49 protein-coding genes (2 of these 49 cut by a window edge) are annotated in these 57,671 nt (G+C 75.1%); 19 read left to right on the forward strand and 30 right to left on the reverse strand.

Features of this window, described 5'->3' with window-relative positions:
• The 7 genes from INN71_RS00295 to INN71_RS00325 all read right to left on the reverse strand — a co-directional run.
• Positions 1 to 933, reverse strand: the 5' portion of a protein-coding gene (locus INN71_RS00295) for a carboxyl transferase domain-containing protein (RefSeq protein ID WP_301799191.1). 570 nt of this gene lie to the left of the window's left edge; 933 of the gene's 1,503 nt are visible here — the first part of the coding sequence; it begins with the start codon at positions 931 to 933; its stop codon lies beyond the left edge, outside the window.
• A gap of 144 nt (positions 934 to 1,077) precedes the next feature.
• The gene (locus INN71_RS00300) at positions 1,078 to 2,211 is read right to left on the reverse strand and encodes a ring-opening amidohydrolase (protein ID WP_301799192.1); all 1,134 of its coding nucleotides are present in this window, start codon (positions 2,209 to 2,211) and stop codon (positions 1,078 to 1,080) included.
• 62 nt (positions 2,212 to 2,273) lie between these two features.
• Positions 2,274 to 3,275 (reverse strand): carbamate kinase, encoded by a 1,002-nt coding sequence (locus INN71_RS00305; RefSeq protein ID WP_301799193.1) that lies wholly within the window; start codon positions 3,273 to 3,275, stop codon positions 2,274 to 2,276.
• Positions 3,276 to 3,429: 154 nt separating this feature from the next.
• The gene (locus INN71_RS00310; RefSeq protein WP_277497444.1) at positions 3,430 to 4,593 is read right to left on the reverse strand and encodes a CaiB/BaiF CoA-transferase family protein; all 1,164 of its coding nucleotides are present in this window, start codon (positions 4,591 to 4,593) and stop codon (positions 3,430 to 3,432) included.
• Positions 4,594 to 4,650: 57 nt separating this feature from the next.
• On the reverse strand, positions 4,651 to 5,568 hold the full coding sequence (locus INN71_RS00315) for an SDR family oxidoreductase (RefSeq protein ID WP_277497443.1): 918 nt from the start codon (positions 5,566 to 5,568) through the stop codon (positions 4,651 to 4,653).
• A 5-nt stretch (positions 5,569 to 5,573) separates the two neighbouring features.
• Positions 5,574 to 7,598, reverse strand: a complete 2,025-nt coding sequence (locus INN71_RS00320; protein ID WP_277497442.1) for a hydantoinase B/oxoprolinase family protein — start codon at positions 7,596 to 7,598, stop codon at positions 5,574 to 5,576.
• A complete protein-coding gene (locus INN71_RS00325; RefSeq protein ID WP_277497441.1) occupies positions 7,595 to 9,706 on the reverse strand; it encodes a hydantoinase/oxoprolinase family protein in 2,112 nt (703 codons plus the stop codon). Before INN71_RS00325 ends, INN71_RS00320 begins: the two co-directional genes overlap by 4 nt.
• 374 nt (positions 9,707 to 10,080) lie before the next feature.
• Here INN71_RS00325 and INN71_RS00330 point away from each other — a divergent pair, with 374 nt between their 5' ends.
• The 3 genes from INN71_RS00330 to INN71_RS00340 are packed head-to-tail and all read left to right on the forward strand — an operon-like array spanning position 10,081 to position 13,257.
• Positions 10,081 to 10,929 carry a MoxR family ATPase gene (locus tag INN71_RS00330; protein ID WP_301799679.1) on the forward strand — a complete coding sequence of 283 codons (849 nt, stop codon included), beginning with the start codon at positions 10,081 to 10,083 and terminating at the stop codon, positions 10,927 to 10,929.
• Entirely contained in the window at positions 10,926 to 12,119 is a 1,194-nt protein-coding gene (locus INN71_RS00335; RefSeq protein ID WP_277497439.1) for a VWA domain-containing protein, read from the forward strand. The genes INN71_RS00330 and INN71_RS00335 overlap by 4 nt, the downstream gene beginning before the upstream one ends.
• The gene (locus INN71_RS00340; RefSeq protein ID WP_277497438.1) at positions 12,112 to 13,257 is read left to right on the forward strand and encodes an XdhC/CoxI family protein; all 1,146 of its coding nucleotides are present in this window, start codon (positions 12,112 to 12,114) and stop codon (positions 13,255 to 13,257) included. Before INN71_RS00335 ends, INN71_RS00340 begins: the two co-directional genes overlap by 8 nt.
• Before the next feature lie 286 nt (positions 13,258 to 13,543).
• Here INN71_RS00340 and INN71_RS00345 read toward each other — a convergent pair whose 3' ends face one another.
• From INN71_RS00345 to INN71_RS00360, 4 genes are read right to left on the reverse strand one after another with little or no spacing between them, the layout of a single operon-like run.
• Positions 13,544 to 14,749: an MFS transporter gene (locus tag INN71_RS00345; protein WP_277497437.1), complete on the reverse strand. Its 1,206-nt coding sequence runs from the start codon at positions 14,747 to 14,749 to the stop codon at positions 13,544 to 13,546.
• Positions 14,746 to 16,164 (reverse strand): DUF1116 domain-containing protein, encoded by a 1,419-nt coding sequence (locus INN71_RS00350; protein WP_277497436.1) that lies wholly within the window; start codon positions 16,162 to 16,164, stop codon positions 14,746 to 14,748. Before INN71_RS00350 ends, INN71_RS00345 begins: the two co-directional genes overlap by 4 nt.
• On the reverse strand, positions 16,161 to 17,669 hold the full coding sequence (locus INN71_RS00355) for an FdrA family protein (protein ID WP_277497435.1): 1,509 nt from the start codon (positions 17,667 to 17,669) through the stop codon (positions 16,161 to 16,163). Before INN71_RS00355 ends, INN71_RS00350 begins: the two co-directional genes overlap by 4 nt.
• Positions 17,666 to 18,529 (reverse strand): DUF2877 domain-containing protein, encoded by an 864-nt coding sequence (locus INN71_RS00360; protein ID WP_277497434.1) that lies wholly within the window; start codon positions 18,527 to 18,529, stop codon positions 17,666 to 17,668. Before INN71_RS00360 ends, INN71_RS00355 begins: the two co-directional genes overlap by 4 nt.
• A 75-nt stretch (positions 18,530 to 18,604) precedes the next feature.
• Between INN71_RS00360 and INN71_RS00365 the strand changes: the two genes are divergently transcribed.
• The 10 genes from INN71_RS00365 to INN71_RS00410 all read left to right on the forward strand — a co-directional run bounded on the left by INN71_RS00365 (position 18,605) and on the right by INN71_RS00410 (position 32,741).
• Positions 18,605 to 20,380 (forward strand): PucR family transcriptional regulator, encoded by a 1,776-nt coding sequence (locus tag INN71_RS00365; RefSeq protein ID WP_277497433.1) that lies wholly within the window; start codon positions 18,605 to 18,607, stop codon positions 20,378 to 20,380.
• A 202-nt stretch (positions 20,381 to 20,582) separates the two neighbouring features.
• Positions 20,583 to 22,037, forward strand: a complete 1,455-nt coding sequence (locus tag INN71_RS00370) for a uracil-xanthine permease family protein (protein WP_277497432.1) — start codon at positions 20,583 to 20,585, stop codon at positions 22,035 to 22,037.
• An 87-nt stretch (positions 22,038 to 22,124) separates the two neighbouring features.
• Entirely contained in the window at positions 22,125 to 23,054 is a 930-nt protein-coding gene (locus tag INN71_RS00375) for a xanthine dehydrogenase family protein subunit M (RefSeq protein ID WP_277497431.1), read from the forward strand.
• Positions 23,051 to 23,668 carry a (2Fe-2S)-binding protein gene (locus tag INN71_RS00380; protein WP_277497430.1) on the forward strand — a complete coding sequence of 206 codons (618 nt, stop codon included), beginning with the start codon at positions 23,051 to 23,053 and terminating at the stop codon, positions 23,666 to 23,668. The genes INN71_RS00375 and INN71_RS00380 overlap by 4 nt, the downstream gene beginning before the upstream one ends.
• Positions 23,665 to 26,151, forward strand: a complete 2,487-nt coding sequence (gene cutA, locus INN71_RS00385) for an aerobic carbon-monoxide dehydrogenase large subunit (RefSeq protein ID WP_277497429.1) — start codon at positions 23,665 to 23,667, stop codon at positions 26,149 to 26,151. The genes INN71_RS00380 and cutA overlap by 4 nt, the downstream gene beginning before the upstream one ends.
• A complete protein-coding gene (locus INN71_RS00390) occupies positions 26,148 to 26,861 on the forward strand; it encodes a CoxG family protein (RefSeq protein WP_277497428.1) in 714 nt (237 codons plus the stop codon). Before cutA ends, INN71_RS00390 begins: the two co-directional genes overlap by 4 nt.
• Positions 26,861 to 27,796, forward strand: coding sequence for a carbon-nitrogen hydrolase family protein (locus tag INN71_RS00395; protein WP_277497427.1), 936 nt, complete (start codon positions 26,861 to 26,863; stop codon positions 27,794 to 27,796). Before INN71_RS00390 ends, INN71_RS00395 begins: the two co-directional genes overlap by 1 nt.
• Positions 27,797 to 27,894: 98 nt before the next feature.
• Positions 27,895 to 28,104 (forward strand): hypothetical protein, encoded by a 210-nt coding sequence (locus tag INN71_RS00400; protein WP_277497426.1) that lies wholly within the window; start codon positions 27,895 to 27,897, stop codon positions 28,102 to 28,104.
• Between the two features lie 58 nt (positions 28,105 to 28,162).
• Positions 28,163 to 30,328 (forward strand): ATP-binding protein, encoded by a 2,166-nt coding sequence (locus tag INN71_RS00405; protein ID WP_277497425.1) that lies wholly within the window; start codon positions 28,163 to 28,165, stop codon positions 30,326 to 30,328.
• A 34-nt stretch (positions 30,329 to 30,362) separates the two neighbouring features.
• Positions 30,363 to 32,741, forward strand: coding sequence for an excinuclease ABC subunit UvrA (locus tag INN71_RS00410; protein ID WP_277497424.1), 2,379 nt, complete (start codon positions 30,363 to 30,365; stop codon positions 32,739 to 32,741).
• Positions 32,742 to 32,799: 58 nt separating this feature from the next.
• On the opposite strand, the gene INN71_RS00415 is transcribed toward INN71_RS00410, so the two are convergent.
• Together INN71_RS00415 and INN71_RS00420 are read right to left on the reverse strand one after the other, a co-directional pair.
• Positions 32,800 to 33,240, reverse strand: coding sequence for an ATP-binding protein (locus tag INN71_RS00415; protein WP_277497423.1), 441 nt, complete (start codon positions 33,238 to 33,240; stop codon positions 32,800 to 32,802).
• Between the two features lie 123 nt (positions 33,241 to 33,363).
• Entirely contained in the window at positions 33,364 to 34,140 is a 777-nt protein-coding gene (locus tag INN71_RS00420) for a GAF and ANTAR domain-containing protein (protein ID WP_277497422.1), read from the reverse strand.
• A gap of 204 nt (positions 34,141 to 34,344) precedes the next feature.
• Between INN71_RS00420 and INN71_RS00425 the strand changes: the two genes are divergently transcribed.
• Together INN71_RS00425 and INN71_RS00430 are read left to right on the forward strand one after the other, a co-directional pair.
• A complete protein-coding gene (locus INN71_RS00425) occupies positions 34,345 to 34,650 on the forward strand; it encodes an STAS domain-containing protein (protein ID WP_277497421.1) in 306 nt (101 codons plus the stop codon).
• A gap of 26 nt (positions 34,651 to 34,676) precedes the next feature.
• A complete protein-coding gene (locus tag INN71_RS00430) occupies positions 34,677 to 35,108 on the forward strand; it encodes an ATP-binding protein (protein WP_277497420.1) in 432 nt (143 codons plus the stop codon).
• Positions 35,109 to 35,162: 54 nt separating this feature from the next.
• Here the strand turns inward: INN71_RS00430 and INN71_RS00435 are convergent, their stop codons facing one another.
• Together INN71_RS00435 and INN71_RS00440 are read right to left on the reverse strand one after the other, a co-directional pair.
• Positions 35,163 to 35,693, reverse strand: a complete 531-nt coding sequence (locus INN71_RS00435; RefSeq protein WP_277497419.1) for a hypothetical protein — start codon at positions 35,691 to 35,693, stop codon at positions 35,163 to 35,165.
• Between the two features lie 105 nt (positions 35,694 to 35,798).
• Positions 35,799 to 37,052 (reverse strand): PP2C family protein-serine/threonine phosphatase, encoded by a 1,254-nt coding sequence (locus INN71_RS00440; RefSeq protein WP_277497418.1) that lies wholly within the window; start codon positions 37,050 to 37,052, stop codon positions 35,799 to 35,801.
• Between the two features lie 67 nt (positions 37,053 to 37,119).
• Here INN71_RS00440 and INN71_RS00445 point away from each other — a divergent pair, with 67 nt between their 5' ends.
• The gene (locus tag INN71_RS00445; RefSeq protein ID WP_277497417.1) at positions 37,120 to 38,778 is read left to right on the forward strand and encodes a PP2C family protein-serine/threonine phosphatase; all 1,659 of its coding nucleotides are present in this window, start codon (positions 37,120 to 37,122) and stop codon (positions 38,776 to 38,778) included.
• Positions 38,779 to 38,821: 43 nt separating this feature from the next.
• Here INN71_RS00445 and INN71_RS00450 read toward each other — a convergent pair whose 3' ends face one another.
• From INN71_RS00450 to INN71_RS00465, 4 genes are all read right to left on the reverse strand, one after another.
• Positions 38,822 to 39,664: an alpha/beta fold hydrolase gene (locus INN71_RS00450; protein ID WP_277497416.1), complete on the reverse strand. Its 843-nt coding sequence runs from the start codon at positions 39,662 to 39,664 to the stop codon at positions 38,822 to 38,824.
• 50 nt (positions 39,665 to 39,714) lie between these two features.
• Positions 39,715 to 40,389, reverse strand: coding sequence for a cysteine dioxygenase family protein (locus INN71_RS00455; RefSeq protein ID WP_277497415.1), 675 nt, complete (start codon positions 40,387 to 40,389; stop codon positions 39,715 to 39,717).
• Positions 40,313 to 41,344 (reverse strand): amidohydrolase, encoded by a 1,032-nt coding sequence (locus INN71_RS00460; RefSeq protein ID WP_277497414.1) that lies wholly within the window; start codon positions 41,342 to 41,344, stop codon positions 40,313 to 40,315. Before INN71_RS00460 ends, INN71_RS00455 begins: the two co-directional genes overlap by 77 nt.
• An 82-nt stretch (positions 41,345 to 41,426) precedes the next feature.
• Complete coding sequence (locus INN71_RS00465) at positions 41,427 to 42,500, reverse strand: spore photoproduct lyase family protein (RefSeq protein ID WP_277497413.1); 1,074 nt, start codon at positions 42,498 to 42,500, stop codon at positions 41,427 to 41,429.
• Between the two features lie 120 nt (positions 42,501 to 42,620).
• Here INN71_RS00465 and INN71_RS00470 point away from each other — a divergent pair, with 120 nt between their 5' ends.
• The 3 genes from INN71_RS00470 (at position 42,621) to INN71_RS00480 (ending at position 45,842) form a co-directional block, all read left to right on the forward strand.
• Entirely contained in the window at positions 42,621 to 44,039 is a 1,419-nt protein-coding gene (locus INN71_RS00470) for a mycothione reductase (protein ID WP_277497412.1), read from the forward strand.
• A gap of 49 nt (positions 44,040 to 44,088) precedes the next feature.
• Positions 44,089 to 44,868: a GNAT family N-acetyltransferase gene (locus INN71_RS00475; protein WP_277497411.1), complete on the forward strand. Its 780-nt coding sequence runs from the start codon at positions 44,089 to 44,091 to the stop codon at positions 44,866 to 44,868.
• Between the two features lie 116 nt (positions 44,869 to 44,984).
• Positions 44,985 to 45,842 (forward strand): M15 family metallopeptidase, encoded by an 858-nt coding sequence (locus INN71_RS00480; protein ID WP_277497410.1) that lies wholly within the window; start codon positions 44,985 to 44,987, stop codon positions 45,840 to 45,842.
• A 21-nt stretch (positions 45,843 to 45,863) separates the two neighbouring features.
• On the opposite strand, the gene INN71_RS00485 is transcribed toward INN71_RS00480, so the two are convergent.
• The 11 genes from INN71_RS00485 to INN71_RS00535 all read right to left on the reverse strand — a co-directional run.
• A complete protein-coding gene (locus INN71_RS00485; RefSeq protein WP_277497409.1) occupies positions 45,864 to 46,769 on the reverse strand; it encodes a hypothetical protein in 906 nt (301 codons plus the stop codon).
• 161 nt (positions 46,770 to 46,930) lie between these two features.
• Entirely contained in the window at positions 46,931 to 47,542 is a 612-nt protein-coding gene (locus tag INN71_RS00490) for a flavodoxin family protein (RefSeq protein ID WP_277497408.1), read from the reverse strand.
• A gap of 385 nt (positions 47,543 to 47,927) precedes the next feature.
• The gene (locus INN71_RS00495) at positions 47,928 to 49,202 is read right to left on the reverse strand and encodes an HNH endonuclease signature motif containing protein (RefSeq protein ID WP_277497407.1); all 1,275 of its coding nucleotides are present in this window, start codon (positions 49,200 to 49,202) and stop codon (positions 47,928 to 47,930) included.
• 324 nt (positions 49,203 to 49,526) lie between these two features.
• On the reverse strand, positions 49,527 to 50,288 hold the full coding sequence (locus INN71_RS00500; RefSeq protein ID WP_277497406.1) for an ABC transporter permease: 762 nt from the start codon (positions 50,286 to 50,288) through the stop codon (positions 49,527 to 49,529).
• A 54-nt stretch (positions 50,289 to 50,342) separates the two neighbouring features.
• Positions 50,343 to 51,017 carry a GTP cyclohydrolase II gene (ribA, locus tag INN71_RS00505; RefSeq protein ID WP_277497405.1) on the reverse strand — a complete coding sequence of 225 codons (675 nt, stop codon included), beginning with the start codon at positions 51,015 to 51,017 and terminating at the stop codon, positions 50,343 to 50,345.
• 75 nt (positions 51,018 to 51,092) lie between these two features.
• Complete coding sequence (locus INN71_RS00510) at positions 51,093 to 52,070, reverse strand: TauD/TfdA family dioxygenase (protein WP_277497404.1); 978 nt, start codon at positions 52,068 to 52,070, stop codon at positions 51,093 to 51,095.
• A gap of 148 nt (positions 52,071 to 52,218) precedes the next feature.
• Positions 52,219 to 52,542, reverse strand: coding sequence for a multidrug efflux SMR transporter (locus INN71_RS00515; RefSeq protein ID WP_277497403.1), 324 nt, complete (start codon positions 52,540 to 52,542; stop codon positions 52,219 to 52,221).
• Positions 52,543 to 52,646: 104 nt separating this feature from the next.
• Positions 52,647 to 53,135 carry a DUF4383 domain-containing protein gene (locus INN71_RS00520; protein ID WP_277497402.1) on the reverse strand — a complete coding sequence of 163 codons (489 nt, stop codon included), beginning with the start codon at positions 53,133 to 53,135 and terminating at the stop codon, positions 52,647 to 52,649.
• Between the two features lie 157 nt (positions 53,136 to 53,292).
• Complete coding sequence (locus tag INN71_RS00525) at positions 53,293 to 54,807, reverse strand: FAD-dependent oxidoreductase (RefSeq protein WP_277497401.1); 1,515 nt, start codon at positions 54,805 to 54,807, stop codon at positions 53,293 to 53,295.
• A 1-nt stretch (position 54,808) separates the two neighbouring features.
• Complete coding sequence (locus INN71_RS00530; protein ID WP_301799201.1) at positions 54,809 to 57,082, reverse strand: catalase; 2,274 nt, start codon at positions 57,080 to 57,082, stop codon at positions 54,809 to 54,811.
• 27 nt (positions 57,083 to 57,109) lie between these two features.
• On the reverse strand, positions 57,110 to 57,671 hold the 3' end of the coding sequence (locus INN71_RS00535) for a cytochrome P450 (RefSeq protein WP_277497399.1). It continues 662 nt past the right edge of the window; the window shows 562 of its 1,224 coding nt (coding positions 663-1,224); its start codon lies off the right edge, out of view; its stop codon occupies positions 57,110 to 57,112.

A 57,671-nucleotide genomic window follows, 5' to 3' on the forward strand; every position in this document is an offset into this window, starting at 1 on the left:
CGCGATGATCACCGAGGCGTCCTGCTCGCCCTCGGCGGTGCCGCGCAGCCGCACCGTGCTGCGCGCGCCGTGCCGCAGCAGGTCGCGGACGCCCGCGCGGCCGGGCTCGCGCGTGCGCTCCACGGCCGTCCACACGTCGTACGGCGGCTCGACCCCGGCGAGCGCGTCCGGCCCGTGCAGCCCCTCGCGCCGCGGCAGGCGCGGCGCCTCGGCCGGGTCGCGCAGCACCGACAGCGCCAGCTCGACGAGCTCGCGCAGCTGCTCGGGCGTGGCGACGGCGTCGATGATCCCGTGCGCGGCGAGGTTCTCCGCGGTCTGCACGCCGGGCGGGAACGGCTCGCCGTGCAGCGCCTCGTAGACCCGCGGCCCGAGGAACCCGACGAGCGCCCCCGGCTCGCCCAGCGTCACGTGGGCCAGCGAGCCCCACGACGCCAGCACGCCGCCGGTGGTGGGGTGGCGCAGGTAGGCCAGGTACGGCAGCCCCGCCGACCGGTGGTCCATCACCGCGCGGGTGATGGCGACCATCCCGACGAACGCCGGCGTGCCCTCCTGCATGCGCGTGCCGCCGGACGCGGTGCTCGCCAGCAGGGGCAGGCCCTCGGCGGTCGCCCGTCGTACGGCGGTCACGATCCGCGCCGCGGTGGCCGCCCCGATCGACCCGGCGAGGAACCGGAAGTCGTTGACGACGACCGCCACCCGGCGCCCGCCGACCGTGCCGGCACCCGTGACGACCGACTCGTCGAGACCGGAGCGCTCGGCGGCGCTCGCGAGCTGCTCCCGGTACGCCGCGTCCCACCCGTCGGCGGCGACCGGGGTGTCCCACGACGCGAAGGACCCGGGATCCAGCACGAGCTCCACCAGCTCGCGGGCGCCGACGCGGCGGGGGGTGGCGGGTGCGGCGCTGCGGCCGGCGGGGTCGGGCGTGGCGGTCATCGACTGCTGCTCCTCGGAGGTCGGGGAATGGCGAGGGCCCCCAGGCCGGGGCGGAGCCGGTGGCTCCGCCCCGCGCCTGGAGGCCCGGGACGCCGGGGTGCCCGGCGGTGGTGCGCGACGGCCCGTGCGGGCCGCCGTACGGCCTCAGGCCGACGGGTAGCCCGTCGGGTCCGCACCGAGGTCGACGATGGCCGCGACCGGGCCGCCGCCGTCGGGGCCCTGGTGGGCCGCGGAGACGGAGACGAAGACCGCCGGGTCGCCGGTGACCGACGCGGTCACGCCGCCGACGGCGCTCTTGATCTGGCGGTGCCAGTGCACGTCGGAGTCGTCGAGCATGGCGTTGCGCCGTCCGCGCACCTCGCCGTCCTGCGAGACCTCGCACTTGAGGAACACGTTGACGAGACGGCCGCCGAGGTCGCTCGTGTGCGGGCGCTCGGGCAGGTCGAGGCCGGCGTCCTTGATCGCGGCCCAGATTCCGTCGGTGTCGAGGGCGTCGTTCATCACCGAGTGGCCGATGCGGTAGCGACCGCCGACGCCGCGGGCGTTGCCCACGACGACGATCTGCGCCTGGTCGAGCTCGACGCCCGAGGAGCAGGACGCGACCGAGGAGTAGAGGTCGCGGTTGTGCATGACGTCCTCGTCGGTGGGCTGCTCGATCTCGCCGAGCGCGACGGCGATGCCGAGCGCGGTGCAGCCGTTGGAGAGGTCCATCGACTCGTGGGTGTGCTCGGTCCAGACCGACTTCCCGCGGCTCTTGGCGTCGCGGATCGTGTGGATGGTGAGCAGCGGCGTCTTGGTCTGCACGTAGTGCACGTCCGCCGGGTCGGTGATGCCGGCGCGCTCCATGGCGACGCGGACGCCCGCGGCGACCTTGTCGACCATCGCGACGCGACCGATCTCCTCGGGGAGGAGCTCCTCGCTCATCGCGAAGCCGACCGTGAGGCGCAGGTCGTCGGTCTTCTCGACCTGGTCGTCGGGCACGGTCGCGAAGATCGTGGCGTGGGGGGAGATGACGCCGTCGGTGCCGCCGGACCACACGATCGGGACCTGCTTCACCTCCTCGGCGGGGCGGGAGCCCTTCTCCATCAGCACCTCGCGGAACGCGCGGTCGGCGATGATGCGGGTGTAGTCGTTGACGCCGCCGTTGCCCTCGGTCTTGCCGATGACGGCGATGACGCGGTCGGCCTCGATGGTGCCGGCGTCGATCAGCTCGGCGAGTCCGGATGCGTCCGAGACGTTCTTGATGGGGACCTTGCGGACCTCGATTGCGTCGGGCACGGCTTTACCTCTCCTTCGGTGGGCCACGGACCGCGTGGGCGGCCCGGGGGGACTGCGGTGGTTCAGGCGACGGCGTGGGCCGGCGGGTCGGACGCCGGGTGGGGCACGGGGTCGGGTACGACGACGGTGCCGACGAGCGCGTCCTGCGAGCCTGCCCCGACGGCGGTGACGGCGTCGCGGATGCGGTCGAGCGAGGTGATGACGGAGGTGCCGCCGGACTCGGCGAAGCGCAGCGCGGCCTCGACCTTCGGGCCCATGCTCCCGGCCGCGAAGTGGCCGGCCGCGGCGATCTCGCGCATCTCCGAGGCGGTCACGCGACCCAGCGGGCGGGCCTGCGGCGTGCCGTAGCCGATGATCGCGTTGTCGACGTCGGTGGCGATGACGAGCACGTCGGCGTGCACGACCGCGCCGAGCAGCGCGGCCCCGAGGTCCTTGTCGATGACGGCCTCGACGCCCGACAGCGAGCCGTCCGCGGCGCGCAGCACCGGGATGCCGCCGCCGCCGGCGGCCACCACGACGTACCCGGCCTCGACGAGGGTGACGACCGCGGGGGCGTCGACGATCTCGCGCGGCTGGGGCGAGGGGACGACGCGACGCCAGCCCTTCTCGCCGCGGTCCTGCCACAGCTGGCCCTCGGCGACGAACCGCTGGGCCTCCTCCTCGGGCAGGAAGCGGCCGACGGGCTTGCTGGGCGCGAGGAAGTCGGGGTCCGCGGCGTCGACGACGGTGCGGGTGACGAGGCCGGCGGCGCGCCGGTCGATGCCGCGGCGGGTGAGCGCCGCGTCCAGGCTCGAGGTCAGCGTGTAGCCGAGCGTCCCCTGGGTCTGGGCGCCGCACCAGTCGAGCGGCACCATCGGCACCACGTGGGCGGTCAGCTCGTTCTTGACGAGCAGGTTGCCGACCTGGGGGCCGTTGCCGTGGGTGACCACGACGTCCGTCCCGGTGGCGACGAGCTCGGCGATCCGGTCGGCCGCCACGTCGATGGCGGCCCGCTGGGCCTCCACCGTCGCGGACCCGTCCGGCCCGGTCATGGCGTTGCCGCCGAGTGCGATGAGCGCACGCACGTCGATCTCCCATCCGTGTGATCTGCACCTCGCCGTCGCGGCCAACCTAGGCCGCGGACGAGGTGGGGGTGTAGGGCGAGTGGTGCCCGAGCTGGGTCCGCACCTTCGGCAGGACGTGCCAGTCGACGGGCGCAGGCAGGGCAGGCCAGGCGGGTCAGGCCTCGTCGAGCCAGGCGCGGATCGCGTCGGAGTGCTCGCCGAGCGCCGGCGGCGCGAGGTGGGTGTCGCGACGGCGCTCGCCGGCGGCGTCGAACCACCGCAGCGGCGGGCCGGGCAGCTCGACGGGGCCGAGCACGGGGTGGTCGACCTCGACGACGAGGCCCTGCGAACGGGTCTGGTCCCACTCGTAGACCCGGTCGAGGGTGCGGACCTCGCCGGCCGGGATGCCGGCGGCGGCCAGGCGCGGCATGAGCACGTCGTACCCGAGGTCGGCGAAGGCCGCGTCGACCATCGCGATCACCTCCTCGCGGTGCGCCACGCGGGCGGCGTTGGTCGCGAAGCGGGGGTCGTCGACCGGCAGGTCGAACTCGGCGGCCAGCTTGCGCCACAGGCCCTCGCTGCCCACCGCGATCTGCACGTCGCCCTCGGCGCAGCGGAAGAGGCCGTAGGGGCTGATGGAGGGGTGGTGGTTGCCGGAGGCGCGGGGCACCTCGCCGGCGACGGTGTAGCGGGTGCCCTGGAACGCGTGGACGCCGACGATGGCGGCCAGCAGGGAGGTCCGCACGACGGTGCCGCGGCCCGTCCGGTCGCGCTCGTGGAGGGCGGCGACGACGCCGTACGCGCCGTACATGCCCGCGAGCAGGTCGCCGATGGGCACCCCGACCCGCGTCGGGTGGTCGCGGTCCGGGCCGGTCAGCGACATGAGGCCGGCCTCGCCCTGCGCGATCTGGTCGTAGCCGGCGCGCCCGCCCTCGGGCCCGTCGTGGCCGAAGCCCGAGATGGACAGCTGCACGAGGCGCGGGTTGAGCTCGCGCACGCGGTCCTCGCCGAAGCCGAGGCGGTCGAGCACGCCGGGCCGGAAGTTCTCCACCAGCACGTCCGCACGCTCCAGCAGGCGGGCGAGCACGTCGCGGCCGTCGTCGCTCTTGAGGTCGAGGACGATCGACTCCTTGTTGCGGTTGCACGACAGGTAGTACGTCGAGACCGTGTCGTCCTCCGGCCCGACGAACGGCGGGCCCCAGCCGCGGGTGTCGTCACCGGTCTCGGACTCCACCTTGATGACGCGGGCCCCGAGGTCGCCCAGCATCATCGCGGCGTGCGGCCCGGCGAGGGCGCGGGACAGGTCGACGACGAGCACGTCGTCCAGGGGCAGGGTCATCGAGCACCTCCGGGAGCGGTGGGGGACGACCCGGTCGGGCCGCCCCGGGGTACGGCGTCAGGCCGGGTCGGCGGCGGGGTCGGTCGGGGCGTCGGCCAGGTCGCGGCGTAGCGCCGCGGCCAGGGTCGTGGGCGCACGGCCCAGCAGGGTGCGCAGCGAGAGCGGGCTGCCGACGAGGCCGTGGTCGTCGTACCAGGCGAACATCGCGGCCAGGTCGTCGAGGTCGCGGCGCGTGCCGGTCGGGTCGACCCCGGCGCGCCACCGCTCCAGCGGCAGGTGCTCGGCGACCACGGGCCGGCCGAGGACCTCGGCGAGCACGTCGGCCGTCGCGGCGCTGCTCAGCACCTCGGGCCCGGCGAGCTCGAAGGTGCCGTAGGTGGTCGCGTCGTCGCCGAGCACGGCGACCGCGGCGGCGGCCACGTCGACGAGGTCGACGGGGGTGAAGGGCCGCGTCACGTCGTACGGCACGCGGTAGCGGCCCTCGGCGCGCGCGGCGGCGACGAACGGCAGCACGTTCTGGACGTAGCTGGCGGGCTGGAGCACGGTCCACGCCAGCGGGCTGCGGCGCACGATCAGCTCGGAGGCCGCCTTGCGCAGGTGGTGGGGCATCGCGGGCACGTGCGGCTGCAGCACGGAGTGGTAGACGAACCGGCCGACGCCGGCGCGGACGGCGGCGTCGACCACGGTGCCGGTGACGGCGTCCTCGGTCGGGTGCATGTTCGGCGGCACGTGGTAGACGGCGTCGACGTCGTCGAGGGCGGCCGCCAGGTCGGCCGGCCCGCCCTCGACGTCGACGATCCGGCTCGCCACGCCCTGGCCCGCGAACGCGTCCGCGGCCGCGGAGCGGCGCACGAGCGCCACCGGGTGGTGGCCGGCCTCGAGGAGGCCGGCCACCACGGCGGTCCCGGTCTTGCCGGACGCGCCCGTGACCGCCACGCGCAGGGAGCGGTGAAGGGCAGGGTGCGGGACGGACACGGTGCTCAGAGGTAGTCGTACGGCGAGGCGGTGGCTCCACCGGAGAGCAGGGCGTAGCCCGGACCCCGGTCGAAGAACGGGGCGTCCGCGTCGCGCTCGGAGCGCAGCTGCTCGCGCAGCGCGACCGTCGCCTCCACGTCGACCGCGGGGGCCGCGACGGCCTCCGGGTCGAGCTCCTCGGCCAGCACGACGCCGTAGTCGGCGCGCGCTGCCTCGACCGACACCTTGCGCCACCACACGTCGCGGGCCACGGACGCCGGCTCGCGGTCGAGCGGGTCGCCCCAGCCGCCACCGCCCGTCGTGCGGATGCGGATGACCTCGCCGGCCTTGACCGCGACGGCGTCCACCAGGGCGTCCACCTCGCGCTCGTCCGGCCCGCCCGGGTCGATGGTGACCTGGAACGACTTGCCGGCCTTGCCGCCCTTCACGCCCCAGCAGGCGAGGATCGAGCGGTCGGCGATCGACATGAAGTGCGCGTCGGCGAGCATGCGGATCTGCTTCTCGTAGCCGAGCCCGCCGCGGAACTGGCCCGCGCCGCCCGAGTCGAGCGCCAGGCCGAGGCTCTCCACGCGGAACGGGAAGCGCGACTCGGTGAACTCGGTCGGCAGGTTCCGCGAGTCGGGCACGACGTGGATGGTGTCCTCGCCGTCGGCGTAGTAGCGACCGCCCGAGCCGCCGCCCAGCACCTCGCGCATGAGGTAGGGGTTGCCCTCGAGGTCGTTGCCGTAGACACCCGTGTAGCGGATGGTCTCCTGGTCGGCCGGCATCCGGCCGTCCACGGCCTTCGCCACGACGCCCGACAGCACGCCGAGCAGGCGCAGGATGACGAACGTGCGGGCGTTCGTCGGCGCCGGGAACTCGGGCGTCAGCAGCGTGCCCTTGGGCGGGAAGCGCATCTCGATCAGCGGGGCGATGCCCTCGTTGACGTCGAGCTCCGCCATCCGCTCGGGGGTGTCGGCCAGGTTGCGCAGGATCGGCGCGATCCACTTCTTGAGGAAGGCGCCGTCCGCGTAGTCGCCGCAGTGGTTGATCGGGCCCTTGGCCTGCGGCGCCGTGCCGGTGAAGTCGATGACGAGGCGGGGGCCGCCGTCGGGGCCGCCCGTCTCCTCCTTCGTCAGCGTGATCCGCTGGGTGTGCAGCTGCGGGTCGTCGACGCCGTCCTGCTCCGCGTAGTCCTCCCAGATGAACGTGCCGGTGGGGATCTTCGAGAGGATCTCGCGGCGGAACGTCTCGGTGGTCTTGTCGAGGATCGCGTCGAAGGCGGCGAAGACCTGGTCGCGGCCGTAGCGGGCGAACAGCTCGGTCAGCCGGCGCGCACCCAGCAGGCAGGCGGAGCACTCGGCGTCGAGGTCGGCCGCCAGCGAGTCGGGCATGCGCGAGTTGCGCGTCATGATCTTCAGCGCGGACTCGTTGGGCACGCCGCCGTCCCACAGCTTGATCGGGGGGACCATCAGGCCCTCCTCGAACACGCTGGTCGCGGTGCTCGGCATCGAGCCGGGCACCGAGCCGCCGATGTCGTCGTGGTGGCCGAAGGCCTGCACGAACGCGACCACCTCGGGGCCGTCGCCCGAGTCGTGGAAGACCGGCGCGGTGATGCACAGGTCGGGCAGGTGGCCGATGCCGCCCTCGGACAGGTAGACGTCGTTGTGGAAGAAGACGTCGCCGGGCTTCATCGTCTCGACCGGGTAGTCGCGGATGACCGGCTGCACGAGCGCCGAGTACGAGCGGCCCGTGAGCTTGCGGGCGTGCTTGTCGTGGATGCCCGCGCGGTAGTCGTGGGCGTCGCGGATCATGGGCGAGCGGCTGGTGCGCCCGATGGAGGTCTCGACCTCCTGCTCGACCGACGCCAGGTAGCCCTCGACGATCTCGACGACGACCGGGTCGACGTCGACGCCCTCGGTGAGGCGGTACGGCGCGTCACCGCCGGGGGCGCGCACGCCCACCACGGTCGGGGGCTCGGTCTCGGCGCCGGGCACGCGGGTGGTCGCGGAGCCGCCGGCCGCGGGGGTGGGGAGGACGTCGCTGGTCACGAGAGGGACTCCTTGCGGGTGATGAGCAGGTTGCCGAAGCGGTCGACCTCGGCGCGGAAGCCGGGGTGCAGCGGGACGGTCGAGCTGAACTCCTCGACGATCGCCGGGCCGGTCACGACGTCGCCGGCGCCGAGCTGCGCGCGGGCGACGACGGGCGCGTCGTACCAGTCGTCGAAGTAGACGCGGCGGGTGCCGGTGACGGCGCCCTCGGCGCCGCTGCCGCCAGCGATCTCGCGCAGCTCGGGCTTGCGGATCGGGCCGATGCCGGAGACGCGGAGGTTGACCCACTCCACCGGCTGCGAGGAGTCGCCGCGGAAGTCGTAGCCGTAGAGCTTGTGGTGCTCGGCGTGGAAGGCGTCCGCGACGGCCTCGACGAGCGCGTCGTCGACGGGGCCCTCGGGCACCGGCACGCGGACCTCGAAGGCCTGGCCGACGTAGCGCAGGTCGGCGGATCGCACGAACTGGCGCTCGGCCGGCTCGAAGCCCTCCCGGGCCAGGGCCTCGTCGGCCTCGGCGGCCAGCGACGCGAGCAGCTTCTCGACGCGCGGGCGGTCGAGGTCGTCGTGCTTGCTGATCGCCGTCTGGACGTAGTCGTTGCGCACGTCGACGGTGAGCAGCCCGTACGCCGAGGTGTTGCCCGGGTTGAGCGGCACGATGACGCCCTCGAGGCCCAGGATGTCGACGAGGCGGCAGGCGAGCAGCGAGCCGGAGCCGCCGAACGTGACCATGTGGAAGTCGCGGGCGTCGAGCCCGCGCTTGACCGTGACCTGGCGCAGCGCGTTGGCCTGGTTCCAGGCCGAGATCTCGAGGATGCCGTCCGCGGCCTCCTCGACGCCGAGGCCGAGCTTGCCGGCCACGTCGGTGATGCCGGCGCGGGCCGCGTCCACGTCGAGCGGGATCTCGCCGCCCAGCAGGTGCGGGGGGATGCGGCCGAGCAGCACGTGCGCGTCGGTGATCGTGGGCTCGGTGCCGCCCTTGCGGTAGCAGAGCGGGCCGGGGTCGGCGCCCGCCGACTGCGGGCCGACCTTGAGGGTGCCCTCGGGGCTGATCCAGGCGATGGACCCGCCGCCGGCACCGACGGTGACGACGTCGATCATCGGGATCTTGCTGGGGTACGGGCCGACCGTGCCCTCGGTGGTGAGGGCGGGGTGGCCGTCCACGACCACGGTGACGTCGGTCGACGTACCCCCGCCGTCGCAGGTGAGCACGCTGTCGAAGCCCGCGCGCTGCGCGATGACCGCGGCGCCGAGGGCACCCGCGGCCGGGCCGGAGAGCACCGTGGTGATCGGCTGGCGCACGACCTCCTCGGCCGAGAGCACACCGCCGTTGGACTTCATCACGTAGAACGGCACCTCGCGGTGCTCGCCCGCGGCGTCGCCGCCGCCGGCCTGCGCGGTGAAGGAGTTGAGCCGCTCGGTGATGTTGTTGACGTAGGCCCGGATGTTGGGCTTCACGGCGGCGTCGACGAGCGTGGTGACGCTCCGCTCGTACTCGCGGTACTCGCGCAGCACCTGCGAGGACAGCGAGTAGTCGGCCTCGGGGTACTCGCGCTGCAGGATCGCCAGGGCCTGCTCCTCGTGCACGGGGTTCGCGTACGAGTTGAGGAACGACAGGCCGATCGTGGTGACGCCGCGGGCGCGGAAGTAGCGCGCCGCCGCGACGACGTCCTCCTCGACCAGCGGGCGGACCTCGGAGCCGTCGACCGCGAGGCGGCCGCCGATGGTGCGGACCAGGTCGACGGGGACGATGCGGTCCGGCTTCACCCAGAAGTACGAGTTGCCGTAGCCGTCCGGGACGGACTGGCGGGCGATCTCGAGGAGGTGGCCGTAGCCCTCGGTGGTGATGAAGCCGAGGCCCTCCACCTTCTCCTCGAGCAGCTTGTTCGTCGCGACCGTGGTGCCGTGGCTGACGGCCGTGACCGCGTCGCCGTCCAGGCCGAGCAGGCCCAGCACCTTGTCGATGCCGTTGAGGAACCCGTCCGCGGGGTTCGACGGCGTCGAGGGGGTCTTGGTCGTGACGAGCTCGCCGGTCTCCTCGTCCACGGCGACGACGTCGGTGAAGGTCCCACCGGTGTCGATGCCGATACGGATGCGACGCGTGGCGCTCATGCAGCCTCCAGGTTCGTTGGTGCGTTCACGGCATTGAACCCCGAACGGCGTGACCAGGGCTTCGTCAAACATCGCCGGATCTCGGGTCGATCTTGGGCAGATAGCCGCAAGCTCGGCGCGGCGCTGTGCGGGCACGCCGTGGTCCGGGCGACGCCGGCGCCGTTGGCACAAGGCGCCAAGGGCGCCGCGCGCCTGTTGGCAACGGTCGGCGGTGAACGCCGTCACACGCCGACCTAGGGTGGATCCACGCGCCGCCCCGGCGCGGTCGCGGCGGGACCGTGACGTCGAGGGACGTCGAGGAGAGGTGGCACGTGGACGCGCTGGACCGGCCGGACGGGCCGCTGGGGCCGGACGGGCCGCACGACGTCGAGGAGCTGACGCGCCGGCTCGACGGCGTCGGCTACCTCGCGGACCCGGGCACGGCGACCGCCGCGTGGCTGGCGTGGCGCACGTCGCGGCCCCTGTTCCTCGAGGGCGAGCCCGGGGTCGGCAAGACCTCGCTGGCGACCGCGCTCGCGCGGGTGCTGGGCCGCGACCTCGTGCGCCTGCAGTGCTACGAGGGCATCGACGCCGCCGCCGCGCTCTACGACTGGGACCACCCGCGCCAGCTGCTCCACGTGCGCGCCCTCGAGGCGGCCGGCGAGGCCGACCAGGAAGCGCTCGAGCACGACCTGTGGAGCCGGCGGTTCCTGCTGGCCCGCCCGCTGCTGCGCTCGCTCGAGCGCCCGTCGGTCCTGCTCGTCGACGAGCTCGACCGGGCCGACGACGAGTTCGAGGCGTTCCTGCTCGAGCTGCTGAGCGACTTCTCGGTCACCATCCCGGAGTACGGCACCGTGCGCGCCGAGGTGCCGCCCGTCGTGGTCGTCACGAGCAACCGCACCCGCGAGGTGCACGACGCGCTCAAGCGGCGCTGCTACTACCACTGGGTCGAGCACCCCGACCTGGCCCGCGAGGTCGAGATCGTGCGCCGCTCCGTGCCCGCCGCGAGCGCCGAGCTCGCCGCAGGGGTGGCCCGCGTCGTCGCCCGCCTGCGGGAGGGCGACCTGCTCAAGCCGCCCGGGGTCGCGGAGTCGATCGACTGGGCGGTCGCGCTGCAGGCCCTCGGCGCCACCCGCGTCGACGTCGCCACCGCCGCGCGCACCCTCGGCGCCGTGCTGAAGTACCGCGAGGACCAGCAGCGCGTCGCGACCCATCTCGCCCAGCTGCTCGGGGAGCAGGCGTGAGCGCCGGTCCCGCGTCGTCCGGGCCTTCCGGCCCCGCTGCCCTGCCCGACCTCGTCGCCGAGCTGACCGGACTCGCGACGGCGCTGCGCCGCGCGGGCGTCGACGTGCCCGCCGGCGGCGTGGCCGCGACCGTGACGGCCCTCGCCGCGCTCGGCACGCCCGGACGCGACGCCACCTACCGGGCCGGGCGCCTCACGCTCTGCCAGCGCCCCGACGACCTCCGCGTGTACGACGAGGTGTTCGACCTCTGGTTCTCCCGCGCCGAGTGGGCCGGCGACGTGCGGCGGGCGGTGAGCGTCCCGACGTACCGCGACGTGCCGGTGCCCGGCGACGCCGACGCGGGCGACCCGGCCGCCGCCACCGCCCCGCCGACCTCCAGCGAGGTCGAGGTGCTGCGCTGCCGCGACGTCGCCGCGCTCACCCCGGAGGAGAAGGAGCTCGTCGCCCACCTCGTCGCCCGGCTGGCGCACCGCCCCGCGCTGCGCCGCTCGCGGCGCACCCGGTCCGCGGCCCACGGGCGGGTCGACCTGCGGCGCGTCGTGCGTGACGCCGTGCGCACCGGCGGCGACCCCGTGCGGTGGTCGCACCGGCGGCCGCGGGTGCGCCCCCGCCGTACCGTGCTGCTGCTCGACGTGTCGGGGTCGATGAGCCGGTACGCCGAGACCTACCTGCTCTTCGCCCACGCGCTCGTGCGCTCGCAGCCGAGCGCCGAGGTGTTCTCGGTCGGCACGCGCCTGACCTGCCTGACCCGAGCCTTCCGCTCGCCCGACCCGCAGAGCTCGACCGAGGAGGTCGCCCGGCGGGTCGTCGACTGGAGCGGCGGCACGCGGCTCGGCGAGGGCCTGCAGGTGTTCCTCGACCGGTGGGGGCAGCGCGGCACCGCCCGCGGCGCCGTCGTCGTGCTCTTCTCCGACGGCTGGGAGCGCGGCGACGCGACCCTGCTGGGGGAGCAGGTGGAGCGCCTGCACCGCCTGGCCCACCGCGTCGTGTGGGTGAACCCGAACCGGGCGCGGCCGGGCTACGAGCCGCGTACGGCGGGCCTGCGCGCCGCCCTACCCCACGTCGACGCGTTCGTCGACGGCCACAGCGTCGACGCGCTCGAGGCGCTCGTCGACGAGATCGCGTCGGGGAGCCGGGCCCGTCCCGGCGCGACCCCGCTCGCCCCAGCAGGAGGAGACCGACGTGCGTGAGGTGCTCGCCGAGGCCCGGCGGTGGTGGGAGGCGGGGGAGCGGTTCGCGCTCGGCACCGTCGCCGCCACCTGGCGGAGCGCGCCCCGACCGGCGGGCGCCACGATGGCGGTGGGCCCGGACGGCACCGTCGTCGGCTCGGTCTCCGGCGGGTGCGTCGAGGGCGCGGTCTACGAGCTGGGGCAGGAGGCCATGGCGACCGGCGAGGCGCACTTCGAGCGGTTCGGCGTCTCCGACGACGATGCGATCGCGGTCGGCCTGGTCTGCGGCGGCATCCTCGACGTGCTCGTCACGCCCGTGGACGCGACGACGTTCCCCGTGTTCGAGGCGGTCGCGGACTCGATCGACGCCGACCGCGCGGTCGCGCTCGTGACGGTGCTCGCCGGCCCCGCGCCGGTCGGGGCGCGGCTCGCGGTGTGGGCCGAGGAGACCGCCGGCGGGCTCGGCGACGCCGGGCTCGACGCCGTCGTCGCCGCCGAGGCGCGGGCGCTGCTCGCGGTGGGGGAGACCCGCACGCTGGCGCTCGGCCCGCAGGGCCAGCTGCTCGAGGACGACGTCACGGTGCTCGTCGAGGTGTTCGCCCCGACGCCGCGGATGGTCGTGTTCGGCGCCATCGACTTCGCCCGCGCGACGGTGCGGGTCGGCAAGGTGCTGGGCTACCACGTCACCGTGTGCGACGCCCGGCCGCTCTTCGCGACCCCGCAGCGCTTCCCCGAGGCCGACGAGGTCGTCGTCGACTGGCCGCACCGCTACCTGGCCGCCACCGAGGTCGACGAGCGCACCGTGCTCTGCGTGCTCACCCACGACCCCAAGTTCGACGTGCCCCTGCTCGAGGTCGCGCTGCGCGGCCCCGCGGCGTACGTCGGCGCGATGGGCTCGCGCCGCACCCACGCCGACCGGGTACGGCGGCTGCGCGAGGCGGGTCTCGGCGACGCCGAGCTGGGGCGCCTGCGCTCGCCCATCGGCCTCGACCTCGGCGCCCGCACGCCCGAGGAGACCGCGGTGTCCATCGCCGCGGAGATCGTGAGCCTGCACCGCGGCGGCGGCGGCCGCCCCCTGACGGACCTCGACGGCCCCATCCACTCCGGCCTGCTCCGCGCCGACCCGCCGAGCGACAGCCCCGCCGGCTCCGGCGGCTGACCCCGCGTTCGTGCCGGTGGTGGAGGTGGGTGCGCCAGGCCGGTGGTTGAGGGGGGTGCGCTAGCACCCCTCGAAACCACGCTCGTTCTCCGCCGGGCATGCACGGATCGCGGCGAACGGCCAGGAGAACCGGCCCTGAAGGCTCCTCGGCGCGCGGTCGCCGCGATCCAGGTCGTGGGGCGGCTGCGGGATGGTTTCGAGGGCTTGCCAGAGCAAGCCGCCTCAATTACCGGTGGGCCGCCCTGGCGGCCACCTCCACCACCGGTGGGCCGCCCTGGCGGCCACCTCAACTGCCGGCGCGCGCCGTACCCTCCGCGCCGACGCGCCGCGTCGGGCCCAGGCCCAGCGCGGTCACCACCTGGGCGACGGCCACGCACGCCAGCAGCACGAACGGCGGCGTCCACGACCCGGCGGCGTCGTGCAGCGCACCGATGCCGGTGGGTCCGAGGGCAGCCACCAGGTACGACACCAGGAACGCCATGCCCGCCAACCGCGCGGAGTCCTGCGCCGTCGCCGCGTGCTCCACCAGCTGCGTGAGGCCGAGGGTGAACGCCGCGCCGTTGCCGAACCCCAGCAGCAGCACGACGGCCCACGGGGACCACCCTGGCGCGACGACCAGCGCCGCGAGGCCGACGACGTTCACGAACCCGGCCGCCGCGTAGAGCCCGCGCCGGTCCCGCAGCCGGTCGACCGCGAGCGGCACCAGCAGCGCCGCACCGAGCTGCGCCGCGCTGAACCCGGCGAGCAGCAGGCCGGCGGCGCCGTCGCCCCAGCCGCGGTCGACGTACGACGGCGCGATCCACGCGAGCAGCGAGTAGAACATCACCGAGCTGGTCGTCAGGTACGCCGTCACCAGCCAGGCGCTCGGGCTGCGCCACGGCAGCCGGGCGCCCCGGGCACCGACGGCGGCCCCGCGGGTGCCCGCGACGGCGGGGCGCGCCGTACCCCGCACGCGCAGCACCCACCACACGGCGCCGACGGCCGCGGGCAGCGCCCACACGCCGAGGGCGGCGCGCCAGCCGGCGGCCCCGGAGAGCGGTACGGCGAGCGCCGCGGCCAGCGTCGCGGTGGTCATCATCGCCGCCATGTAGGCGCCGGTCATCGCGCCCGGGCGCCGGGGGAAGTGGCGCTTGACCGCCCCGGGCAGCAGCGCGCCGACGATCGCGATACCGGCACCGGCGACGAACGTGCCGCCGTACAGCAGCGTGACGCCGCCCCAGGGCCGCGCCGCCGTGCCGACGGCGACCGCGACGGCCCCGACGGTCAGGGCGCGGTCGAGCCCCAGACGCACCGCGAGCAGCGTGGCCACCGGGGCCAGCGCCCCCATGCAGAGCACGGGGAGCGCCGTGAGGAGCCCCACGGCCACGCTGCTCAGGCCGAGCGCGCGGTCGAGGTCGCCCACGAGGGGCGGCACGGAGGTGAGGGGCGACCGGGTGCTCGCGGCCACCGCCACCAGGGCGGCGACGACCGCGAGCCGACCGGTCCGGCTCACCCGAGCGGCGGTGCGGCGTCGGCGAGGGCGGCGATGGCGCCCTCGAAGCACTCCATCGGCGGGGTGACGAGCCCGGCGCCGACCTGGCCGGTGCCGGCGACGCGGCCGGCCATGCCCGTGTTGATCTGCGGCAGCACGCCGGACTCGACGACCTTGGTGACGTCGATGCCGGTCGGGGTGCCGCGGAAGTCGAGGATCGGCACGCCGAAGCGCTGGTTCTCGGTGGTGGTGACCTGGTACATCAGGCGCGTCGCGGTCAGCGCGTCGCCGACCTCGCCGCCGATGAACCGCACGATCGCCGGGGCCGCCGCCATGGCGAAGCCGCCGATGCCGGCGGTCTCGGTGATGGCGGAGTCGCCGATGTCGGGGTTGGCGTCCTCGGGGCCGTAGTCGCCGAGGTACATGCCCTCGGGCGTCTGCGCCGGGCCGGTGAACCAGGTGTCGCCGGTGCCGGCGGTCTGGATGCCGAAGTCCGTGCCGTTGCGGGCCATGACGGTCACGACGCTCGAGCCCGGGATGCCGGCCGCCGCGCTCGTGACGAGCTTGCACGCGGGCATGACGAGGTTGAGGAAGAAGTGGTCGTTGCCGCCCACGAACCGCACGACCTCGGCGAGGCGGGCCGGCTCGACGCCGCTCTCGATGACGTCGGGCAGCAGGTCACGCAGCAGCATCAGCGTGCCGGCGCGGTTGCGGTTGTGGCCCTCGTCGCCCATCTGCACCATCTGGGCGATGATCGCGAGCATGTCGAGCTCGACGCCGCGGTCGCGGGCGCGGCGCACACCGGCCTGGAGCGCCGGGCCCAGCACCGCGCTCATCCAGCGCAGGCGCGTGATGACGTCCTCGCTGTAGGCGCCGTAGCGCAGCACCTTGCCCAGGCCCTCGTTGAGCGAGCACCACGAGGTGCGGCCGTCGGCCGGGTCGGTCAGCTCGAAGACCCACATCGACGGGCTGACGACGCCGGCCATCGGGCCGACGGCCCCGCGGTGGTGGCACGGCTCCCACGACAGCGAGCCGGAGGCGAGCAGCTGCTCGGCCTCGTCGGGCGTCGATGCGAGGCCCTCGAACAGCACCGCGCCGATGAGGGCGCCGCGCATCGGGCCCGACGCGCGCTCCCAGGTGACGGGCGGGCCGGCGTGGAGGAACTGGCCGGGCGCCAGGTCGAGCGCCTCGCCCGCGGGACGCACGTCGACGAGGTGCGCGCTCGCGGCCAGCATGCGCTCGGCGGCGAGGCGGTTGGCCTCCTCGCGGCGGGCGTCGGCGAGCACGCGGGCCAGCGCGGCCGACGTACCGGCCGGCGGCGGGGCCCACGCGACCTCGGTGACGTCGACGCCCTGCGAGCGCAGCGCGTCGGAGAAGAGGGCGACGCCGGTGGTGACCACCGAGGGCGTGCCGTCGAGCAGGGGGAGGGTGGTCATCGCGTGGCTCCGCTCACGAGGGCGACCGCGTAGCGGGTCGCGTCGGCGTTGGACGAGAAGACGGCGGCACCGGCGGACGCGAGCGCCTCCGCCTGGGCGGCTAGGCCCTGCGGGTCGGCGTCGGTGCCGCACAGGGACACGACGACGGCGAGCTCGCGCCCACCCTCGCCGGCGGTACGGCGAGCCGCGGCCACCGCGGGCGCCAGCTCCGCCGCCGGGTCGGCGTGGGCGCCGTGGCCCAGCACGACGTCGAGCAGGACCACGCCGGCGAACGGGTCGGCCGCCTCCTCGGCGAGCCGCGCCAGGCGCAGGCCCGGGTCGATCATGGGGTGGGGTCGGCCCTGGGTGAGGGTGTCGTCGCCGAAGTCGATCATCAGGTGCCCGTCGTGGCGCAGGTCGCCCGGCAGCGCGAGCTCGGGCCGCAGGGGGATGTTGGAGCGGATGTCACCGAGCGTCTCCTCGGCGATGAGCATCGACTCGTCGCACAGGGTGCCGCCGGCGAACAGGCCACGGAGGTGGCCGGTCACCGCGGGCGCCTCGGCGGGCACGCCCCAGGTGGGCCAGGTCGGCACGTCGGCGCCGAGCGCGGTGAGCACGCCCTCCACGCCGGCGGTGATCGTGGGCTGGCCGGGGCCGAGCAGCACGAGGTGGACGGGCTTCGACAGGGTGGCGGCGTGCTCGCGGAGGTCGCGGGCGACCTCGGGGTGCGGGGGCTTCGAGACGACCACGATCACCTCGGTGCCCTCGTCCGCGTCGAGCGCGGCGAGCGCCGCGCGGGCCGAGCGGCCGCCGACGGCCTCCGACAGGTCGCGCCCGCCCAGGCCGAGGCAGTGGGAGACGCCGACGCCCGCGGTGTGCAGCAGGCTGGTGAACTGCTGCGCGCCGGTGCCGGACGCGGCCGCGATGCCCACGGGGCCGCGGCGCAGCACGTTCGCGAAGCCCAGGCCGACACCGCCGACGACGGCGGTGCCGCAGTCGGGGCCCATGACGAGCAGGCCGCGCTCGGCGGCCAGGTCCTTGAGCCGGACCTCCTGCTCGACCGGCACGTTGTCGCTGAACAGCAGCACCGACGCGCCCTGCTCGAGCGCGCCGAGCGCCTCGGCGAACGCGTGCTCGCCGGGCACCGAGATGACGGCCAGCGCCGCCTGCGTGCGCTGCACCGCCCAGCCGGTCGTGCGGGCCTCGGGCTCGCCGCCGAACCCGCCGGCGCCCGTGCTGGTGCCGATCGCGTCGACCGCCGCCTCGACCGCCGCGAGCGCCGCGGCCACCGCGTCGTCGTCGCGGGCCGCGATGGCCACGACCATGTCGTTCGGGCCCGTGCCCTCGGGGACGTCGAAGCCCATCCCGGCCAGCACGTCGAGGTTGAGCTCGGTGCCCATCGCCACCTGGGCCTTGTCGACCCCCTCGACCGTCGCGACGGTCGCCGAGACCTGCATGAGCGAGACCGAGTCGACGTAGCGACCTCGTCTCGTCTCGACGTGGTGGACGCCGGTCGTCGCGGTCATGCGCAGTTCCTCTCGGTGGACGGCAGGGGGGTGGTGCGTTCGTGGGCGGCGACCGCGGCCAGGCCGGCGCGCAGGCCGGCGGCGAGGTCGGCGCCGGAGGTGTGCCCGAGGGCGAGCAGCCCGTCGAGGGCCGCCTCGAGCTCGGCCCGCTCGACGTCGTCGGCGAGCAGGGCCTCGACCGCCCGGCGTACCGGCGCCGCGGCGCGGCCCTCGCCCGCGGCCCGCAGCAGGAGCACGGACGGCGTCGTGGTGCGGCCCTCGGCGCGCTCCAGCAGGGCGGCGACGGCCGCGTCCGTGCCGGGCGTGCCGAGCACGCGGTGCACGAGCAGGGCGCCGGCGCACAGGTCGTCGCCGGACGGGGTGAGGCCCGGACCGCGACCCAGCAGCACGGGCGCGTCGGTGGCCAGGGCCGCGGGCGTGGCGCGGCCGCCGGTCCAGCGGTGGGCGGTCACGGCGTCGGGGTCGGTCACGAGCGGGCGCAGGGCGAGGCGGTCGAGGGCGCGGACGGCGACGTCGGCACGCGGGGCGCCCGCGCGGGGGCCCGCGACCCGGCTGTCCGCGGCGACGCGGACGCGCACCTCGTGGGGCCCGCAGACGAGCCGGCCGCCACCCAGCAGCACGGGGCGACCGCCGCGCACGTGGGAGGCCAGCACCGCCGTCCACGCGCGGTGGGGCGGCAGGACCAGTGCGTCCGGTACGGCGACACCCCCGTGGTCGACGACCGCGCACACGGCCCCGCCGCGGCGGTCCGCCTCCCCGAGGTACGCCGCCGCGCGGGCCGCGACGAGCACGCGGAGCGGGCGGGGCGGTCCCGCGACCCGGCCCGCCAGGGCGAGGTCGGCGGTCGCGGCGGAGGTCACCCGTCGGACGCTAGCCGGGACGGGTACGGTCCCCCCATGTACGAAAGTGCCAAGGATCACAGCGAGTCTTCGCAGATGTTCCCAACCCCCTTCGACCGCCCGGTCGAGGAGTCGTGGGACTACGGCATCTCGGTGGCGGAGATGACCGAGCTGCCCGAGCTCGCGGGCACCACGTGCGTGGCGGGCGCCGCCGGCCTGGGGCGCCGCATCGAGCGGCTCAACGTCATGGAGGTGCCCGACATCGCGCCGTGGGTGCGCGAGCGCGAGCTGCTGCTGACGACGGGCTACCCCCTGCGCGGCCGGCCCGAGGCCCTCGTCGACCTGGTCGCGGAGCTCGACGAGCGGGGCGCCGCGGGCCTGGTGGTGAAGCTCGGCCGCTACCTCGAGTCGCTGCCGGCGGCCGTGCTCGCCGAGGCCGACCGCCGCGCGTTCCCGGTGCTGACCCTGCCCGACCTCGGGTTCGACGAGGTGCTGACCGTCGTGCTGTCGGAGGTGCTCGACCGGCAGAGCGTGCTGCTCGCCCGCTCCGAGCGGCTCCACCACGAGCTGCTCCAGCGGATCGTGGCGGGGGAGGGCCTCGCCGAGGTCGCCGACCACGTGTCGCGCCTGGTGCGCGCCCGCATCCTCGTCACCACCGCCGACGGCCGTGTGCTCGTCGAGACCGACCGCTCGACGGAGGACGAGGCGGCGGGGGCCGCCACGGGGCCGGACGCCTTCGACGACGGCCTCGAGCGCGACCCCACGGGCCGGGTGCGCGTCGAGGACCTCTCCTACGGCTTCAGTGACGGCGGCGGGCGGCAGCGGATCGTCGTACCGGTGGTCGCCGGCCGCCACGACCACGGGCGCATGGTCGCCACCGCCACCGTGCACCCCCTCTCGCGCAGCGACGAGCACGCGCTCCAGCGGGCCGCGACCGTGGTGGCGCTGAGCATCACCAAGCAGCGCGAGCTGGCGGCCGTGGAGAGCAAGTACGAGGGCGACTTCCTGCGCGACGTGCTCGCCGGCACCGCGGGTCCGCACGACGAGGTGGTCGCGCACGCCGGGATGCTGGGCTGGGACTTCGACCGGCCGATGGTGGTCGTCGTCGCCCAGCACGACGAGCCGGCCCCGCCGTACCGTCCCGGCGACGGGTTGCAGCCACCGCAGGACCGGTTCTCGGCGGCGTGGCGCTCCGTCGTGCGGACCCACGACCCCGGGGCCGCGGTGGTGAGCCTCAGCGACGAGGTCGTCGCCGTCGTGGGGCTCGACCCCTCGCGGGCGGGCGAGGTCGAGGCGTTCGTGCGCCCGTTCGTGACCCGCGTCAGCGGCGACGGGGGCGGCGGCCGCCGGACCTTCTGCACCGGGCTGTCCCGCGTGTTCAGCGACGTCGACGGCCTGCCCGCGGCGTACGAGCAGGCGCGCAGCGCGGTGCGGGTGGGGCGCTGGCTCCAGGGGCCGGGCGCGCTCGCGCACTTCGACTCCCTCGGCGTGCACCGGCTGCTCAGCCTGGTCTCCGACCCCGCCGAGCTCACCGGGTTCGTGCGCGACACCCTCGGCGAGCTCGCCGGCGGGGGCGCCGAGAACGAGGACCTCCGCACGACCCTGCAGGCGCTGCTCGACCACAACCTCAACGTGGCCGAGACGGCGCGGCACCTGCTCTTCCACTACAACACGCTGCGCTACCGCATCTCGAAGCTGGAACGGATGATCGGGCCGTTCACCACCGACGCCCACCTGCGCCTCAACGTGGCGGTCGCCCTGCAGGCCCTCCAGCTGCGCGCGGCGACGGGCCGCGAGCCCGGCGGGGAGCCGGGACGCGAGGGCGGTCGCGACGGGGCGGCGGTCGGTGAACACCAGCGGTCCTCCCGGTGACCACCGTCACGCGACAGGCGCAGAACTGCACAACGACCGGGGGCCGACGCTGGCAGACACTGATGACGACGTGCCCCGTCGCTCTCCGTAGGCTCAGCGACGCCGCGCGTGTGGCAGAGGCCACAACCCGCGTCGAACGACACGGCTGAGCGGGCCACTCCTGGACACGCTTCGCGTGCCAGCCCGAGAGGAGACAAGCAAGATGGCCTTGAAGTGGAAGCTGTACGAAGGGGGTGCCACCCCGCCACCGGGGGCGGTCGTGGCACCGGACGAGCGGCTGTCGTGGCCGCGGACCATCGGACTGGGTGCGCAGCACGTGGTCGCCATGTTCGGGGCGACGTTCGTCTTCCCGATCATCATGGGGCTGAACCCGCAGCTCGCGGTCCTCATGTCGGGCGTCGCGACGATCCTGTTCCTCCTGATCGTCAACGACAAGATCCCGTCCTACCTGGGCACCAGCGCCGCGTTCGTCGCGGCCGCCGGGGCCATCCGGGCGCAGGGCGGTGAGAGCTCCGACGTGACCGGGGCGATCCTCGTCGCCGGCCTGCTGCTCGTCGTCATCGGCATCGGCGTCCACCTGGTCGGCGGCTCGATGATCAACCGCGTGCTCCCGCCGGCGGTGACCGGCGCGGTCGTCATGCTCATCGGCTTCAACCTCGCACCCGTCGTGGCGGACCTCTACTGGCCCGCCGACCAGTGGGTCGCGGTCTCCACGATGATCTTCGTCATCGTCGTCTCCGTCGTGGTGCGCGGCTTCCTGTCGCGGATCGCGGTGCTGCTCGGCCTCGTGTTCGGCACGGCGCTGTCCTGGATCCTCGACGTCGTCTCCGGCCCGCTGGCCGGCGCCGACGGCACCGAGGCCGACCGGGTGAACTTCAGCGCGGTCGGTGACGCCGCCTGGATCGGCCTGCCGCAGAGCATCACGCAGGCGGACGGCACCGTTCTCTCGGGCGCGCACCTGCCCAGCTTCAGCGCCACCTTCATCCTCCTCATCGTCCCGGGCGTGATCGCGCTCGTGGCGGAGAACGCCGGCCACGTGAAGGCCGTCGAGGAGATGACGAACCGCAACCTCAACCCCTACATGGGCCGCGCCTTCATCGGTGACGGCGTGGGCACCGCGCTCGCCGGCTTCGTGGGCGGCTCGCCGACCACGACGTACGCCGAGAACATCGGGGTCATGGCGGCGACCCGGGTCTACTCCACGGCGGCGTACTACGTGGCCGCGCTGGTCGCGATCCTCTTCGGCTTCTCGCCGAAGTTCGGCGCCGCCGTCTCCGCCGTCCCCAGCGGCGTCCTCGGCGGGATCACCGTGGTCCTCTACGGGATGATCGGGCTCCTCGGCGCCAAGATCTGGGTCGACAACCGCGTCGACTTCGGCAACCCCGTCAACCTGGTCCCGCTCGCCGCCGGCCTCGTCATCGGCATCGGCGACGTGTCGCTGAAGTTCAGCGACGACTTCTCCGTCACCGGCATCGCGCTGGGCACGATCGTCACCATCGTGGCCTACCACGCGGTGCGGGCGGCCGCCCCGGCACGGCTGCGGGAGGCCGGACCCGTCGAGCGGGTCGGCGGCCCGGGCTCGCCGGACACCCCCGGGACGCCGGGGACGCCGGGGACGCCGGGCCACCGCGGCCCGGGAGGACCCGCGGCGCACTGACCGGCCCCGGCCCGGCCGGGACACCACCGTCACACCTCCGGGGGAGACCCGCCGCACGGCGGGTCTCCCCGCACGGACAGGGAGAGCATGAAGACCTCCAAGTTCACCTACCACGCCCCCCGCACGGTCGCCGAGGCCCTGGACACGCTCGCCGAGCACTCCGTGGACGCCAAGGTCCTCGCGGGCGGCCAGAGCCTCGTGCCCGTCATGGCCATGCGCCTGGCCGCGCCGGCGCACCTGGTCGACATCAACAAGCTGACCCCCGAGCTGGGCGACCTCGAGGTCACCGGCGACGGCGTGCGCATCGGCGCCCTCGTGCGCCACGCCCGCCTCGAGCGCGACGCCGACGCCGCGGTCCGGGTGCCCCTCGTGGGCCAGGCCCTGCGCCACGTCGCGCACCCCACCATCCGCAACCGCGGCACCACCGTCGGCAGCCTCGCGCACGCCGACCCCTCGGCCGAGATGCCCGTCGTGCTCGCGCTGCTGGGCGGCTCGGTCGTCGCCCGGTCCGTGCGCGGCGAGCGCACCATCGACGCCGCCGACTTCTTCGTCGGCCCCATGGAGTCCGTGCTGGGGTACGACGAGCTCGCCGTCTCCGCCTTCTTCCCGGCCGTGCCCGGCCGCGCCGGCACCGCCTTCGACGAGATCACCCGGCGCCACGGCGACTACGCGATGTGCGGCCTGGCCGTCGTCGCGCAGCTCGACGAGGCCGACCGCTTCACGTCCCTGCGCCTGGCGTTCGTCTCGGTGAGCGACGTGCCCGAGGTCGTCGACCTCACCGACGACGTCGCGGGCACGCCGTACACCGACGTGGACCACGCGGCGCTCGGCGACCGCGTGCGCGAGCTGGTCGACCCCGCGGGGGACCTGCACGCCAGCGCGGACTTCCGCCGCCACCTGGCCGCGGTGCTGACGCAGCGCCTGACGCGCGAGGCCGCCGAGCGTGCGGCCGGCGTGGCCCCGGGAGCCGCGGCGACCGCGGGCACCGCACCGACGACGCGAGGAGGACGGGCATGACGAGCACGAGCCACAGGACGGGCCACAGCACGGGCCACGGCACGGGCCAGGTCGGCGAGCAGCACGCGGAGATCCGCGTGAAGGTCAACGGGGTGCCGCGCCGCTTCGACGTGCCGGTGCGCCGCACGCTGTGCGACGCCCTGCGCACCGACCTCGAGCTGACCGGCACCCACGTCGGCTGCGAGCACGGCGTCTGCGGCGCCTGCACGGTGCTGCTCGACGGCGAGCCCGTCCGCAGCTGCCTGATGCTGGCGGTCTCCGCCGACGAGCACGAGGTCACCACTGTCGAGGGGCTCACCGAGCCCGACGGCACGCTGAGCCCCACCCAGCAGGCGTTCGTGGACTGCCACGGCCTGCAGTGCGGCTTCTGCACCCCCGGCTTCCTCACCACGATCAGCGCCTTCGTGGCCGAGAACGACGACCCCACGCCCGAGGAGGCCCGCGAGGCCATCGGCGGCAACCTGTGCCGCTGCACGGGCTACCAGAACATCGTCGCCTCCGTGCTGCGCGCCGCCGAGCTCACCCGCGAGCGCGCGGCGGGCGACGCCCCGCCCGCGGACCGCGGCCCGGCACCCGACGCCCCCGCCGCCTCCACCCAGGGCGGTGCGCTGTGACCACGCGTGGCTTCGGCGAGCCCGTCAAGCGGGTCGAGGACCCCCGGCTCGTCACCGGCAAGGGTCGGTACGTCGACGACATCGGCGACGACCGCACGCTGCACGCGGCCTTCGTCCGCAGCCCGCACGCCCGCGCGCGCATCCGCGACATCGACCCCTTCGAGGCCTACGAGGTCGACGGCGTGGTCGCCGTCTACACCTGGGACGACCTCGCCGGCCCGGCCGCGGAGCCGCTGCCGCTGCTCATCCCGCACCCCGACCTCACCCACCCGCGCACCGGCTACGCGCTGGCCCGCGACGCGGTGAACCACGTCGGCGAGGCCGTCGCGATGGTGGTCGCCCGCGACCGCTACGTCGCGGAGGACGCCGTCGCGCTGGTCAAGGTCGACTACGAGGTACTCAAGCCCGTCGTCGGCCTGCGCAAGGCGGCGGCCGCCGAGGAGCTCGTGTACGACGACGTGCCCGGCAACGCCGCGGCCGTCTCCACCCAGGCGTACGGCGACGCGGCGACCGCCGTCGCGCAGGCCCCGCACCGCCTCACCTTCGAGTGGGACATCGAGCGCAGCGCCTGCATGCCGATGGAGGGCAAGGGCGTGCACGCCCGGTGGGACCGCCACGAGGAGAAGCTGACGCTGTGGACGGCGACGCAGACGTCGACCGGCGTGCGCGGCGCGGTCTCGGCCAAGCTGGGCCTCGACCTCACCCAGGTCGACGTGGTCACGCCCGACGTGGGCGGCGGCTTCGGCGTGAAGATCGTGCACCCGTGGCCCGAGGAGATCATGGTCCCCTGGGCGTCGATGCGGCTCGGCCGCGACGTGAAGTGGACCGAGGACCGGCGCGAGCACTTCGTGTCCAGCGCCCACGAGCGGGCCCAGCTGCTCACCGTGGACGTCGGGTTCGACGACGAGGGCCGGGTGCTCGGCATGGAGGTCGACATCCTCCACGACCACGGCGCCTACATCCCCTACGGCCTCATCGTGCCGATCAACGCCTCGACGCAGCTGCTCGGCCCGTACAAGCCGGACGCCTACCGGGTGACGTTCACCAGCCTCTACACGAACACCGTGCTGGTCACGCCGTACCGCGGCGCGGGCCGTCCGCAGGGCGTGTACGCGATGGAGCGCACGATGGACCGCATCGCGCAGTACCTGGGCAAGGACCGCCTCGCCGTGCGCGAGGCCAACTTCATCCAGCCCGACGAGTTCCCCGTCGACTTCGGCCTGATGTTCCAGGACGGCCGGCCGCTGAAGTACGACTCCGGCAACTACCCGGGCCTCGCCGACAAGCTGCGGGCGCTGGTGGGCTGGGACGAGTTCGAGGACTTCCGCGCCCAGGCGCGCTCCGAGGGCCGCCGCGTCGGCATCGGCCTCGGCTTCTACGTCGAGGGCACCGGCCCCGGCCCCTACGAGGGCGGGCACGTGCAGGTGCTGACGTCGGGCAAGGTCAAGGTGGCCACGGGCATCACCTCCCAGGGCCAGGGCCACCAGACCGCCTTCGCCCAGATCGTCGCCACCGAGCTCGGCGTGCCGTTCGAGGACGTCATCGTCACCACGGGCGACACGCGTCGCTTCGGCTACTCGGTGGGCACGTTCGCCTCCCGCGGCGCCGTGATGAGCGGCAGCGCGATCGCGCTGGCCGCCCGCAAGGTGCGCGACCGCACGCTCCGGCTGGCGGCCGACGCGCTCGAGGCGGACCCGGGCGACCTCGAGATCGTCGAGGGCCAGGTGCAGGTCAAGGGCGACCCGTCGACGGCCGTCGGCATCGGCACGGTCGCGGTGCTGTCGAACCCGTTGCGCTACGCCTTCGACGAGGCGAGCAAGGCGGCGACGCAGTTCAGCGGCGGACCGGTCGACTACTCCCAGCCGCCCATCGCGCCGGGGGACAAGCCGGGTCTCGACGAGACCGACTACTACTCCCCGCCCGCGTCCACCTTCGCGGCCGGCGCGCACGCCGTCATCGTGGAGACCGACCCGGACACCGCGGAGATCCACATCCTGAAGTACGCCGTCGTCCACGACTGCGGCCGCATGGTGAACCCCCGCATCGTCGAGGGCCAGATCCACGGCGGCGTCGCGCAGGGCGTGGGCGGCGCGCTCTACGAGGTCATGGCGTACGACGAGGCGGGCCAGCTCGCCAACGCGTCGTTCATGGACTTCCTCATGCCCTACGTCTCCGAGGTGCCGACCAGCATCGAGATCGACCACCTCGAGACGCCGTCCCCCCTCAACCCGCTCGGCATCAAGGGCGCGGGCGAGGCGGGGGTCATCCCGACGAGCGCCGCGATCGCGGCCGCCATCGAGGACGCGGAGGGCATCCCGATCGTCCGGATGCCGATCTCGCCCTCGGAGCTGTTCGACCTGCGCCGCGCCGCGGCGTACCCGGAGCCGGTGGTCAACACCATGCCGGGCACGGCGAGCACCCGGTGGGTGGACCCGGCGTCCCTCCCCGCAGCACCGACCACCGAGAGTGAGGACCGACCGTGAAGGTCACCGGCGAGGCCACCCTGACGAGCGACATCGACGCCCTGTGGGCGGCGTTCAACGACCCCGAGGTGCTGGTCGCGACCATCCCCGGCTGCCAGCGTCTCGAGGCGGTGGCCGAGGACTCCTACCGGATGACCATCAGCGCCGGCGTCGCCGCGATCCGCGGCACGTACGAGGGCGAGGTGCACCTCAAGGACAAGCGCGAGCCCGGCTACCTCAAGATGGTCGCGACCGGCGCCGGCGGCCCGGGCACCATCCAGGTCGAGGTCGACGTGGACATGGAGACGCAGGGCGACGGGACGCTCATCCGCTTCGTCGCCGACGCGGTCGTCGGCGGGATGATCGGCGGCGTCAGCCAGCGCATGCTCGCCTCGGTCGGCAAGCGCCTCGCGGCCGAGTTCTTCAAGGCGGTCGACGACCACCTGCAGAACGGTCCCGCGACCGGCGCCGCGACCGGGCCGACGGTCGGCGCGATCAGCGCGACCGACCAGAGCCCCGCGGAGACCCGCGAGGGCGGGGCCGGCAGCGCCGCCGCGGGCACCACGGGCGCTGCCGACGCGCCGCGCACCTTCTCCCGCCCCGGTGCCCCCGCCCCCTCCGCGGCGGCGGGCGGCTCGCCCGAGCAGTTCGTCAAGGGCGCCCTGACGGGCGCGGGCCTCGTGCTCGTCGGCGTCCTGGTCGGCTCGCTGCTGGGACGGAGGAGCCGCTGATGCGCGACGTGACCGTGGCCGCCGTCCAGGTGGCGCCCGACCACCGGCCGCTGAGCGTCGAGACGGTCGCCGGCAACACCGAGCGCGCCCTCGACTGGGTCGAGCGGGCCGTGGAGGCGACGGGCGCGGAGCTCGTGGTGCTGCCCGAGACCGTCACGACCGGCTTCGGGCCCGCGATGGGCCCCGACGACCTGTGGGACCTGCTGCAGGCCGCGCCGGGGGCGGGCACGGCGCCGTACACGGAGCTGGCCCAGCGCCTCGGCATCCACCTCGTGTGGGGCGCCTACGAGCCCGGCGAGCAGCGGGGCGTGGTCTACAACGCCGCCCACCTCGCGGGCCCCGACGGCACGGTGCTCGGGACCTACCACAAGACCCACCCGTTCTGCAGCGAGGACGTCAACCGGGGCGGCTGGGTCACCCCCGGCGAGCACGTCACCGTCGTCGAGACCGAGATCGGCACCATCGGCCTCATCATCTGCTTCGACGGCGACTACCCGGAGCTGTCGCGCATCAACGCGGTCAAGGGGGCCGAGATCATCGCGCGCCCCTCGGCCCTGCTCCGCAGCGCCGACCTGTGGGAGCTGACGACCCGCGCGCGGGCCTACGACAACCACGTGTACGTCGTGGGCACGAACGCCACGGGCCTCGACCCGGCGGGCTCGCCGTACTTCGGCAACTCGATGATCGTCACCCCGATCGCCGAGGTCGTGGCGCGTGCCGCCAGCCACGAGTGCTGGGTCAGCGCCCGCCTGACGCCTGCGACGGCCATGGCGTCGCTGACGCCCGGCTCGAGCGTCCCGCAGCGCTGGGACCACCTCGACGAGCGCAACCTGGCGCTGCTGGCGAACTACGCCGAGGAGCTGGCGGGGCCCGCCCGCACGCCGTTCCCGCACGCCGCGCACGAGCCGCCGCCGAGCAGCACCACCGGCGCCTGAGGCGTCACCCGCGCGACGCGCGTCGTGCACCCCGTCGTCCCCGTCGACCGATCTAGGATCGGGCGGCGGGGACGACCCCGTCCGAGCGGAGGTGGGACGTGTACGGCGACGTGGAGCCCTGTGCCGAGTGCGGTGCGGCGGTGCGGCTGCGGCCGCACGAGCCGGAGCGGGAGTCCGGCGACGGGCCGGTCGGCCCCGCCGACGGCGTCGTCGGGGGAGCGGACCCGACCCTCGACGACCGGGTGTGCACGAACGACGCGTGCCCCACCAACCACCGCGCGCCGGGCGAGGACGCACCGCGGCCCTGACCGGGTCCGTGCGACGGAATCCCTCAGGCCAGGCGCGCGCCAGCCGATCTCGGGCCTCGTGAGGACCCCCGACGCCGGCACCGTCCCCGCGCCGGCGCGCGAGGTCGCGCAGCAGCTGCTGCTCGCGGCGGGCTACCTCCTGGCCGCCGTGGCCGGCCGGGCGACCGTGGTCGACGGCAGCGCCCTGAGCCTCGTGTGGCCGGCCGCCGGCGTGGCCGCCGTGTGGGTGACCTGCCGCGACGGCCTGTGGCTGCTGGTGGCCCTGGCGGGACTGGCGGCCGCCACGTTCGGCGTCAACGTCGCGACCGGTGCGCCGCCGGCCCTGGGCCTCGTCTTCATCGTCACGAACCTCGTGCAGGCTCTGGTGCTGCGCGGCCTCCTGCGGCGCTGGGTGCCGGAGGTCGCGTGCTTCGGCGGCGACCGCCCGCTGAGCGAGGTCGCCCAGCTCGTGCGGGTCGTCATCGCCGCCGTTCTCGCCTGTGCGGCGGGCGCCGCGCTGGGCCAGCTGGGCACGGCCCTCGCCGTGGAGGGCGAGACCGGGCTGTTGCCCGCGGCCGCCTGGTGGAGCCGGAACAGCCTCGGAACGGTCGTCGTGCTCTGCGTCCTGGTCCTGGCCCTCCAAGCCTGGCGGTCCGCCGGAACCACCGGCGCGTTCCTCCGCGGCCTCGTCGAGGACCCGTCACGACCGGATGGCGCCGCGGGGGCGCTCGAGGGCCTCGCGCTGGCCGTCGCCTCCGGCGCCGTGTGGGTGGCCGTGTTCCTGGGCCCCGGGGCCGACGCCTACTCGTTCCTGCTGCTGGCGCCCGTCGTGTGGGCCGGGCTGCGCTTCGCCCCGCTCGTGGTGGCGCTGCACGGCTTCCTCACGGGGGCGGCGGCCATCTGCTTCACGATCGCGGGGCGCGGCCCCTTCGTCGACACCGCGGACGTGCGGTCCGAGGTGGTGGTGGTGCAGGCCTTCGTGGGCATCGCGGTGGTGACGGGTCTCGCCCTGGCCTTCGCGCGCGCCGAACGCGACCACGCCCTGCGGCGGCTGCACGCCAGCGAGCGGGAGGCGACCGCCCACGCCGCGCTGCTCGGCTCGGTCCTCGAGCAGATGCGCGACGGCGTGGTCGTCGTCGACGAGCACCACCGCGTCGTGCTGCGCAACGAGGCGGCCGGACGCATCCTGGGCCGGCGCGGCGAGCGGCCGGACGTCGTCGAGCCGGCCGCCGCGTACCACCTCGTCGAGACGGACGGCACGCCCGTGGGCGACGAGGACCTGCCCTACCGCCGCGCCCTCGCCGGCCAGGTCGCCGGGCCGCGCGACCTGCGGGTCGTCGCCCCCGGCGTCCCCTCCGGCACGATCGTCGAGATCGGCGCCCACCCCGTCCCGCCGTTGCCCGGCGCACCGCGCCAGGCGATGGTGCACGTCCGCGACGTGACCGTCGAGCGGCAGCGGCACGCGGCCCTCGCCTCCTTCGCGCGCGTCGTCGCGCACGACCTGCTCAACCCGCTCACCGTGGTCCAGGGCTGGGCGGACGTCGTGCGCAGCGGGCTCGACGCCCCCGAGCCGGACCTCGCGAGGCTGCGCGGGCGCGCCGACCGGATCCTCGAGGCGGCCGAGCGGATGCGCGAGCTGGTCGACGCCGTCCTCGCGCTCGCCCTCGCCCGCGACCGCGACCTGCGTCCCCGCATGGTCGACCTCAGCGGCCTGATGGTCGAGGTGGCGCGCCTTCAGGCCGACAGCGGTCAGCCGGCCGAGATCACCGTCCAGCCGGGTGTGCGCGTGTGGGGCGACCGCGCTCTGCTGCGCCAGCTGCTGGAGAACCTGCTGACGAACGCGGTGAAGTACGCCGTGCCCGGCCGCGTGCCGCGGGTCGCCCTCACCGCCGAGCCCGAGCCGGGCTCGGAGTGGCTCGAGGTGCGGGTGAGCGACGAGGGGATCGGGATCCCGACGGAGGACCGCGAGCGGGTCTTCGAGCCGTTCCACCGGGTGGGGGGCGCGACGGGGGTCGACGGCCACGGGATCGGACTGGCCACCTGCGCCCAGATCGTCGAGCGCCACCACGGCACCATCCGGGCCGAGGAGACGCCCGGTGGCGGCACCACCATCGTCCTGCGCCTGCCCGGCGGGCCCGTGGAACCGGGGTCGGGGGGCACCGGCGCGGACACGCGGACGCCGTCGGTGGGAGCCGACATACTGCCCCCGGACCGCCGGAGCGGGGCGGGGAGCGCGTCGGCCTGACGGGCGCCCCGGGCCCGCCGCACCGAGGAGAGACATGAGCGCGAGCACGCCCACCGCCCCGCCCCACCCGGCCGACAGCCACGACCTCATCCGGGTCGTCGGCGCGCGGGAGAACAACCTGCAGGACGTGCACGTCGAGCTGCCGAAGCGGCGTCTCACGGTGTTCACGGGCGTCTCGGGCTCGGGCAAGAGCTCGCTCGTCTTCGCCACCATCGCCGCGGAGTCGCAGCGGATGATCAACGAGACCTACAGCTCGTTCGTGCAGGGCTTCATGCCGAGCCAGGCCCGGCCCGACGTCGACGTGCTCGAGGGCCTGACGACGGCGATCATCGTCGACCAGGAGCGGATGGGCGCGAACCCCCGCTCCACCGTGGGCACGGCCACCGACGCCAACGCGATGCTCCGCATCCTCTTCAGCCGCCTCGGCCGCCCCCACATCGGGCCGCCGCAGGCGTTCTCCTTCAACGTCGCCTCGGTCAGCGGGTCCGGCGCGATCACCACCACGAAGGGCGGCCGCGAGACCAGGGAGCGCCGCTCCTTCAGCGTGCTGGGCGGCATGTGCCCGGCGTGCGAGGGCCGCGGGCAGGTCAACGACATCGACCTGTCGGCGCTGTACGACGCGTCGAAGTCCCTCGACGAGGGTGCGCTGACCATCCCCGGCTACTCGATGGACGGCTGGCAGGGGCGGATCCTGCGCGGGTGCGGCTGGTTCGACACCACGAAGCCGATCGCCGAGTTCACCGACCGCGAGCTCGACGCCCTCCTGCACAAGGAGGCGACCAAGGTCAAGGTCGACGGCATCAACCTGACCTACCTCGGGCTGGTCCCGCAGATCCGCAAGTCGTTCCTGGCGAAGGACCGCGAGGCCATGCAGCCGCACGTGCGGGCGTTCGTCGACCGCGCGGTCACGTTCACGACGTGCTCGGCCTGCGCGGGCACCCGGCTCACCGAGGAGGCCCGGTCCTCCCGCATCGGCGACGTCAGCATCGCGGACGCCTGCGCGATGCAGATCAGCGACCTCGCGGCGTGGGTGCGCGGCCTCGACGAGCCGTCCGTGGCGCCGCTGCTCGGGGCGCTGGGCGACACCCTCGACTCCTTCGTGGCGATCGGCCTCGGCTACCTCTCGCTCGACCGCCCGGCCGGCACCCTGTCGGGCGGCGAGGCGCAGCGCACCAAGATGATCCGCCACCTCGGGTCGTCGCTGACCGACGTCACCTACGTCTTCGACGAGCCCACCATCGGCCTGCACCCCCACGACATCCAGAGCATGAACCAGCTGCTGCTCCAGCTGCGCGACAAGGGCAACACCGTGCTCGTGGTGGAGCACAAGCCGGAGACCATCGCCATCGCCGACCACGTGGTCGACCTCGGCCCGCGGGCCGGCTCGGGCGGCGGTCACATCGTGTTCGAGGGCACGGTGGAGGGGCTCCGGGCCAGCGGCACCCTCACCGGACGCCACCTCGACGACCGCGTGACGCTCAAGGAGACGGTGCGTACCCCCACCGGGCGGCTCGAGATCCGCGGCGCCGACGCCCACAACCTGCGCTCGGTCGACGTCGACGTGCCGCTCGGCGTGCTCACCGTCGTCACGGGGGTCGCCGGGTCCGGCAAGAGCTCGCTGGTCCACGGCTCGGTGGCGGGTCGCGAGGGCGTCGTCGTGCTCGACCAGGGCGCCATCAAGGGCTCGCGCCGCAGCAACCCCGCGACGTACACGGGACTGCTGGAGCCGATCCGCAAGGCGTTCGCGAAGGCCAACGGGGTGAAGCCGGCGCTGTTCAGCGCCAACTCCGAGGGCGCCTGCCCCGCCTGCAACGGGGCGGGCGTGATCTACACCGACCTGGGCCCGATGGCGACGGTCTCGTCGCCCTGCGAGGTCTGCGAGGGGCGGCGCTTCTCCGCCGAGGTGCTCGAGCACGAGCTCGGCGGGCGCAACATCGCCGACGTGCTGGGGATGTCGGTGAGCGAGGCCGAGGCGTTCTTCCGCGAGGGCGACGCCCGCCTGCCGGCCGCCCACCGCATCCTCACCCACCTGGCCGACGTGGGCCTGGGCTACCTGACGCTGGGGCAGCCGCTCAGCACGCTGTCGGGAGGCGAGCGCCAGCGCATCAAGCTGGCGACGCGGATGGGCGAGCAGGGCGGCACCTTCGTGCTCGACGAGCCCACGACGGGGCTCCACCTGGCCGACGTCGAGCAGCTGCTGGGCCTGCTGGACCGCCTCGTCGACGCGGGGCGCAGCGTCATCGTCATCGAGCACCACCAGGCCGTCATGGCGCACGCCGACTGGATCATCGACCTCGGGCCGGGGGCGGGCCACGACGGTGGCCGGGTCGTCTTCGAGGGCACCCCCGCCGAGCTCGTGGCGGCGCGCTCGACGCTGACCGGACGGCACCTGGCGGAGTACGTCGGCGCGTGACGCCGTGGGCCGGGCCGGCGCAAGGTCGGCGCCGGCTCAGCGCTGGTCCAGCGCGGGCTCAGCGCGGGCCGGGTACGCCGCGCTCGCGCGGGATCCGCGCCGTGACGGTCGTGCGGCCGGTGCGGTCCGCGCTCCAGCTGTCGCTCAGCGCCTCGACCAGCACGAGGCCGCGGCCGCGCAGCGAGTCGTCGCTGCCGATGCCGCGGACGATGTCGGGGCCGACCCCCGCGTCGACGACGCGGAGGACGACGTGCTGGCGGGTGAGGCGCCACGAGAACTCGATGGTGCCGGTGGTGCCGGGCATGCCGTGGTCGACGGCGTTGAGCACGAGCTCCCCGGCGACGATCACCGTGTCCGTCACCGTGCTCGACGGCAGGTCGGCGCCGTCGGGACCCAGGGCGTCACGCAGCAGCACGCGGGTCGCGCGGACGGCCTCGTCGTCGTGCGGGAGGTCGACGGAGCGCCAGGCCGCCAGCTGGACCGGGCTGTCGCTCGTCACGTGATCAGTCCTCTCTGTTCCGTCGTCGGGTGCGTCGCGGGGACCGGTACCCCGCGACCCGGTCGTGACTCGTGGGGCGTGCCCCCGGCTCACGACGTGGACGGCACCGGCGGGGTGGTCGCGTCAGCGCTCGGCCCGCTCACCGGTCCCGCGGCCCGCGGTCTCGGCGTCGTGGTCGTCGGTACGGCGGTCCTGGCCCACGTCGGAGCCGGGGCCCTCGCCCTCGGGGTCCGCGACGATCCGGGCGGCGATCTCGGACAGCTTGGTGTTCGTCTCCTGCGAGCGCCGCTGGAGCAGGCTGAACGCCTGGTCGATCGTCAGGCCGTAGCGCTGCATCAAGATGCCCTGGGCGACCCCGATCTGGTGCCGGTTCGTCATCGCCGTGCGCAGCCCGCTGGTGACCTGCACCGCGTTGAGCGCGAGCGCCGCGTGGGTGGCGTACAGGTAGGCGAGCTCGCGCGCCTCGGTGTCCCACACGCCCGGGCGGTGCGAGTAGAAGTTGATGGCGCCCATGACCGTGTCCTCCTGGTCGACCAGGGGGACGGCCAGGACAGAGCCGCAGCCGGCCGCGGCGGCCGCCGGCGCCCACGTGGGCCAGCGCCGGGCGGCCTCGCGCAGCTCGTTGGCGTGCTGCAGGGTGCCCTCCCGCGAGGCGTCCGCGCAGGGGCCCTCGTCCGCGTCGTACTGCGCCTGGTCGAGCTCGTGGGCGAGCTCGGAGGAGCTGGCGGCGGTGGAGAGGCGCCCCCGTCCGCGGCGCAGGGTGATGCTGGCGTGGTCGCAGCCGGCGACGTGCTCCGCGGCGAGCTCGCAGATGCGGACCGCGGCGTCGTCCGCGTCCGGGGCGCCCCGGTTCAGCTCGCGGCTGAGGGCGGCCAGCGTGCGCGCCTCGTCACCCCTCATCGTCTACCTCCTGCGGTCCCGTGCTCGTCCGGCGTCGTCCCGACGGGGGCGGGGGGCGACGTCGGGGACATCATGACCGATCGCGCGCCCGGCCGTGGGTCCCGAGACCGTCCCGTGACCCGGCCCACCCGCCGGGAGGACCTGCCGCGCGCCCCCTGGGGAGTGCTCGCGTGATCCGCGGGGGCGGGGGCGTAGGGTGTCCCCATGGGTGCACCTCCCTTCGTCGCCGAGGCCGTGGACGGCCGCGTCGCCCTCGTGGGCGACGTCGAGGCCCACGAGCACGAGCAGCTGATCGAGGTGCTCGACGAGTCGAGCCACGGTTTCCGCCACGACCTCCTCGTCGACCTCAGCGCCGTCACCTTCCTGCCGAGCAGCATCGTCGGGGCGCTGGCCCGGGCGGCGGCGGAGGCGACGCGGAACGGCACGTCCCTCGTCCTCGGCGTGGTCGAGCGCACGGTGCCGCACCGCGTCCTGGAGGTGTGCAAGATCCCCTACCGGGTGCTGACGTGAGCGCGGGCACGAGCGAGGTCCGGTCCGTGGGCGCAGCCCGCGCGGCCGTGAACGAGTGCGTCCGGCAGCTCCGTGCCCGGTGGAGCCACGTGGACCTGCCGCACGGCCCCGAGGCCGGCGGCGAGGCGCGACGCAACCTGCGGGCGGCGCTCGCCGAGAGCGGGCTGCCCGAGCACGTGGTCGACGACGTCCTCATCGTCGCCGGCGAGCTCGTCGTCAACGCGGTCGACCACGGGTGTCCCGGGGTGCTCGGCACCATCCGGATGGCCTGGGGCTTCACCCCCCGGCACGTGGTGCTCCGCGTCGTGGACGCCGGCACCGGGCCGGCCTTCGTCGAGCCCGAGCAGGAGGAGGCCTCCACCCGCGGGCGCGGCCTCATGATGGTCGACGTCATCTGCGACGACTGGGCCGTCGACCGCGGCGACGCCACCGTCGTCACCGCCTGCATCCAGCGCTGACCGGGCGCCGACCCCGCGCCGACCCCGCGTGGGCCCCCGGCCCCGCGCCCTCCCTCACGCCCCCACGGGCGGGCGGGGGAAACCGAGCGCCGCCTGCACCAGCGCAGCGTGCAGCAGCTCGACGATCGCCGTGCCGCTCGGCGGCCCGGCCACCGCCACCGCCGTGACCCAGCTGCGGGCGTCGACGTCGAACCCGCCGGACACGAGGAGGCGGGGGTGCTCCACCAGCACGTCGCCGCCGAGGCCGGCCTCGGGTCCGCCGCCGTGTCCGCTCCCGTGCCGGGCGACGAGGTGGGCCACGGTCGCGGGGTCCAGCACGGACGCGCGGCCCTCTGCCGCGGCCGCGAGCGCGCCGCACCCGTGCACCTCGAGCGGAACCGGCAGGGCGGCGGCGCCGCGGGAGCGCCGTACCCGGGTGGTCCCGTCGACGTGGTCGCCCAGCCACCAGCCGCGCACGGACGCCGGGGCGTCGGAGCAGGGGGCGTGGAGCAGGTCGAGGACGGCCTCCAGGCGCTCGTCCACGGGCGCGCGGGACATCGCGTCGAGCGTGGAGAGGCCTGCCTGGAGCAGGTCGGTGGGAAGCACGGGTGGGGCTCCTGCGCGGGTCGGACGGGCCCCGAGGTCTACAGGGCCTACTGGTTCGTCGCGCCGAGCCGATCGGATGTCACGCGCGGTGAGATGTGGCGATGCTCACAGCGTCTCCGGCCCGTCGTGGGGACGGCGGACCACGAGCAGCGCCACGTCGTCCTCGGTGCCCGCATCGCCGAGGGCCTCGGCGAGGATGCGGCTGCAGGCCACCTCCGGGTGGTCGGCGGCGGAGAAGCCCCGGCCGATGCGGGCGAGCTGGGTCCAGTACGGGTCCTCGCCGGCGGCGCCCCGGGTGCGCAGCTCCACGAGACCGTCGGTGAAGAAGGCGAGCGCGTCGCCCGGCGCGAGCGACACGGACGTGCACGCGCGGGGGGTGTCGGGGTCGAGACCCAGCAGCGCGTCCGACTCGACGTCGACCGGCGCCACCGTGGTGGCGCCGGCCCCCACCGGCGGGAGGTGACCGGCGCTGCTGACCACGAGGTGGTCGAAGGGCGGCTGCGTGACGGCGTACAGCACGGTCGCCGTCATGCCGGGCTCGAAGTGGCACAGCATCCGGTCGAGCCGCGTGAGCACCGCCGCCGGGTCCTCCTCGTCCAGGGCGTAGGCCCGCAGGGCGCTGCGCAGCCGGCTCATGACGACGGCCGCCTGCAGCCCGTGACCGACCACGTCGCCCATGACGATGCCGAGGCGGTCGCCGGGCAGCGGGATGACGTCGTACCAGTCGCCGCCGAAGTCGCCGTCGGCCGGCAGGTAGCGGGCGGCCAGCTCGAGCCCGTCCACGTCGCGCAGCGTGGGTAGCAGGCTGCGCTGGAGCACCAGGGAGGACAGGTGCGCGTCGTGCGCGCTGGTCGACAGGACGGTGCGGGCGATGCTGGCCGCGGCCAGCTCCAGGTCGGCCACCTCGCACGCGCTGAACGGGCGGCGGGCGTGGAAGCCGACGTGCAGCACCCCGAGGAGGTCGTCGTCGTCGCCCGCGAGCACGGGGACGCCCAGGAGGCTCGTGACCTCGCTGTACTTCAGCACGGGGTTGACCACCGGGTCGCCCGCGGCGCGATCGACGACCACCGGTTGCCGGGTGGCGGCGACGCGGCCTGCGAAGCCCTGGCCGATCGCGACGTACGACGCCGTCCGCCACCGGCGCCCGAAGCCCAGCGAGGCCGCCGTGCGCAGCTTCCCGGACGTCTCGTCGAGGAGCAGCAGCGTCGCGGTCTGCGCGCCCATGAGGGTGCGGACGTTCTCGAGAGCGCCCTCGAGGTCGGGTCCCGGACCGGTGGGGGTGACGGTCAGGGGTGCGGGGAGGGACGACATGGGTCGGTCGACCGCCTGGGGGTGGGTCGGGCGCGGCGTCTGCTCCACCGCTCAGGCACCCTAACCCGGCGCGGCCCGCGGGTCGCCGCCCCGTCCGGCGCGGTAAGTTCACCGGGTGGAACGGTGGGAGGGCGCGAGCGCGGGCCTGCGACAGGTGTACACGGAGGTCGACTGGGCCGCCACGGCGCTCGGCGCGCCCGACGGGTGGTCCCCGGCGCTGCGCGGAGCGGTGCGCACCGTGCTGCGCACCCGCTTCCCGTCGGTCCTCTTCTGGGGGCCCGAGTTCGTCCTCGTCTACAACGACGCGTACGTCGAGATGATCGGCGACAAGCACCCCACGGCCCTGGGCGCTCCCGCCGCCGAGGTCTTCTGGGAGGCCTGGGGCCAGATCGGTCCCCTGATGCAGGGGGTCCTCGACGGGCGGGGGGCGACCTGGACCGAGGACGCGCTCGTGCCGCTGCACCGGCGCGGCTTCCTCGAGGAGTGCTACTTCACCTTCTCCTACTCGCCCGTGGTGGCCGAGGACGACACCATCGAGGGCGTCCTCGACATCGCGACCGAGACGACGCGGCACGTCGTCTCGCAGCGCCGGCTCGAGCTGCTCAGCCGCCTCTCCGACGTGCTCGCCACGGTGGAGACGAAGGCCGACCTGCGTCGGCTCTCGCTCTACCTCCTGCGCGACCAGGTGCGCGACCTGCCCGCCGTCGACATCCGCATCCCCGGCCTGGAGGAGGACGCGCCCATCCCGCACTCCGGCGCCACCGCGCCGGCCCTGCCCGCCGCGCCGGGCGTGCCGATCGACGACCTCACGCTGTACGTCGAGAACACCGAGGCCGGCAAGGTCGTCTGGCAGCGCCTCGACCTCTCCACCCGGCCCGGCCTGCCCGCGCCGGTGCTGGTCTGCTCCGTCAGCGACCAGCTGCCGTTCGACCACGACTACCGCTACTTCCTGCGGCTCATCGCGGCCTCGCTCAACCAGGCGCTCACGCGCATCGACCTGCTGGAGTCGGAGCGCCGCGTCGCCACGGCGCAGCGCAACATGTCCATCGCCCTGCAGCAGGCGCTGCTCACCCCGCCGATGCAGCCCGACCACCTCCAGGTGGCCGTGCGCTACGTGCCCGCGGCGGACGTCGCGCAGATCGGCGGCGACTGGCACGACGCGTTCCAGCAGACCGACGGCGCCCTCATGCTCGCCATCGGCGACGTGGCCGGCCACGACCTGGCCGCGGCCGCGACGATGGCGCAGGCGCGCAACCTCACCCGCGGCATCGCCATCGCCACGGGTGACAGCCCGGCCCGCGTCCTCGAGGGCCTCGACCGCGCCTTCGCGAGCCTCGGGGTGGGGACGATCGCCACCGCCATCGTGGCGCGGGTGGAGCAGACGGAGGCCGACGCCGCCGCGGGCCGCCGGCTCCTGCGGTGGTCGCGGGCCGGCCACCCGCCGCCCGTCCTGCTGCAGCCGGACGGCACGGCGACGCTGCTCGACGAGGCCGGCGAGATCATCCTCGGCATCCAGCCGGGCACGGAGCGCACGGACGCCGAGGTCGTGCTGGCCCCGGGCTCGATGGTGGTGCTCTACACCGACGGGCTGGTGGAGCGCCGCGGCGTGCCCCTCGACGCCAGCTTCGAGCACCTCCGCTCCGCCGTCAGCGGCCAGCAGCACCTGGACGCCGAGGAGCTGTGCGACCACCTGCTGACCACGATGCTCGAGCTCCCGGCCGGGGACGACGACGTCGCCCTCATGGTGCTGCACGCCCGCCCCGAGGACGACTGACCGACCGGGCGGCCGGCCGGCCGGCTCAGCCGGCTCAGCCGGCTCAGCCGGTGAGGAACTCCCGGACCCACGGCACCACGACGCCGCGGTGCTCGTCGAAGAAGCCGTGACGCCCGCCCTCCACGAGCCGGGTCCGCGCGTGCGGCAGCAGGCCGGCGAGGACGTCGGCGTTGGCGGCCGGCACCATCAGGTCGTCCGTCCCGTGCAGCACGAGGGTCGGCGCCGCCAGGTCGCCGAGGCGGTCGGCCGCGTCGTGGTCGGAGCTGGTCTCGAGGTGCCGGCGCGTCGCCTCGACGCTCATCGACGGGTCCCCGAGCAGGTCGCGGGGCACCGCGTCGTACCCGCCGTGGGCGTGGGTCCACGCCGGTGTGTAGAAGAGGTCGACGAGCCCGCGCTGCCGCTCCTGGCCGTCCGGGCCCGCGAGCAGCAGCCCCACGTCGCGGGTCCGGTGGACCGCGGGCGCCCCGCCGGAGGACGTGCAGGCCAGCACGAGGCGCCGCACCAGGTCGGGCCGGGCGAGGGCCAGCTCCTGCGCGACCCGCCCGCCCATCGAGGTGCCGTAGACGTCGGCGGTGTCCCGCCCCACAGCCGCGAGCACGGCGGCCGCGTCCTGGGCGAACCCGGCCGTCGACCACGCTGGCCCGCGCTCCTCGCCCCCCGGCGCCAGCTCGGTGGTGCCCGTGCCGCGGTAGTCGAACGTCACCGTCAGCCAGGCGTCGGCGAAGTCGCCGCGCAGGCGGTCCCACCACGCGTCCGAGTTGGCCTGGCCCTGCAGCAGGAGGAGCGCCGGGGCACCCCGTCGCCCCTCGACCTGCAGGGACAGGCGGGTGCCGTCGGGCCGCCGTACCCACCCGCGGGTGCGGGGCACGTGTCGTCTGCGGAACACGGGGTCCTCCTCGGTCGACCGGGCCCGCGGTGCGCGGGCCCGCGCCGACGCTAGTCGAGGGGGCGCAGCTCGTCGGCGTAGGAGACGGGCACGCGGCGCAGCACGCCGGCCGGGTCGACCGAGTACTGCCCCATCCGCCACAGCGGCGGGCTGTAGGCGTGCACGCTCACCGAGCCCGGTCGCGCGCCGTTGAGCCGGTGGATGTGGTCCGGCCCGAAGGAGAAGACGCCGCCCGCGCCGACCCGCGTCTCCCGCGCACCGTGCAGCAGCGTCAGGTTGTTCTCGACCAGCTCGCCCGCGACGACGGCGACGGCGCCGGAGGAGACGTCGTGGTCGTGCCAGCCCGTGTCGTTCTCCGGGGTCCAGCACAGCAGCCAGACGTCGACGTGTGCGTCGCGGTGCAGCGAGGCGTAGACCCGCTCGTCGGCGTCGAAGGCCACCAGGTGCTCCCACGCCTCGGGCTGCTGGGCCACGGCGGCCGCGAGCGCCTCGAGCTCGGCGGGGTCGAGGTCCCGCTCGGGGAGGTCGGCGATGCGCAGCGTCGCGTCGTACGACGCCAGCGGCGCCGCCGCCTCGGCCGGCACGCCGGGGCGCGCGGGCCGGTCGGGCCGGTCGTGGGGTTCGTCGCGCCGGTCCTCGCCAGGCCGGTCAGGCGCCGCCGGGCGCTCGGCGGCGCGGGTCTGGCTGCGGGTCTGGCTGCGGGTCTCGGTCGTGGTGGCGCCCACGGCGGGCTCCTTCCCCCGGTGTCGCGGTGGTCGTGGCGGCGCCCAGGAGGCGCGCCGGGTTGGTCACCCGGACGGCGTGGGTCGCCGCGGGGTCGAGCAGGTGGTCGAGCGGGTCGGCGTAGGGCCGGTCGCTGCCCAGCACGAGGGCGTCGACGCCGACGGCCCGCACGACGGCCTCGAGCGCGCGGGGGCCGTGGCCGGAGGTGTCGAGGAAGACGTCGGGGTCGACGACGCCGCGCCCCAGGAGGCTGCCGCCCCCGCGCAGGGCCTGCCGCTCGGCCAGCAGCGGGGCCAGGCCGGCGGCCGCGGCGAACGCGACCCGCAGCGTGGGGTGGGAGCGCCGCGCGCCGGCGGCGTGCCATCCCCACCACGCCGCCTGCAGCTGGGCGGTGTAGCCGAGCACGGGCGCCCACCAGGGCGGGAGGTCCGCCGCGCCGGGCCGCGCGGGCTCCGGGCCGGGATGCACGAGGAGCGCAGCGCCCGCCGCCTCGACCACCGCGAGCACGGGGGCGAGGCGGTCCCAGGCCGCGGGCGTGGTCACCCAGGTGGCCGGCACCTGCAGCCCGACGAAGCGGGGGGCGGCGAGCAGCCCCGCCAGCAGCCCGAGGTCGGGGTCGGTCGCCGTCGTGGCGGCCCACCCGCGGAAGTGGGCGGGCAGGTCCGCCACGTCGCGGTGGTGGGCCTCGAGCAGCGGCCCGGCGACGGGGACGTCGAGGTCCTCGACGCCGAGCGGGGAGGAGAGGCCGACGACCGCCGTACCGATGCCGGCGGCGCGGTCGGCCGCGACCCGCCGGTCCACGTCGTGCGCGGCGGGGTCGACCTCGAACGGGCGCTCGCCGTCGAGGTGGAGGGTCCACCCGCGCAGGTACGGCGCACGCGAGCGGGCGCGCAGGCGGTCGACGAGCCGGGGCGACCACAGGTGCTGGTGCACGTCCACGGCGACGGGGTGGGCCACGGTCCCCCCTTTCTCTAGTGAGTCACTGCACTTTAGGGAGGGGTGCGGTGCTGCAGTGGCCGTCTCGCGGGGCGGACGGCGGTCAGAACGCGTAGCGGACGCGGCAGGACGGCAGCTCGGCGGCCAGGAGGTCCGTGAACTGCTGCACCCAACGCGCCTTCCAGGCCGCGCGGTAGCGCACGTTGACCTGGCCGCTGTGACTGCGCTTCTCCTCCTGCAGGTCGGGGCGCCACAACAGCTCCTCGCCCCGCGGGTGCCAGCCGAGGTTGACCTCGTGGAGGGCGGCGCTGTGGGTCAGGAGGATGACCTCGCACGCCAGCTGCTGCTTCGTGGCGGGGGACAGCACGTCGTCGAGCTGGCGGAACAGCGCGGTCCACTCGGCCTGCCACCCCTCGTGCAGCACGACGGGGCTGAAGTTGAGGTGCACCTCGTAGCCGGCCTCGACGAAGTCGTCGATCGCCGCGATGCGCTCGTCGATCGGCGTCGTGCGCAGGTCGAGGCGCCGGGAGGTCTCGCGCGGCATGAGGGAGAAGCGCACCCGGGTTCCGCCGCGGGGGTCCCAGTCCAGCAGGTCGCGGTTGACGAACTTCGTGGCGAAGCTGCCCTTGGCGCCCGGCAGACGGGCGAACAGGTCGACGAGGTCGCGCACGTTGTCGCTGACGAGGGCGTCGACGGAGCAGTCGCCGTTCTCGCCCAGGTCGTAGACCCAGTCGACGGGGTCGCACTGGTTGGGCTCGGGCTTCGGGCCCTGGCGCCCGGCGTGGCGCTCCAGGTAGCCCAGCACCTTCTCGATGTTGACGAAGACCGTCACGGGGTTGGCGTAGCCCTTGCGGCGCGGCACGTAGCAGTAGCTGCAGGCCATCGCGCAGCCGTTCGACGTGGAGGGCGCGATGAAGTCCGCCGAGCGCCCGTTGGGGCGGGCCGCCAGGCTGCGCTTCTCGCCCAGGACCAGCACCTCGCGCTTGTTGCGCACCCAGTCCTCCACCTGCCCGGCGTTGCCGTAGAGGCCGGGGATCGACTGGTGGCTCGGCACCTCGACGCGCTCCGCGTCGGGGAAGCGCTCGAGCACCTGACGCGCGCGGGGCCAGCGCTCGATCTCGGGCTCGTGGTAGATGCGCCGCACCGCCAGCACGCGCTCTGCCGCGGGGAGGACCATGACGACCACGCTAGCCACCACCACCGACGGTCCCGGGGGGCCCGGGGGCCCGGCCCGTTCCCGGCTCCCTGGTTGCATGGCAGCGGGCGCGCGACCGCGGCCCGGCGAAGGAGGCACCGCGTGAGCAGCCACTACGACGTCGTCGTGCTCGGCGCTGGCTCGGGCAACACGATCATCGACGACCGCTTCGCCCACCTGCGGGTCGCGATCGTCGAGCGGGGCCCGTTCGGCGGCACCTGCGTCAACCGCGGCTGCATCCCCTCCAAGATGTTCGTCCACGCGGCCGAGGTGGCGGGCGCCGCGCTGCGGGGCCCCGCGCTCGGCCTGCGCACGCGCCTCGACGGCGTGGACTGGCCGGCGCTGCGCGACCGCGTGGCGGGCCGGGTCGACGCCGTGGCCCGCTCCGGCGAGGAGCACCGGCAGGGCCAGGACCACGTCGACGTGCTCACCGGCACCGCGCGGTTCACCGGCCCGCGCCGGCTCGTGGTGGACCTCGCCGACGGCGGCTCGGCCGAGGTGACGGCCGACCAGGTGGTCGTGGCGACCGGCAGCCGGCCGGTGGTGCCCGACGTACCCGGCCTGCACGACGTGCCGCACCACACCAGCGACACGATCATGCGCATCGACGCCCTGCCGGCCCGGATGGCCGTGCTCGGGGGCGGGTACGTCGGGTGCGAGCTCGCCCAGGTGTTCGCCGCGCTCGGCGTGGAGGTCACGCAGGTCGAGAGCGAGGACACCCTCCTGGCGAGCCAGGACGAGGACGTCGCCCGCGCCGTCACCGCGGCCGCGGGACGCCGGTGGACCCTGCGGCTCGGCACGCGGCTCGAGCGCGCCGTACCGCTCGACGGGGGCGGGGCCCGGCTGGAGCTGGACGACGGGAGCACGGTCGAGACGGACCTCGTGCTCGTCGCGACGGGTCGCAGGACCAACGCCGACCTCCTCGACCTCGACGCCGCCGGGATCGAGGTCGACGACACCGGCCGCGTCGTCGTCGACGCGCACCAGCGCACCACCGCCGCGGGCGTGTGGGCGCTCGGGGACGCGAGCAGCCACGAGCCGCTCAAGCACGTCGCGAACCAGGACGCTCGGGTGGTGCAGCACAACCTGCTGCACCCGGACGACCTCGCGACCTCCGACCACCGGCACGTGCCGCTCGCCGTCTTCACCGAGCCGCAGGTGGCCGCCGTCGGGCTCACCGAGGCGGAGGCCCGCGAGCAGGTGGCCGATCTCGCGGTCGCCCGCCACGACCTCGCCGACACGGCGTACGGGTGGGCGCTGCAGGCGGATCCCGACGACCGCGACCCGGCCGGCCCGGGCGGCTTCGTCAAGCTGCTCGGCGACCGGTCGACCGGGCTGCTCGTGGGCGCGCACGTCGTGGCGCCGCAGGCCGCCACGCTGGTGCAGGTGCTCATCCACGCGATCACCCACGACGTGCCGGTGGCGGGCCTGGCGCGCAGCGAGTACTGGATCCACCCCGCCCCGACCGAGGTCGTCGAGAACGCGCTGCTCGCCCTCGAGGACGAGATGCGCCGCGCCTGAGCGGTCGCGCGTCCCGGCCCGCGCGGGGCGGATCGGTACGGTCGTGGCCATGGATGCGGCGCAGGGACAGCGCACCGTCGACCCGACCGCGCCGGGAGCAGGGGCTCCCGAGCGCGCCGTCGGGCTCCGCCCCATGGGCGGGGACGACCTTGAGCTCGTGCTGGGGCTGCACCGCAGCGCGTTCCCGGACAACGTGATCGGACGGTTCGGCGGCGGGCTGCTGGCGGCCTACTACCGCACCTTCCTCGACGGCCCCCACGCGCTGGCCGTCGTGGCGACCGGCCCCGACGGCGCGCCGGTGGGCTACCTGGTGGGCGTGCTCGCCACCGACCGGCACCGCCGTTGGGTGCGGGCCCACCGCCTGCGGCCGCTGCTCCTCGCGGGCGTGCCCGCGCTGCTGCTCCACCCGCGGCTGGCGTGCGGCGTGCTCCGCCGCCGTGTCGTGCTCCGGCTGCGGCGGCGCTCGACCCGGGTCGTGACCGCCGAGCGTCCCGTCCCGGCGGGGGCGGCGGCGGGCCCCGTGGCCGTGCTCTCCCACGTCGCGGTGCTCCCCGAGGCCCGGGGAGCCGGCGCCGGGGTCGGGCTCGTGGCCCACTTCGAGGTCGAGGCCGTGCGCTCCGGGGCCCGACGGCTGTGCCTCGCCACCCTCGACGAGGGCGGCGCCGGGGGCCTGTACGAGCGGCGCGGCTGGCAGCTGCACGCCCGTCGCCGCACCTTCGACGGGCGCTTCCTGCGGCTCTACGAGCTGCCGGTGGCCGGGGCCGGGGACGCCGGTGGCGCCGGTGGCGCCGGTGGCGCCGAAGAGCCGCCGGAGGCCCGCGGGGCCTGACCCCCGTGGCGCCGAGCCGCACGCTGCTCGCCGTACCCGGCCGCCACCTCCGCACTCCGCACCGACCCCGACCCGATCCGCATCCCGACCTCGACCGACGACGGAGGCTCCTCGTCATGTCCCGCTCCACCCGTGGCACCGTCCGCCCGTCCTCCTCGCCGTCCCGGCGGTCCACCCGCCCGGGAGCGGGGACGGTCGGGCTGGTCGTCGGGTCGCTGCTCGCGCTGACCGCGTGCGGCGGGGCCGCCGACGACGGGGACGCCACGCCCGCACCGAGCTCGTCGAGCACCACCACGGGGTCGCCGTCGACCTCGGCGACGACCGCCCCGACGGCGACCGCGCCGACGGCGACCGCGCCGACGACCCCGCCCGCCCCCGCGCCGGCGCGGATCACCGAGGTGCCGCAGCAGCAGTGGGACGCGATGGTGGCGGCCGGGATGGTGCGCCCCGAGTGCCCGGTGCAGGAGCGCGCCCAGCTGCGGCGGGTGGAGGTGAACTTCGTGGACTTCGCGGGCGCCACGCAGCGCGGCCACCTCGTCGTGCGGGACGACACGGCCGAGACGACGCTGCGGATCTTCGAGCGCATCTACGCCCTCGGGTTCCCCATCCAGCGCATGGAGGGCGTCGAGGCCTTCGACGGCGACGTCGCGGCGAGCCTCGCGGCGAACAACACGTCGGCGTACAACTGCCGGCGCGCCGACCAGATCAACGCGCCGTTCGCGGACTCGCCCCACGCGAACGGGCGCGCGGTCGACGTGAACCCGGTGCAGAACCCGTGGATGGACCTGCGCTGCGACTGCTGGACCCCGGGCCCGGAGAACCACGAGCGCACCCCCGGGCCGGGGAAGGTCCTGGAGGGTGAGCCGGTGTGGCAGGCGTTCGTCGACGAGGGGTGGATCTGGCAGAACATCGACGTGCCGGACTACATGCACTTCGACACGGGGTACCCCTCGCGGCCGTACGCCGCGCGCTGAGCCGGGCGCCCGGGCGTCGGGTCAGCCCCGGCGGGGGAGCGGGATGCCGAGCGCCGCGTGGGTGGCGGCGGTGACCAGCACGCGCAGCGGGGTCACCGCGCCGGTGCCGCCGTCGAGGAGCACCACCAACCACTGCCGGGCGTCGTCGTCGTAGCCGCCCGCGCCGACGGCCTCGCCGCCGTCGGGCCCGGCGCCGCCGAGCCAGGGGGAGGGGGTGAGGGGGGCCGCGAACGAGCCGCCCTCGAGGGCGGCGAGCAGGCCGGGCACCCGGCTCAGGGACACGAGCGGCAGGATGCGGGGCGGGTCGACCGCCGCGTCGGCGAGGCCGCTCGCCGTACCCCCTCCCGGCAGCGGGGCGCCGCGCCCCTCGGCCACGACGCAGAGCGCGGGTCCGTCGACCTTGCCGACCCACCAGCCGCCGACGGCGCCGGCGAGCGCGCAGGTGTGGGCGACCACGGTGAGCCGGGCCTCCGTCGAGGCGCCCACCATGCCGTCGAGCCGGTCGAGGCAGCGCTCGAGGGTCTCGGCGAGCAGGGCGACGTCGTGGGTGGGGAAGCGGGCCGGGGTCGCGGGTGCGACGCCGCGCCCCACCGCGGGCGCCGCCGGGGCGGGTTGCAGCGTCACGTCGGTGAGGCCGTCGACGAGGCGGGCGGCGAGCCCGCGCTCGGTGGCGGTGAAGGGGTGCGCCCGGGCGAGCCGGACCCGGGTGCCGCCGGCGGTACCGGGGACGACGACCTCGAGGACGTGCGCGTCGTGGACGTCCGGCCGGGGGTGGTCGGGGTGGTCGGCGTGGCCGGGGTGATCGAGGTGATCGAGGTGACCGGGGTGATCGGGGTGATCGGGGAGCGGCACCCGGGGCGTCGCGGCCGGGTCGCGCCCCGGCCGCTGCTCACCAGCGTCGGCACCACCGACGACACCGTCGACCATCCGGACCCCCTCGGACCAGTCCGCGGCCCGGACCGCGCGCCGCACGGCGCGGCTGGTGCCGAGTACACCACGACCCGGCCCCGGTGCGCTGGCCCGAACGGTCGCCGCGGCGTAGTTCGAACGGGCCGGGCGGCGGGCCCGGCCGGGCCATGCGGACCGCGTCAGCCCTGGGCGGGGTAGGGCTGCTCCTTCAGCAGGCGCGCGAGGTGGGCCGCGTTGGCGGCGGCCGTGCTGGTGGTGCCGGCGACGGGCTCGGGCGTCTCGGTCAGCTCGAGGTAGTCGGTGCCCTGCATCGCCTCGCCGACCCAGTACGTCGCGCCCTGCGCCGGGATCGTGAACCCGACGTCGTCGAGCCCCTGGAAGATCTGGGCCGTCGTGTGGTGGGCGCCGTCCTCGTTGCCGACGACCGCGACGAGGGCGACCTTGCCGAACATGGCCGGCCGGCCCTCGTCGTCGGTCTCGGACAGCTCGGCGTCGAGGCGCTCGAGCACCATCTTGCAGACCGACGACGGCTGGCCCATCCAGATGGGCGTGGCGATGACGAGGATGTCGGCGGCCTGCACCTTGGTGCGGATCGTCGGCCACCCGTCCCCGTCGCCCTCGTCGGTGCTGACGCCGAACGCCACGTCGTGGTCGACGACCCGCACCTCCTCGCCGCTCACGCCGTGCTGCTCGAGGGCGTCGAGCAGCTGGCGGCCGAGCACCTCGGAGCTCGACGGCGTCGGGGACTTCTTCAGCGTGCAGGTGAGCTGGAGGGCGCGGAGTTCCGTCATGTCTTCGACGGTACCGAGGCCCCCGTGACCCGCCCCCGCGCCCGCACCGGGGCGGTGGTCGGGGGTGGCCGCGCCAGCGGGGCGGTGGTTGAGGTGGCCGCGCTGGTCCGGTGGTTGAGGTGGCCGCGCTGGTCCGGTGGTTGAGGTGGCCGCGCTAGCGGCCCCCGAAACCACGAGGGGTTCCTGCGCGTGGTTTCGAGGGGTTGCCCAGAGCAACCCACCTCAACCACCGGCAGGTCCGGGTGGCTGAGGTGGCCGCGCTGGTCCGGTGGTTGAGGTGGCCGCGCTAGCGGCCCTCGAAACCACAACAGGTTCTCGGGCGTGGTTTCGAGGGGTTGCCAGAGCAACCCACCTCAACCACCGGGGGTTCGGGCGCGCGGGTTGATCAGACGCGTCGGGTGAACCTGAGCTTGCCGGTGCCGAGGGTCTCGGTGAGGTACGTCGGGTCGTGTGCGACGCGGTGGTGGCGCCAGCACAGCAACCGTCCGCGTTCGACCGACGTCCTTCCTCCGCGTGACCAGGGGTCGTCGAGGTGGGCCTCGCACCAGTGCGGTGGTGCGTCGCATCCCTCCGCGGTGCAGCCCCCGTCCCGCAGCAGCATGGCGATGCGCTGGGGTTTGCTGTGGAACCGCGCCGACCGGCCGAGGTCCAGCACCTCGCTCTTGCTACCGAGCACGGCCGGGACGAGGTCGGCGCTGCAGGCGAGGCGGCGCGCTTCGCCGGGTGAGATGCGGTGGCCGGTGTCGAGCGAGGCCGCTGCGAGTCCGCCGGTGAGGGTGTCGACCTGCATGGTGACGACGACGGTGGCGCCGGCTCCTGCGGCGTCCGGGAGGTCGGCGTCGCGCATCCGCTCGATCAGCTCGACGAACGCCTGGCCGCGGCGCTCCCAGGCGGGCCGAGCGTCGACCGTGTCGTCGGCGGTGTCGTCGGCGGCGCCATGAGCCGCGTCGTTCCGGAGATGGCTACGTCGCGGCGAGGCGATGGCGTCGAGCATCTTGGTGAACATCGCGCCGTGCATCTCCGGCACCGTGAACTTCCCGTGGACGCAGCCGTGGCCGTCCTCGCGCATGGTGAGTCGGATCTTCGCGGCGGCCTCCCGCTCCTCCCGCGCCAGCAGCTCCGCCTCACGGGCCTCGCCGACGGCGGGGGCGACGACGTCGAGGATCCGGCGGCCCAGGACGCGGAGGGCCTTTGCGTCGTGCTGATGGGCGAACCCGACCAGCGTCCGTTCCGCCTCGGCCCTGATCTCCGCGGTGACGCCTTCGCCCAGGTCGTCCAGCGCCCGCACCACCACCTCAGCCTGACCGGGCAAGACAGCGCCGGAGGTGCCCGCGGCGGCGAGGGCGCCGTACCGCTCCTCGGTGGCGACCGCGGCACGGACCCGGCGGTGCGCCTCCGCGCGGGTGGTGTTCGTCGCGTTCGCGAACCACACCGCGGTCGACGGCGCACCCGTCATGTCTTCGACGCGCACCTCGGTGGCATGGGCCAGCAGTCTCGACTGCAGGGCAGCGAGGCGGTTGGATTCGCGTTCGAGCGCGACCAGGGCGGCGCTTGTCTCGACCGGGCCGGCGGTCAACAGACCGGTCGCGAACCCGTCGTCGAGAACAGCGGCGAGACGCGCGACGACCCCGGCCAGGGGGTGCAGAGCAGTCTCGGTCATGAACCCATCACACCAGGCGCCACCGACAGTTCTGACCGGAGACGACACCTCTCCACAGATCGAGTTTCCGCAGGTCAAGGCGGGTCCGCACTGACCCTCTCGACCCGGTCGTGGTTTCGAGGGCCGCTAGCGCGGCCACCTCAACCACCGGGACTAGCGCGGCCACCTCAACCACCGGGACTAGCGCGGCCACCTCAACCACCGGGACTAGCGCGGCTACCTCGACCACCGGGCAGCGCGGCTACCTCGACCACCGGGAGCAGCGCGGCCACCTCGACCACCGGGCGCGAGCACCTCGACCACCGCAGCAGCGCGGCCACCCGCTCACTCCCGCAGCGGCGCACCAGCCACGGGGACCCGTCCCGCCGCGACGAGCTCGACGGCGGCGGCCGCCGCGAGGGTCTGGGCGGCGAGGAGCCCGGCCAGCACGAGCAGCTGCGCGGCGCCGGCCTGGACGGGCGAGGCCCCGGCGAGCAGCACCCCGACGAACGCGCCCGGCAGGGTGACGAGCCCGACCGTCCGCGTCTGGTCGAGGCCCGGCACGAGGGCGAGGGCGGCGGCGGGGCGCCCGACGACGTCGACGGCCGCGCGGCGGGCCAGGCCCAGGGACAGCGCCGCCTCGTAGGCGCCGCGCTGCTCGGTGAGCTCCTCGACGGTGCGTCGTGCGGCGAGCGTGGTGGCCGACATCGCGCCGCCCACGAGGATCCCGGCGACGGGCAGCACCGCCACCGGTTCGGCCGGCACGACCCCGGTGGCCACGACGGCCAGCAGCACCGGCAGCGCGCCGGCCGCGATGGGCAGCGCGAACCACGCCGTGTGGCGACCGTGGCCGCCCACCACCCGACGGGCCGAGGTGAGGGCGCCGACCACGACCATGGTCGCGACGAAGGCAGCGGTCGCGGGCAGGCTGTGCAGTGCGGCCGTGATGACGAGGCTGACGAGCGCGAGCTGGGCTGCCGCGCGGGCCGTGGCCGTCAGCGGCGCCCGCCACGACCCCAGCCCAGCGAGCCGGGTGGCCACGGCGGCGACCACGGCGAGCAGCGCCACGAGCACCCCGAACGCCCACCCCAGCTGCACGGTCTCCACCGGCCCAGGCTCGCACGCCGGCCGCCGCGCGCTCAGGCAGCCGCGGGCCCGCGCTCAGGCGGTCGCGGGCAGGTCGATCGTGTGGGCCGTGTGGTCGCGCTTGGCCAGGAGGTAGCGCGCGTTGCTCGCCGACAGGTGCACCCCGGTGGGCACGCGCTCGGTCACCGCGACGCCGTACGACGCGAGCTGGGCCGCCTTGTCGGGGTTGTTGCTGAGCAGCCGGACGCGCTCGGCGCCGACGGTGCGGAGCATCTGGGCGGCGGCGCGGTAGTCGCGCTCGTCCTCCCCGTGCCCGAGGGCCAGGTTGGCCTCGTAGGTGTCGAGCCCGGCGTCCTGCAGCGCGTAGGCGTCCAGCTTGGCGTACAGCCCGATGCCCCGGCCCTCCTGGCGCAGGTAGAGCAGGAACCCGCCGGCCTCGGCGATCCGCTCGACCGCCTCCCGCAGCTGCGGCCCGCAGTCGCAGCGCTGCGACCCCAGCACGTCGCCGGTCAGGCACTCGCTGTGCGGGCGCACCAGCGGAGCCACGCCTCCGCCGGCGGAGCGCTCCAGCGCGGCCCGCCAGTCACCGAGGCCGAGCAGCAGGTGCTCCCGGCCGTCGACCAGGCCGTCGAACGTGACGACGTCCGCGGTCGTGACGAACCCGTCGGCGAACGAGAGCGGCACGCGGACGCTCGTGCGGGTCGTGGTCGCGGGCAGCCCGTCGGCGAGGGGGTGCAGGTACTGCGTCATGGGGACATCCAAACACTTGAAGATTAAAGTGTCCTGTGAATGCCCCGGGAGCGCGATCTGTTCCCACCGCCCTGGTCAGGAGATGAGCTCGTCGAGCCGGGAGTAGGCCCGGGCGTCGCCGGCCAGCACCTCCGAGCGACGCCCGTCGACCGAGACCGGCACGTCACCCGCGACCGTGATGCGGCGCATCTCCCGCGGGTGCTCGTCGAAGTCGGCGACCGCGTAGTGCTGCGTCGCCCGGTTGTCCCACAGGGCCACGTCGCCCGGCTGCCACGTCCAGCGCACCGTGTTCTCCAGCTTGGTGATGCGGCCCTGCAGCAGGTGGAACAGCTGGTGCGACTCCGAGGCGTTGAACCCCTCGAACCGCTTCACGAAGTTGCCGAGCACCAGCGAGCGCCGCCCGGTCTCCGGGTGCACGCGCACCACGGGGTGCCGCGTCTCGAACACCGTCGAGGCGAAGTCGTCGCGCGTGTAGTGCGCGTCCGGCTGGTCGTGCTCCTCGTCGAGCTGCGCGTAGTCGTAGGAGTTCGTGTGCACCGCCCACAGTCCCTCGACGAGCGCCTTCAGCGGCGCGGGCATCGCGTCGTACGCGGCCACCGTGCTCGCCCAGGCCGTCGTGCCGCCGTACGGCGGGAGGGTCACCGCCCGCAGCACGCTGATGGCCGGCACCCGGTCGACGAAGGTGACGTCGGTGTGCCACGCGTTGGCGGCCATGCCCTTGTTCGCCGTCACGCGCAGCACGCGCGCGCTGCCGGTGTTGACCGTCGGGTGCGCGGTCGTGAGCGGTCCGAGGCGCTCCGCGAAGGCGGCGTGCGTCGCGTCGTCGAGGTGGTGCTGGTCGCGCAGGAAGACCACCTGGTGGCGGAGCAGCGCGTCGCGGACCGCCGCGACCACGGCGTCGGGCAGGTCCCCGCCGAGGCGCACGCCCTCGATCCGGGCACCCAGCCGCCCGCCGACCTGGTGGACCGCGACGCCGTCCGGCAGCGGGGCGGCCGGGTCCGGGGTGGGAGCAGTGGTCGGGCTCGCGGTCGGGCGGTCGACGGTGACGGTCACGGGTGCCTCCTGCGGTCGGGTGGTGCAACCCGTAGATACTCGACCGAGACACTACGGTTACGCGACCACGAACGCCGCCGCCGTCCACCGACTGGTCACCCGGCCGGGGTGCTCGTCCGGTCCGGGCTGCTCGTCCGGTCCGCGCTGCTCACCGGTGCACCGCCCCCAGCTCGACGAGCACGACGCCGGCCACGACCAGCACCAGCCCGGTGACCTGCACCGCCGTCAGGGTCTCGCCGAAGAGCACGATGCCGAGCACCGCGATGGTCGCGATGCCGAGCGCGCACCACACGGCGTACGCCTGCCCCAGCGGCATGCCCGCCACCAGCGCCTGCGACAGCGCGTAGAAGGCCGAGCAGTAGCCCAGCACCACGACGACCGACCAGCCGGGCCGCGAGAAGCCCTCCGACTGCCGCAGCGACAGCGTCGCCACGACCTCGCTGCCGACCGCCACCAGCAACCAGCCCCACATGCGCCTGCTCCTCCCGCCGGGTGCGCGAACGCCGCGCCGCCCGATCCCACCACGGGGAGGGCGACGCGGCGTCGCGGGTGCTGCCGCGCGGACGCGGCCGGGGCTCACATCGGCACGTCGCCGCCGATGCCGCCGCGCAGGCGCTGGTAGCCGTAGACGCCGAGCCCGATCATGCCGACGGCGAGGCCGAGGTGCAGCCAGTTGTCGGCGTCGTTGAGCGGCACGAAGTTGGCGTCGGAGTGGTGGCCGACGCTCAGCCCGTAGATCCACAGCACGAGGTAGATGAGCCCGCCGCCGATGAGGTAGGTCACCGCGGCGCGCGGGCGCTTGGCGGCCGCGATGCCGGCGACGCCGAACAGCAGGTGGACGACGTTGTGCAGGATCGACACCTGGAAGAGGCCGAGCAGCTTCGCCTGGCTCTCGTGGCCGGCGAGCTCGAGCTGGTCGTAGTCGGTGGTCACGCCGGGGACGAACCCCAGGATGCCCACGAGCAGGAACGTGCCGCCGACGACGAGGGCGACGGTCCGCAGAAAGCGGTCGCCCCTGGGCGGCGGGGTGCTGACGCGCTGGGCGCTGACGTCTTCGGATCGCATGGTGTCTCCTCGGGGAGGGGGAAGGGTGCTCTCGGGACGGGTGCTCCCGGCGCCGGTACCCGCTCGCGGGTCGTCGCGCACCCCGTGGCACACGCACCACGGCCCGTGGCCGGCACCCCCGAGGGGGCGCCGGCCACGGGCCGTGGTGGCGGGACCGTCAGTCGCGGGTCGCGAGGGGCCGGACGGCCGGACCCTCGATGACCTCGCCGCGCTCCTCGAAGCGCGAGCCGTGCAGCGGGCAGTCCCAGCTGCGCTCGGCGTCGTTCCAGGTGAGCACCCCGCCGAGGTGCGTGCAGACCGCGGAGCCCTCCTTGCCCGGCACCAGCCCGCACAGGCGGGAGCGCTGCCGCGCCTCCCCGCTGCCGGAGGTGCCGGTGCCGGCGGCGACGGAGGGGACCCGCGGTGCCAGCCACCCGGCGGTCATGGCGACCGCGACCTCGGTGTTGAGCCAGGCCGACCCGGGCAGGCCGGTCAGCTCGTGGGCACCCCACGGGCGGTAGGCGCCCGCCCACGCCGGCGTGTTGCCGAGCAGCCCGCCCGTGATCGCCAGCGCCGCGGCCACGCCGTTCGTCATGCCCCACTTCGAGAAGCCGCCCGCGACGAGGATGCGGTGGTTGCCCGGCAGGAGGGGACCGGCGTACGGCAGCCCGTGGTGCGGCGAGTAGTCCTGCGCCGACCAGGCGTGCGTCTCCTGGGCGCCCGGGAAGTGGTCCATCGCCCAGATGCGCAGCGCGTCGAGCCGCTGGCTGGTCGGCCGCTTGCGGCCGGTGACGTGACCCTCGCCGCCGATGAGGAGCGTGGGCGGACCGCCCGGCCGGGTCGCGTCGCGCAGGGAGCGGGACGGCATGTCGGCGGCCAGGTACATCCCGTGCGGCGCCTCCTGCGGCAGCGTCACCGCGAGGCTGTAGGAGCGCTCCGGGCTCATCCGGGCGAAGAACGCGCCCCGGTCGAGGATCGGCATGCCGGTGGCCAGGACCACCGTGCGGCCCTGCACGACGGCCTGCTGGTCGGTGCCGGGGTCGTCGCCCGGCACGCGCACGGCCACGCGCACGGGGTCGCCACCTCCGACGCGCTGCACCCGGGCGTGCTCGACGACGGTGACCCCGAGCTCCCGGCACTGCCGCGACAGCTCGCCGACGAGCGCGACCGGGTCGACCTGCACCTGGTCGTCGAGGCGGATCGCGCCCCGCACCGCGAACGGCAGCTCGGTGTCCTCGGTCCAGCGCACCGGCAGGTCCGCCTTCTGCGCGGCCGCGAGCTCGCGGCGCAGCACACGGGCGCCGAGGGCGCCGTTGGCGTAGGTGAACGCGTCCCGGCGCTCGAGCGGCACCCCGGCGTCCTCGGCGAACGCCGTGACCCAGGCCTGTGCCTCGCGGTTGGCCGCGGCGTAGGACCGCAGCGTCGCGGTGCCGTGGCGGCGGTCGATGCGCGAGAACTGGCTGCCCTGCAGCAGGCTCACCTTGGCCGTGCTCCGGCCGGTGGTGCCGCCGCCCAGCTCGCGGGCCTCGAGCACCAGCACCCGCTGGCCGCCGCGCGCCAGGAGCAGCGCCGTGGTCAGGCCGGTGAGGCCGCCGCCGACGACGACCGCGTCGTACGCCGTGTCCGTGTCGAGCGCGGTCGCAGGGATCGACGACGCGGCGGAGGAACGGTCCTCCCAGATGGTCCTCAGCACGTCACACCCCCACGGCGCCGAAGCGCTCCCAGACGCGGTGCCCGCGCGCGGCGGCGGACATCCGGGTGCAGACCTCGGCCGGGTCGGTGCCGACCACGACCCCGACGCCCTCGGGCGCGACGCCGGCCAGGTCGAGCACCGCGGTGCCGTTGCCGACCGCGGCGATCACCTTGGCGTGGCGGTAGGCCTCCTGCACCAGCAGCAGGACCCGTGGGTCGACCGCGGCGGGGCCGCCCGGCACCGACGTCTTCTCGTCGTGCGGCGCGTCGGCTGCGGGCGAGGGGGCGTCGAGGAGGACGACGGTGTCGAACTCGACCGAGCGGGTCGTGGCGAAGGTGCGCTGCGCCGTCGTGCCGGCGACCTGCCCGCCGTGGGGGCCGACGACGAGCGGCAGGGCGCCCTCGGCGCGCACGGCCTCCTGGACCGCGGTGACCAGGCCCGGGTCGGTGTCGGTCGCGACGACGATGCCGACCATCCGACCCTCCAGCGGCCACGTGCCGCCGAGCTGCGAGAGCGCGGGGCTCGGGTCGACGTCGGGCAGCGGCCCCGGAGCCTCGGGGGCCGGCAGGCCGAGCCCGGCGGCGACCTCGGCGCACAACGTGGCGTCGACCTGCGCCAGCGACCGGAGCTGGCGCACCTTGATCGCCTCCTCGTAGCACTTGCCGAGCTCGAAGGTGTAGGCCCGGACGACGTGCTCGCGCTCGACCGGGGTCAGGCTGAGCCAGAACTGGCGCACCTGGCTGAAGTGGTCGTCGTACGACGCGGGCTGGGCCCGCACCTTCGCACCCTCCGCCACCGTGGCGGCGGCCTCGACGAACGCCCGGGTGGCCGGGTCGCTCTGGTCGGTGGTGGCCGAGAAGGGGCAGCCGCCGTCGAGGGAGTTCGGGCGGTACGGCGCCGCCCCGGCGTGCACGGCGTGCTGGTGGAAGCCGTCGCGCAGCATGTCGTTCACCGGCGTGTGCGTGCGGTTGATCGGCAGCTGGTTGAAGTTCGGGCCGCCGAGCCGCGAGAGCTGGGTGTCGAGGTAGGAGAAGTTGCGCGCCTGCAGCAGCGGGTCGTCCGTGCCGTCGATGCCGGGCACCAGGTGGCCGGTGTGGAACGCGACCTGCTCGGTCTCGGCGAAGAAGTTCGTCGGGTTCGCGTCGAGCACGAGGCGCCCGATCGGCTGCACCGGGGCGAGCTCCTCGGGGACCAGCTTGGTGGAGTCGAGGAGGTCGATGCCCTCGAACATCTGCTCCGGGGTGTCGGGGAAGACCTGCACGCCCAGCTCCCACTCGGGGTACGAGCCCGCCTCGATCGCGTCGGCGAGGTCGCGCCGGTGGAAGTCGGGGTCGATGCCGCCGAGCATCTGCGCCTCCTCCCACGTCAGGGAGTGCACGCCCAGCTTCGGCTTCCAGTGGAACTTCACCAGCGAGGTCCCGCCCTCGGCGTTGGTGCAGCGGAAGGTGTGGACGCCGAACCCCTCCATCATCCGGTAGGAGCGCGGGACGCCCCGGTCGGACATGTTCCAGATGGTGTGGTGCTGCGCCTCGGTGTGGAGCGAGACGAAGTCCCAGAAGGAGTCGTGGGCGCTCTGGGCCTGCGGGATCTCGCGATCGGGGTGCGGCTTGCCGGCGTGGATCACGTCGGGGAACTTGATGCCGTCCTGGATGAAGAAGACCGGGATGTTGTTGCCGACCAGGTCCCAGATGCCCTCGTCGGTGTAGAACTTCGTCGCGAAGCCGCGGGTGTCGCGCACGGTGTCGGCCGAGCCGCGCGAGCCCAGCACCGTGGAGAAGCGCACGAAGACCGGGGTCGTGCGGCCCTCGTCGAAGACGCTCGCGTGGCAGATGGACGCCGCCGTGCCGTAGCCCTCGATGTGACCGTGGGCGGCCGCGCCGCGCGCGTGCACGACGCGCTCCGGGATGCGCTCGTGGTCGAAGTGCATGAGCTTCTCGCGCAGGTGGTGGTCCTGCAGCAGCGTCGGGCCGCGCCGGCCGGCCTTGAGCGAGTGGTCGGTGTCGTGCAGCCGCACCCCGGTGGAGGTGGTCAGGTACGAGCCCTGCTGGTGGCGGTCGCCGGGCTTCCCGGTGGCCTCGGCGCCCGTCGCGGTGCGCAGCTCGGGCGCCCGCTGGTCGGGCTTCGGCGGGGCCGGCGGGTGGGGCGTCGTGGGCTCCTCGAGCGGGGCGGGCGCACTCGCGGGGACGCCCGGGACGGTGTCGGGGGAGGAGGTGAGGGCCTCGGCGGCGTCCTCGACGAGCTGGGCGGCCTTCTTGACGGGCGTGGAGGGGTCCATGGCGTGACGGTGCCTTCCGGTGGGGGTTCAGGCGGACGGGTCGGTCGTGCGCACGCGCAGTCGCAGCCCGCCGTGGGGGCGGCGGGGCATCCGGGTCCGGTCGGTCCGGCCCGGCTGGTCGTCGACGGCGGTGAGGTCGTGGCGGGCGAGCTCCCCGAGGGTCGCGGCCACCAGGGCCACGGTGAGGGGCTCGCCGGGGCAGCGGTGGCCCTGGTCGGGGTGGCCGCCGCCCTGGGGGACGTAGGCGAAGGGGTCGGGCTCGGCGTGCGCGAAGCGCGAGGGGTCGAACTCGTCGGGACGGTCCCACCACGCCGGGTCGGTGTCGGTGCCGGGCACGTCGAGCACGAGGTGGTCGCCGGGCCGCAGCCGCACGCCGTCGTGCTCGGTGTCGGTCCGGATGCGCCCGGCGAGGGCGGGGACGAAGGGGTGCACGCGGCGCGACTCGTGCGCGACGCAGACCCGGGCGCGGGCGCCGGGGTCGCCGACGAGGTCGGCCCGTGCGGCACGGTCCACCACGAGGGTGAGCGCGGCCCAGGTGGCGGGCCAGGCCACGGCGACGGTCGGGCGCAGCACGTTGAGCAGCTCGACG

The sequence above is a fragment of the Nocardioides sp. ChNu-153 genome (assembly GCF_030466625.1).
Lineage (GTDB): Bacteria > Actinomycetota > Actinomycetes > Propionibacteriales > Nocardioidaceae > Nocardioides.

Excerpts from the sequence above, each read along its gene's own strand:
- INN71_RS00310 (WP_277497444.1), bottom strand. The coding sequence starts at position 4,593 with ATGACCCTGCCCCTGGACGACGTGCTCGTCGTCGACCTGTCCCGCGCC.
- INN71_RS00325 (WP_277497441.1), bottom strand. The coding sequence starts at position 9,706 with ATGAGCGCCACGCGTCGCATCCGTATCGGCATCGACACCGGTGGGACC.
- INN71_RS00350 (WP_277497436.1), bottom strand. The coding sequence starts at position 16,164 with ATGACCACCCTCCCCCTGCTCGACGGCACGCCCTCGGTGGTCACCACC.
- INN71_RS00355 (WP_277497435.1), bottom strand. The coding sequence starts at position 17,669 with ATGACCGCGACGACCGGCGTCCACCACGTCGAGACGAGACGAGGTCGC.
- INN71_RS00365 (WP_277497433.1), top strand. The coding sequence starts at position 18,605 with ATGTTCCCAACCCCCTTCGACCGCCCGGTCGAGGAGTCGTGGGACTAC.
- INN71_RS00370 (WP_277497432.1), top strand. The coding sequence starts at position 20,583 with ATGGCCTTGAAGTGGAAGCTGTACGAAGGGGGTGCCACCCCGCCACCG.
- INN71_RS00375 (WP_277497431.1), top strand. The coding sequence starts at position 22,125 with ATGAAGACCTCCAAGTTCACCTACCACGCCCCCCGCACGGTCGCCGAG.
- INN71_RS00380 (WP_277497430.1), top strand. The coding sequence starts at position 23,051 with ATGACGAGCACGAGCCACAGGACGGGCCACAGCACGGGCCACGGCACG.
- INN71_RS00395 (WP_277497427.1), top strand. The coding sequence starts at position 26,861 with ATGCGCGACGTGACCGTGGCCGCCGTCCAGGTGGCGCCCGACCACCGG.
- INN71_RS00410 (WP_277497424.1), top strand. The coding sequence starts at position 30,363 with ATGAGCGCGAGCACGCCCACCGCCCCGCCCCACCCGGCCGACAGCCAC.
- INN71_RS00420 (WP_277497422.1), bottom strand. The coding sequence starts at position 34,140 with ATGAGGGGTGACGAGGCGCGCACGCTGGCCGCCCTCAGCCGCGAGCTG.
- INN71_RS00425 (WP_277497421.1), top strand. The coding sequence starts at position 34,345 with ATGGGTGCACCTCCCTTCGTCGCCGAGGCCGTGGACGGCCGCGTCGCC.
- INN71_RS00465 (WP_277497413.1), bottom strand. The coding sequence starts at position 42,500 with ATGGTCCTCCCCGCGGCAGAGCGCGTGCTGGCGGTGCGGCGCATCTAC.
- INN71_RS00475 (WP_277497411.1), top strand. The coding sequence starts at position 44,089 with ATGGATGCGGCGCAGGGACAGCGCACCGTCGACCCGACCGCGCCGGGA.
- INN71_RS00480 (WP_277497410.1), top strand. The coding sequence starts at position 44,985 with ATGTCCCGCTCCACCCGTGGCACCGTCCGCCCGTCCTCCTCGCCGTCC.
- INN71_RS00485 (WP_277497409.1), bottom strand. The coding sequence starts at position 46,769 with ATGGTCGACGGTGTCGTCGGTGGTGCCGACGCTGGTGAGCAGCGGCCG.
- INN71_RS00490 (WP_277497408.1), bottom strand. The coding sequence starts at position 47,542 with ATGACGGAACTCCGCGCCCTCCAGCTCACCTGCACGCTGAAGAAGTCC.
- INN71_RS00495 (WP_277497407.1), bottom strand. The coding sequence starts at position 49,202 with ATGACCGAGACTGCTCTGCACCCCCTGGCCGGGGTCGTCGCGCGTCTC.
- ribA (WP_277497405.1), bottom strand. The coding sequence starts at position 51,017 with ATGACGCAGTACCTGCACCCCCTCGCCGACGGGCTGCCCGCGACCACG.
- INN71_RS00515 (WP_277497403.1), bottom strand. The coding sequence starts at position 52,542 with ATGTGGGGCTGGTTGCTGGTGGCGGTCGGCAGCGAGGTCGTGGCGACG.
- INN71_RS00520 (WP_277497402.1), bottom strand. The coding sequence starts at position 53,135 with ATGCGATCCGAAGACGTCAGCGCCCAGCGCGTCAGCACCCCGCCGCCC.
- INN71_RS00530 (WP_301799201.1), bottom strand. The coding sequence starts at position 57,082 with ATGGACCCCTCCACGCCCGTCAAGAAGGCCGCCCAGCTCGTCGAGGAC.